The 57671-nt window shown below is 40.1% G+C and carries 57 protein-coding genes and 1 pseudogene (2 of these 58 running past the window's edge); 31 read left to right on the top strand and 27 right to left on the bottom strand.

Annotation, left to right across the window (positions count from 1 at the left end; translation table 11 throughout):
- Both CFPU101_RS03735 and CFPU101_RS03740 read left to right on the top strand, forming a co-directional pair.
- Window positions 1-843, top strand: partial view of a TM0106 family RecB-like putative nuclease gene (locus tag CFPU101_RS03735; protein ID WP_206813986.1) — the 3' portion only. 606 nt of this gene lie to the left of the window's left edge; only the last 843 of its 1449 coding nucleotides appear in the window; the start codon falls outside the window, past its left edge; it ends in the stop codon at window positions 841-843.
- An 87-nt stretch (window positions 844-930) separates the two neighbouring features.
- A complete protein-coding gene (locus tag CFPU101_RS03740) occupies window positions 931-1266 on the top strand; it encodes a hypothetical protein (RefSeq protein ID WP_206813987.1) in 336 nt (111 codons plus the stop codon).
- Window positions 1267-1292: 26 nt separating this feature from the next.
- Here CFPU101_RS03740 and folD read toward each other — a convergent pair whose 3' ends face one another.
- Complete coding sequence (gene folD, locus CFPU101_RS03745; RefSeq protein WP_206813988.1) at window positions 1293-2174, bottom strand: bifunctional methylenetetrahydrofolate dehydrogenase/methenyltetrahydrofolate cyclohydrolase FolD; 882 nt, start codon at window positions 2172-2174, stop codon at window positions 1293-1295.
- Between the two features lie 145 nt (window positions 2175-2319).
- On the opposite strand from folD, the gene CFPU101_RS03750 reads away from it, so the two are divergent.
- The 5 genes from CFPU101_RS03750 to CFPU101_RS03770 all read left to right on the top strand — a co-directional run bounded on the left by CFPU101_RS03750 (window position 2320) and on the right by CFPU101_RS03770 (window position 6016).
- A complete protein-coding gene (locus CFPU101_RS03750) occupies window positions 2320-2835 on the top strand; it encodes a DNA-binding protein (RefSeq protein ID WP_307730429.1) in 516 nt (171 codons plus the stop codon).
- Entirely contained in the window at window positions 2798-3259 is a 462-nt protein-coding gene (locus CFPU101_RS03755; RefSeq protein ID WP_206813990.1) for an NUDIX hydrolase, read from the top strand. The genes CFPU101_RS03750 and CFPU101_RS03755 overlap by 38 nt, the downstream gene beginning before the upstream one ends.
- Before the next feature lie 120 nt (window positions 3260-3379).
- A complete protein-coding gene (ctpB, locus tag CFPU101_RS03760; RefSeq protein WP_206813991.1) occupies window positions 3380-4714 on the top strand; it encodes a carboxyl-terminal processing protease CtpB in 1335 nt (444 codons plus the stop codon).
- Window positions 4715-4784: 70 nt separating this feature from the next.
- On the top strand, window positions 4785-5486 hold the full coding sequence (gene pyrF, locus CFPU101_RS03765) for an orotidine-5'-phosphate decarboxylase (protein WP_206813992.1): 702 nt from the start codon (window positions 4785-4787) through the stop codon (window positions 5484-5486).
- Window positions 5450-6016 carry a hypothetical protein gene (locus CFPU101_RS03770; RefSeq protein ID WP_206813993.1) on the top strand — a complete coding sequence of 189 codons (567 nt, stop codon included), beginning with the start codon at window positions 5450-5452 and terminating at the stop codon, window positions 6014-6016. Before pyrF ends, CFPU101_RS03770 begins: the two co-directional genes overlap by 37 nt.
- Before the next feature lie 34 nt (window positions 6017-6050).
- Here CFPU101_RS03770 and CFPU101_RS03775 read toward each other — a convergent pair whose 3' ends face one another.
- Window positions 6051-6344, bottom strand: a complete 294-nt coding sequence (locus CFPU101_RS03775; protein ID WP_206813994.1) for a DUF3349 domain-containing protein — start codon at window positions 6342-6344, stop codon at window positions 6051-6053.
- A gap of 4 nt (window positions 6345-6348) precedes the next feature.
- Window positions 6349-6504 (bottom strand): annotated as a pseudogene (locus tag CFPU101_RS03780) (DUF1308 domain-containing protein); the annotation flags it as partial.
- A gap of 243 nt (window positions 6505-6747) precedes the next feature.
- On the opposite strand from CFPU101_RS03780, the gene CFPU101_RS03785 reads away from it, so the two are divergent.
- A complete protein-coding gene (locus tag CFPU101_RS03785; RefSeq protein ID WP_206813995.1) occupies window positions 6748-7134 on the top strand; it encodes a hypothetical protein in 387 nt (128 codons plus the stop codon).
- A 156-nt stretch (window positions 7135-7290) separates the two neighbouring features.
- On the opposite strand, the gene CFPU101_RS03790 is transcribed toward CFPU101_RS03785, so the two are convergent.
- The 5 genes from CFPU101_RS03790 to CFPU101_RS03810 form a co-directional block, all read right to left on the bottom strand.
- Window positions 7291-7953: a hypothetical protein gene (locus CFPU101_RS03790; protein WP_206813996.1), complete on the bottom strand. Its 663-nt coding sequence runs from the start codon at window positions 7951-7953 to the stop codon at window positions 7291-7293.
- 279 nt (window positions 7954-8232) lie between these two features.
- Window positions 8233-8535, bottom strand: coding sequence for a hypothetical protein (locus CFPU101_RS03795; RefSeq protein WP_206813997.1), 303 nt, complete (start codon window positions 8533-8535; stop codon window positions 8233-8235).
- A 7-nt stretch (window positions 8536-8542) separates the two neighbouring features.
- Complete coding sequence (gene phnE, locus CFPU101_RS03800) at window positions 8543-9313, bottom strand: phosphonate ABC transporter, permease protein PhnE (RefSeq protein ID WP_206813998.1); 771 nt, start codon at window positions 9311-9313, stop codon at window positions 8543-8545.
- Complete coding sequence (locus CFPU101_RS03805; protein ID WP_206813999.1) at window positions 9307-10023, bottom strand: phosphonate ABC transporter ATP-binding protein; 717 nt, start codon at window positions 10021-10023, stop codon at window positions 9307-9309. The genes phnE and CFPU101_RS03805 overlap by 7 nt, the downstream gene beginning before the upstream one ends.
- 33 nt (window positions 10024-10056) lie before the next feature.
- Window positions 10057-11034: a phosphate/phosphite/phosphonate ABC transporter substrate-binding protein gene (locus CFPU101_RS03810; protein WP_206814000.1), complete on the bottom strand. Its 978-nt coding sequence runs from the start codon at window positions 11032-11034 to the stop codon at window positions 10057-10059.
- Between the two features lie 151 nt (window positions 11035-11185).
- Between CFPU101_RS03810 and CFPU101_RS03815 the strand changes: the two genes are divergently transcribed.
- Window positions 11186-11716, top strand: a complete 531-nt coding sequence (locus tag CFPU101_RS03815) for an FUSC family protein (RefSeq protein ID WP_206814001.1) — start codon at window positions 11186-11188, stop codon at window positions 11714-11716.
- A 26-nt stretch (window positions 11717-11742) separates the two neighbouring features.
- On the opposite strand, the gene CFPU101_RS03820 is transcribed toward CFPU101_RS03815, so the two are convergent.
- Together CFPU101_RS03820 and CFPU101_RS03825 are read right to left on the bottom strand one after the other, a co-directional pair.
- The gene (locus CFPU101_RS03820; protein ID WP_206814002.1) at window positions 11743-12897 is read right to left on the bottom strand and encodes a serine hydrolase; all 1155 of its coding nucleotides are present in this window, start codon (window positions 12895-12897) and stop codon (window positions 11743-11745) included.
- Between the two features lie 19 nt (window positions 12898-12916).
- Window positions 12917-13702 carry an RNA methyltransferase gene (locus CFPU101_RS03825; RefSeq protein ID WP_206814003.1) on the bottom strand — a complete coding sequence of 262 codons (786 nt, stop codon included), beginning with the start codon at window positions 13700-13702 and terminating at the stop codon, window positions 12917-12919.
- 14 nt (window positions 13703-13716) lie between these two features.
- Between CFPU101_RS03825 and CFPU101_RS03830 the strand changes: the two genes are divergently transcribed.
- A complete protein-coding gene (locus tag CFPU101_RS03830) occupies window positions 13717-13875 on the top strand; it encodes a DUF2256 domain-containing protein (RefSeq protein ID WP_206814004.1) in 159 nt (52 codons plus the stop codon).
- Here CFPU101_RS03830 and CFPU101_RS03835 read toward each other — a convergent pair whose 3' ends face one another.
- Window positions 13876-15564, bottom strand: coding sequence for a DUF3352 domain-containing protein (locus CFPU101_RS03835; protein ID WP_206814130.1), 1689 nt, complete (start codon window positions 15562-15564; stop codon window positions 13876-13878).
- Window positions 15565-15725: 161 nt separating this feature from the next.
- Here CFPU101_RS03835 and CFPU101_RS03840 point away from each other — a divergent pair, with 161 nt between their 5' ends.
- From CFPU101_RS03840 to CFPU101_RS03850, 3 genes are read left to right on the top strand one after another with little or no spacing between them, the layout of a single operon-like run.
- Window positions 15726-16499, top strand: a complete 774-nt coding sequence (locus CFPU101_RS03840) for an HAD family hydrolase (RefSeq protein ID WP_206814005.1) — start codon at window positions 15726-15728, stop codon at window positions 16497-16499.
- A gap of 5 nt (window positions 16500-16504) precedes the next feature.
- Entirely contained in the window at window positions 16505-17737 is a 1233-nt protein-coding gene (locus CFPU101_RS03845; protein ID WP_206814006.1) for a chloride channel protein, read from the top strand.
- On the top strand, window positions 17734-19341 hold the full coding sequence (locus CFPU101_RS03850) for an MFS transporter (RefSeq protein WP_206814007.1): 1608 nt from the start codon (window positions 17734-17736) through the stop codon (window positions 19339-19341). The genes CFPU101_RS03845 and CFPU101_RS03850 overlap by 4 nt, the downstream gene beginning before the upstream one ends.
- On the opposite strand, the gene CFPU101_RS03855 is transcribed toward CFPU101_RS03850, so the two are convergent.
- From CFPU101_RS03855 to CFPU101_RS03885, 7 genes are all read right to left on the bottom strand, one after another.
- Complete coding sequence (locus tag CFPU101_RS03855; protein ID WP_206814008.1) at window positions 19334-19927, bottom strand: low-complexity tail membrane protein; 594 nt, start codon at window positions 19925-19927, stop codon at window positions 19334-19336. The two genes, CFPU101_RS03850 and CFPU101_RS03855, sit on opposite strands and share 8 nt — an antisense overlap.
- 65 nt (window positions 19928-19992) lie before the next feature.
- Window positions 19993-23184, bottom strand: a complete 3192-nt coding sequence (infB, locus tag CFPU101_RS03860; protein ID WP_206814009.1) for a translation initiation factor IF-2 — start codon at window positions 23182-23184, stop codon at window positions 19993-19995.
- Window positions 23185-23343: 159 nt separating this feature from the next.
- On the bottom strand, window positions 23344-23601 hold the full coding sequence (locus CFPU101_RS03865) for a YlxR family protein (RefSeq protein WP_206814010.1): 258 nt from the start codon (window positions 23599-23601) through the stop codon (window positions 23344-23346).
- 34 nt (window positions 23602-23635) lie between these two features.
- Window positions 23636-24874, bottom strand: a complete 1239-nt coding sequence (gene nusA, locus CFPU101_RS03870) for a transcription termination factor NusA (RefSeq protein WP_206814011.1) — start codon at window positions 24872-24874, stop codon at window positions 23636-23638.
- Between the two features lie 28 nt (window positions 24875-24902).
- Window positions 24903-25364 carry a ribosome maturation factor RimP gene (gene rimP / locus CFPU101_RS03875; RefSeq protein WP_206814012.1) on the bottom strand — a complete coding sequence of 154 codons (462 nt, stop codon included), beginning with the start codon at window positions 25362-25364 and terminating at the stop codon, window positions 24903-24905.
- Between the two features lie 197 nt (window positions 25365-25561).
- On the bottom strand, window positions 25562-27094 hold the full coding sequence (locus CFPU101_RS03880; RefSeq protein ID WP_206814013.1) for a hypothetical protein: 1533 nt from the start codon (window positions 27092-27094) through the stop codon (window positions 25562-25564).
- A gap of 306 nt (window positions 27095-27400) precedes the next feature.
- A complete protein-coding gene (locus CFPU101_RS03885) occupies window positions 27401-28984 on the bottom strand; it encodes a sodium:proton antiporter (protein ID WP_206814014.1) in 1584 nt (527 codons plus the stop codon).
- Between the two features lie 302 nt (window positions 28985-29286).
- On the opposite strand from CFPU101_RS03885, the gene CFPU101_RS03890 reads away from it, so the two are divergent.
- The 9 genes from CFPU101_RS03890 to CFPU101_RS03930 all read left to right on the top strand — a co-directional run bounded on the left by CFPU101_RS03890 (window position 29287) and on the right by CFPU101_RS03930 (window position 41745).
- Window positions 29287-29787, top strand: a complete 501-nt coding sequence (locus CFPU101_RS03890; protein WP_206814015.1) for a DUF2231 domain-containing protein — start codon at window positions 29287-29289, stop codon at window positions 29785-29787.
- Window positions 29787-30392, top strand: a complete 606-nt coding sequence (locus CFPU101_RS03895) for a DUF2231 domain-containing protein (protein WP_206814016.1) — start codon at window positions 29787-29789, stop codon at window positions 30390-30392. The genes CFPU101_RS03890 and CFPU101_RS03895 overlap by 1 nt, the downstream gene beginning before the upstream one ends.
- A gap of 6 nt (window positions 30393-30398) precedes the next feature.
- Window positions 30399-31298, top strand: coding sequence for a cytochrome c oxidase subunit II (locus CFPU101_RS03900; RefSeq protein ID WP_206814017.1), 900 nt, complete (start codon window positions 30399-30401; stop codon window positions 31296-31298).
- A 14-nt stretch (window positions 31299-31312) separates the two neighbouring features.
- Window positions 31313-32986 (top strand): cytochrome c oxidase subunit I, encoded by a 1674-nt coding sequence (gene ctaD, locus CFPU101_RS03905; protein ID WP_206814018.1) that lies wholly within the window; start codon window positions 31313-31315, stop codon window positions 32984-32986.
- A 56-nt stretch (window positions 32987-33042) separates the two neighbouring features.
- Window positions 33043-33642, top strand: coding sequence for a heme-copper oxidase subunit III (locus tag CFPU101_RS03910; RefSeq protein ID WP_206814019.1), 600 nt, complete (start codon window positions 33043-33045; stop codon window positions 33640-33642).
- 16 nt (window positions 33643-33658) lie between these two features.
- Window positions 33659-35164: a GMC oxidoreductase gene (locus tag CFPU101_RS03915; RefSeq protein WP_206814020.1), complete on the top strand. Its 1506-nt coding sequence runs from the start codon at window positions 33659-33661 to the stop codon at window positions 35162-35164.
- Between the two features lie 169 nt (window positions 35165-35333).
- Window positions 35334-36473, top strand: a complete 1140-nt coding sequence (locus tag CFPU101_RS03920) for a glycosyltransferase (RefSeq protein ID WP_242577750.1) — start codon at window positions 35334-35336, stop codon at window positions 36471-36473.
- Between the two features lie 50 nt (window positions 36474-36523).
- Entirely contained in the window at window positions 36524-37459 is a 936-nt protein-coding gene (locus CFPU101_RS03925) for a polysaccharide pyruvyl transferase family protein (RefSeq protein ID WP_242577751.1), read from the top strand.
- Window positions 37460-37698: 239 nt separating this feature from the next.
- Window positions 37699-41745, top strand: coding sequence for a PAS domain S-box protein (locus tag CFPU101_RS03930; RefSeq protein WP_206814022.1), 4047 nt, complete (start codon window positions 37699-37701; stop codon window positions 41743-41745).
- Here the strand turns inward: CFPU101_RS03930 and pheA are convergent.
- Window positions 41742-42602, bottom strand: coding sequence for a prephenate dehydratase (gene pheA, locus CFPU101_RS03935; protein WP_206814023.1), 861 nt, complete (start codon window positions 42600-42602; stop codon window positions 41742-41744). The genes CFPU101_RS03930 and pheA overlap by 4 nt on opposite strands.
- Window positions 42603-42858: 256 nt before the next feature.
- Between pheA and CFPU101_RS03940 the strand changes: the two genes are divergently transcribed.
- Both CFPU101_RS03940 and CFPU101_RS25945 read left to right on the top strand, forming a co-directional pair.
- Window positions 42859-43518, top strand: a complete 660-nt coding sequence (locus CFPU101_RS03940) for a cyclopropane-fatty-acyl-phospholipid synthase family protein (protein ID WP_206814024.1) — start codon at window positions 42859-42861, stop codon at window positions 43516-43518.
- Between the two features lie 404 nt (window positions 43519-43922).
- The gene (locus CFPU101_RS25945) at window positions 43923-44054 is read left to right on the top strand and encodes a hypothetical protein (RefSeq protein ID WP_277988730.1); all 132 of its coding nucleotides are present in this window, start codon (window positions 43923-43925) and stop codon (window positions 44052-44054) included.
- Between the two features lie 48 nt (window positions 44055-44102).
- Here the strand turns inward: CFPU101_RS25945 and grrM are convergent, their stop codons facing one another.
- Genes grrM through grrP form a run of 3 tightly spaced genes read right to left on the bottom strand, consistent with a single transcriptional unit; the run spans window position 44103 to window position 46583 of the window.
- Window positions 44103-45260, bottom strand: coding sequence for a cyclophane-forming radical SAM/SPASM peptide maturase GrrM/OscB (grrM, locus tag CFPU101_RS03945; protein WP_206814025.1), 1158 nt, complete (start codon window positions 45258-45260; stop codon window positions 44103-44105).
- Window positions 45261-45264: 4 nt separating this feature from the next.
- Entirely contained in the window at window positions 45265-45669 is a 405-nt protein-coding gene (grrA, locus tag CFPU101_RS03950) for a GrrA/OscA1 family cyclophane-containing rSAM-modified RiPP (RefSeq protein WP_206814026.1), read from the bottom strand.
- A 14-nt stretch (window positions 45670-45683) separates the two neighbouring features.
- Window positions 45684-46583, bottom strand: coding sequence for an extracellular substrate binding-like orphan protein GrrP (gene grrP, locus CFPU101_RS03955; RefSeq protein ID WP_206814027.1), 900 nt, complete (start codon window positions 46581-46583; stop codon window positions 45684-45686).
- Between the two features lie 282 nt (window positions 46584-46865).
- Between grrP and CFPU101_RS03960 the strand changes: the two genes are divergently transcribed.
- Both CFPU101_RS03960 and CFPU101_RS03965 read left to right on the top strand, forming a co-directional pair.
- Window positions 46866-47444 (top strand): DUF1997 domain-containing protein, encoded by a 579-nt coding sequence (locus tag CFPU101_RS03960; RefSeq protein ID WP_206814028.1) that lies wholly within the window; start codon window positions 46866-46868, stop codon window positions 47442-47444.
- A gap of 99 nt (window positions 47445-47543) precedes the next feature.
- A complete protein-coding gene (locus tag CFPU101_RS03965; protein ID WP_206814029.1) occupies window positions 47544-48281 on the top strand; it encodes a sulfite exporter TauE/SafE family protein in 738 nt (245 codons plus the stop codon).
- Here the strand turns inward: CFPU101_RS03965 and CFPU101_RS03970 are convergent.
- A complete protein-coding gene (locus tag CFPU101_RS03970) occupies window positions 48273-50267 on the bottom strand; it encodes a flavin-dependent dehydrogenase (protein ID WP_206814030.1) in 1995 nt (664 codons plus the stop codon). The genes CFPU101_RS03965 and CFPU101_RS03970 overlap by 9 nt on opposite strands.
- A 150-nt stretch (window positions 50268-50417) precedes the next feature.
- Between CFPU101_RS03970 and CFPU101_RS03975 the strand changes: the two genes are divergently transcribed.
- Window positions 50418-50660, top strand: coding sequence for a hypothetical protein (locus CFPU101_RS03975; RefSeq protein WP_206814031.1), 243 nt, complete (start codon window positions 50418-50420; stop codon window positions 50658-50660).
- A gap of 9 nt (window positions 50661-50669) precedes the next feature.
- Here the strand turns inward: CFPU101_RS03975 and CFPU101_RS03980 are convergent, their stop codons facing one another.
- Window positions 50670-51665, bottom strand: coding sequence for an aspartate carbamoyltransferase catalytic subunit (locus tag CFPU101_RS03980; protein WP_206814032.1), 996 nt, complete (start codon window positions 51663-51665; stop codon window positions 50670-50672).
- Window positions 51666-51738: 73 nt separating this feature from the next.
- Between CFPU101_RS03980 and CFPU101_RS03985 the strand changes: the two genes are divergently transcribed.
- On the top strand, window positions 51739-52371 hold the full coding sequence (locus CFPU101_RS03985) for a GUN4 domain-containing protein (RefSeq protein ID WP_206814033.1): 633 nt from the start codon (window positions 51739-51741) through the stop codon (window positions 52369-52371).
- On the opposite strand, the gene CFPU101_RS03990 is transcribed toward CFPU101_RS03985, so the two are convergent.
- Together CFPU101_RS03990 and CFPU101_RS03995 are read right to left on the bottom strand one after the other, a co-directional pair.
- Window positions 52361-53722, bottom strand: coding sequence for an NAD(P)/FAD-dependent oxidoreductase (locus tag CFPU101_RS03990; protein ID WP_206814034.1), 1362 nt, complete (start codon window positions 53720-53722; stop codon window positions 52361-52363). The two genes, CFPU101_RS03985 and CFPU101_RS03990, sit on opposite strands and share 11 nt — an antisense overlap.
- A 93-nt stretch (window positions 53723-53815) precedes the next feature.
- Window positions 53816-54400, bottom strand: coding sequence for a tRNA-(ms[2]io[6]A)-hydroxylase (locus tag CFPU101_RS03995; protein WP_206814132.1), 585 nt, complete (start codon window positions 54398-54400; stop codon window positions 53816-53818).
- 132 nt (window positions 54401-54532) lie between these two features.
- On the opposite strand from CFPU101_RS03995, the gene CFPU101_RS04000 reads away from it, so the two are divergent.
- The 3 genes from CFPU101_RS04000 to CFPU101_RS04010 all read left to right on the top strand — a co-directional run bounded on the left by CFPU101_RS04000 (window position 54533) and on the right by CFPU101_RS04010 (window position 56957).
- Window positions 54533-55279, top strand: coding sequence for a metallophosphoesterase family protein (locus CFPU101_RS04000; protein WP_206814035.1), 747 nt, complete (start codon window positions 54533-54535; stop codon window positions 55277-55279).
- A gap of 48 nt (window positions 55280-55327) precedes the next feature.
- The gene (gene proB, locus CFPU101_RS04005; protein WP_374191927.1) at window positions 55328-56449 is read left to right on the top strand and encodes a glutamate 5-kinase; all 1122 of its coding nucleotides are present in this window, start codon (window positions 55328-55330) and stop codon (window positions 56447-56449) included.
- Window positions 56450-56576: 127 nt separating this feature from the next.
- Window positions 56577-56957 (top strand): DUF1816 domain-containing protein, encoded by a 381-nt coding sequence (locus CFPU101_RS04010; RefSeq protein WP_277988731.1) that lies wholly within the window; start codon window positions 56577-56579, stop codon window positions 56955-56957.
- Here CFPU101_RS04010 and CFPU101_RS04015 read toward each other — a convergent pair.
- On the bottom strand, window positions 56954-57671 hold the 3' portion of the coding sequence (locus CFPU101_RS04015) for a pentapeptide repeat-containing protein (RefSeq protein WP_206814037.1). 575 nt of this gene lie beyond the right edge of the window; only the last 718 of its 1293 coding nucleotides appear in the window; the start codon falls outside the window, past its right edge — the gene reads right to left on this strand; the stop codon is at window positions 56954-56956. The genes CFPU101_RS04010 and CFPU101_RS04015 overlap by 4 nt on opposite strands.

Here is a 57671-nt window from a genome sequence, read left to right on the forward strand (position 1 = left end):
TTTATCTCTCGTCAACGTTGTAGTTTATGTCATTGGCATACTCATTGTTATACGATCGCACAATCTCAACAACATCTGTCTCTTGTCCCTGGCATTACCCCCAATCGTTACGAATCTTTACAAACTTTAGGAGTTTTCACCGTCGAAGCTTTAGCCGCTACTTCTCCCAATAATTTAGGGGAATTAATTGGGTTAGAAGTCGCTTCCCAACTCCAGCAGCAAGCACAATCAATTGTGGAGAATCGGGCTTTTCGGAAACATAATTCGTCTAAACATTGGCCAAATATTCCGAATTCACCGATAGAATTTTATTTTGACATTGAAGCCGAACCAGAACAAAATCTAGATTATTTATTAGGCGTTTTACGGGTTAATCATTTAGACAATACACAAATTTTCTATCCACTATTAGCCGAAAAGACCGAAGATGAAAAGATCATTTGGCAAAACTTTTTAAAATTAGTCAATACAGATCCCAAGGCACCTATTTTTCATTTCTCAGAATATGAAGTTGAAACGATCAAACGTTTAGCCTACCTGTATGGAACTCCAGTCTCAGAAATTTACCCGATTTTAGCCCGTTGTGTCGATTTGCATCAAAAAGTCACTCAATTTGTGACGCTTCCCGTTGAAAGTTATTCCCTTAAATCTTTGGCGAATTGGATTGGTTTTCATTGGCGAGATCAGGGGGTAAGTGGTGATCAATGTGTATGCTGGTATGATCAATGGTTAAAAACAGGTGATCGTAATTTTTTAGAGGCGATTTTGCGTTACAACGAAGATGATTGCCGAGCGACTTTTCATCTGAAAAACTGGATGAGTCATTTTTTCCTAGACTCATAAATTTTTATTTAATTATTGATTGCTGATTTTTTTAGAATAAAAATGGGTACTCTATGATTGCTCATTAAAATCATTGAATTAATTTACATGACCCTAAATCTACATAACTCTAGTTGGAATGAAGTACGTTTAGTTCAAGTAGCAACTCAACCTCACCACATCACAGGTTTATTTGCCACAATTCAAGATACTTTAAGAACGTCAAATAGTGAATGGCAAGAGGTGATCTCAGCTTTTTATGAATGTGTAGCAGATGGTACAGTTACCTTTTATGAAGCAGAAAGTCAATCAGTCAATCATCCTCAAGTTTGGACTTATCTGCTGTATGATTGCGCTGCTGATGAAGAAGAAGTAATCACTAATCCTAATATTAATACATTAGAACCAGCGTTACAACTATTAGAATTAGCTGGAATCGGTTAAAAATTTATTTGCCATGACATTTCAATTTAAGCCATTTCAGAATTTTGATAACTCCAAACCGTATTTTGTAATAACATGGCTACCGTCATTGGCCCAACACCACCAGGGACTGGGGTAATATATTCAGCAACTTGAGCAACCTCATCAAAAGCAACATCACCGACTAAACGACCTTTTGGTGTAAATTGATCGACAACTCGATTAATTCCTACGTCAATCACTACCGCACTCGGTTTAACCATCTCTTTTGTAATTAAATTCGGTTTTCCAACTGCGGGGATTAAAATATCAGCTTGACGGGTGATACTGCCTAGATCTACTGTTCGTGAATGAGCAACCGTAACCGTTGCATTTTCTTCAAGTAGCATTAAAGCTAAAGGTTTACCCACTAAAATACTGCGTCCAACGACCACAGCGTGTTTACCCTGAACAGAAATATTATATTCTTTAAGCAGTTCCATAACTCCTGCGGGTGTACAACTACGTAAACCGCTTTCACCTCTAACTAACTTACCTAAATTGGTTGGATGTAAACCATCAGCATCTTTATTCGGCTTAATTTCATGTAAAAGCGCAACAGCATCTAAATGCTTTGGTAAAGGCAGTTGTACGAGAATACCATCAACGCGGTTATCTTGATTAAGTTCTTGAATCACAGAGGATAATTCTGCTTGTGAGGCATGATCAGGAAAATGACGACCAAAAGAAGTTATACCGACTTGAGTACAAGCTTTTTCTTTATTGCGAACATAAGCGGCACTTGCGGGGTTATCACCAACCATTAACACAGCAAGTCCGGGGGATCGCCCGATCGTTTCTTGTAGAGCTTGGATTTGTGCTTTAAGATTGTGTTGAATCTTTTGAGCAAGAGCTTTACCATCTAAAATCTTAGCAGTAGCGACTGACATTTGTAAGATAAACGAAAGAACAAAAATGACCTGAATCAATTCTAGATAATTTGTTGGTTATCATAACTTCAGATGTCATGTTTTGTTGTATTTCAAGTCCATGAGCATGAAAAATAGCATCATTAGGCGCAGTTGTTTCATCTTAATGGTTAGCGGGTTAATTGGCTGTAGTGCCTTAGCTGACTTGGGAATAGCTGTACCCTATCTCGGTGATCCTCCAGTAATTAGCGTTAAGGATCTGACCAATAAGAAAAAGGGTGCGATCGTATACATTAAAGGAATTGTTAAAGTATATGCTCCTTTTTTGAATAATAGCGGAGCCTATCAAGTCCAAGACCCAACGGGTACGATTTGGATACGCACCGAGGGAAAACCCCCTCAGTCGGGTAAAGAAGTGGTTATTAAAGGAAAACTAGATTATCAAAGTATTCCAGTCGCAAGCCTTGAGTTAGGAGATTTTTATGTTGTAGAATTGGAGCAACTCGAACTGACTGCCCAAACTCCTCCCGCAAAACCCCCAACTCAAGCCACTCCACCCACTCCACCCACTCCAACGGCTAAACCAACTGTGATCCCCGTCCAACCTCCAGCCGCTAATTCTGATCCCTTACCTGATCCCACTAATGATCTCTTCTTCCCCCATAAACAGCAATCTAAATAAACCTCATGCGGTTGTCGCTTTAGCCATTCTTCAGCAAGATGGTCAATTTTTGATGCAACTTAGAGACGATTTTCCGCATATTGTGTATCCTGGTCACTGGAGTTTTTTTGGCGGTCATTTAGAACCTGGTGAAACACCATCCGAAGGATTACAACGCGAGTTAATCGAAGAAATTAATTACAGAGTTGACAATCCAATCAAAATATGCAGTTATTATGATGAGCAGGTCACACGTCATATTTTTTATGCACCTTTAACAGTCGCTCTGACAGAATTGATATTACAAGAAGGTCAAGATCTGGCATTGCTAACCCTAGAGGACATTCGGCAAGGTTACGCTTACTCGAAAAAAATTCAGCAAACTAGACCTTTAGGAAAAATTCATCAACAAATACTGCTCGATTATTTAAAGTTAGAATTATAGTGGAGAAGAGTAGCTAATTTTGAATTACCCTAAAATTACTCTAAGCTGGATTTAGATTTGCATCAAAATAGCTGGCTGATTCCTCACTGCTTACGCTCAACCTAAAATATTTTTTCTCCTATGAAACAGTCTCGGCACCTCCTGTCTGTTGGTCAACGTCTTTTTTTAGGAAGCACGATTACAACCTTAGCGGTAACGTCTTTCTTGACACCCTCGCTCGCTTCTAATGCAACCCCAACAGAAGAAACTTTAGAAGATAGTCCTAAAACCGTCATTGATGAAGTTTGGCAACTGGTTAATAATGAATTTGTAGATCGTAGTTTCCATCAAGTAGATTGGCAGCGTAAACGTCAAGAACTATTGAGCCGTAACTATGCTAATCGCAAACAAGCTTATATCGCAATCCGAGAAGCCCTCAAAGAAATAGGAGATCCTTATACTCGTTTTCTAGAACCCGAAGAATTTTCAGCCCTAACGACTCAGACATCAGGAGAATTATCAGGGGTGGGCGTACGTTTAGCAGTTGATAAACGCACTAAAGATTTAATTGTCATTGAAGCATTAAAAAATTCCCCCGCACTTAAAGGAGGAATTCAACAAGGCGATCGTGTCATTAGAATTAATGGTAAACCGACTGCTTTGATGACTCTCGAACAAGCTATTAAAGAAATGGAAGGGGAAATTGGCACAGATGTCAATTTACAAATTTCTCGCCGCAGCAAAGGAATTTTTGAAGTCACCCTCACTCGCGCTCAGATTGAAATTCCCTCCGTTAGTTATTCAATTAAGGAAGAATCACAGATTAAAGTCGGTTACATTCGTCTTGATGAGTTTAGTTCTCATGCAGCCGAACAAATGAAATTAGCTATTGAAGACCTCAGTAAACAGAAAGTCTCTGGTTATGTTCTAGATTTACGTGGCAATCCAGGTGGCTTACTTTTTGCAAGTGTAGATATCGCTCGGATGTGGATGAAATCGGGTGAAATCGTTAGTACAGTTGATAGACGAGGTGGTGATCGTCATTATCAAGCCAATGGAACCGCTTTGACTGAACTGCCGTTAGTCATTTTAGTCAACGAGGGATCAGCCAGTGCTAGTGAAATTTTAGCAGGAGCATTAAAAGAAAACGGACGAGCAACTGTTGTCGGAATGCCCACCTATGGCAAAGCAACCGTACAATCAGTACATTCTCTTTCGGATGGATCTGGGTTAGCTGTAACCATTGCGCGTTATTACCCCCCCAATGGCGAAAATATTAATAAAAAAGGAATTAAACCCCATGTTCAAATCGGATTAACCAATGATCAACAACTTCAGTTAAGGAATAATCCAGATTTATTGGGAACAAATGCCGATCCACAGTACAAACGTGCGATCTCAGTTCTGCAAACTCATTCCTCATCAAATCTTAAACCCTCTAGTATTCCTAAACCCCTAACCATTCGTCCCGAATAAAATACAACCTATTTGGAGTTATCTTGATCCAACGTAAAATAATCAGTGTATAACTCCTCGCTTTTTTTCAATGAATCCAGAAGAACGCATTATTGTACCCCTAGATGTAAACACTACAGAAGCAGCGATCGCATTAGTCGAGCTACTTCCTCAAGTGAATTTTTGGAAAGTTGGTTTAGAACTGTTTACCAGTGTTGGCCCCTCAATTCTGCCAATCCTTAAAGATCAAGGGAAACAAATTTTTTTAGATCTTAAACTTCACGATATCCCTAATACAATGGCGGGGGCTTGTCGTTCTGTTGCTTCCTATCAAGTTGATTTACTCACCATCCATGCAACAGCAGGCCGTCATGCCCTACAAGCCTCAAAAGAAGTGATCGCTACAGCTAATAGTTCAACTAAATTACTTGCGATTACGGTACTAACCAGTATAAACTCACGAGAGTTAGCCTATGATCTCAAGATTCCCCTCGAATTGCCAGAGTATGCTTTACAAATGGCGTTTCTGGCTCAAGAGTGTGGTATTGATGGGGCGGTCTGTTCTCCCCACGAAGTTAGCCAATTAAGGCAGATTTGTGGCGATGATTTTTTGCTTGTCTGTCCTGGTGTGCGTCCAACTTGGGCAGAATCTGGGGATCAAAAACGGGTGATGACTCCAAAACAAGCTATTCTTGCAGGGGCTAACTATTTAGTGATTGGTCGTCCCATTACGGCGGCAGAAAATCCGCAACAAGCATGGTCAAAAATCTGCGACGAGTTAGCTACGGTTTAATCGGATTCTTCTGTTTTTTCGGAGTTCATTTAAAAGTGATGGCACTCCCTGATTCTACTTGTCCCAAAGATACACAAGAATTAACCAATTTACTATTGCAAGATTTACCAAATTATGCTAATAGAGTTTTGCATCGCTCTAAAACAACCGATTTAGCATCATTCGTTCAAACCTATGTTATCGTTTCTGGACAAGGTGAAACGCAACCCCTTCCTTTACGTCAAAGTCCAAGTCAATATCAAGCAATTTTCGATGAAACTCAACCGCAGATCTTTTTTACCACATTTGAACGGCAATATAGCAATAACAAGCTAGTCAGATTTCATAACTACAATTGGCTATTGTTAGCACCGACTGAAAAGGGATGGCGGTTAATCATGAGTTTTTCTCAATTAGCATCCTTAGAACCGACTCAACCCAATGATCCACCATTACCCCCCATCGATACAACAAATGGTGTCATCGGTCAAGCGGTTAAATTATGGCTTAGAGATTGTGAAGCAGGAACTTTGAGAAAAAATAGAAATTAATTTAAAGCTCGCTTTAGACCGTTAACTAACATGACTAACTTTCAAGCAGCCACTTCTCGTAATCGCAGTAAATTAACTTCTGTTTAACGCTATCTAGAACTTCTTCAACTACAGGAAAAAATGTCTCCGCCGATCCAACTTGGTATAAGTCGTTTAGAACAGAGTGATATTCTTTCTCCGTAAACTCAGCAATCACTCGAGCTAAACTCCGATCTGACATCTGCTCATAAAGAATCGACAATAGGGGAAAATACTCTTGATCTTCGATGCCTTTGGGAAAAGCACACTGAAGTAACTGATAAGTACTGACAGGAATTATTTTTTGCATGATTTCAGTTACCTGTCAACGGTTGAGAGAGATAAAGATAGACGTTAAAATTAACGCCTTGAGCAATGGCTGCTCGAATTGCCTTGGCATCAGCCGTCATAGTAACAATTCCCATTTGATCGCCTGTGCCTAGAATAATTATATCGTTCGGGTCTAAACTCCGTGTTAATTGATGTTGATCTTCCTCTGTCTTTTAGTGCTACTTTAGAGCAAGTTTTAGATAAAGCTTGGTTCCCCAATTAAGAAAAATCTTCATTGGTTTAAATTGAACTCTCTACTCTCAGAAAAAACATTTATTGTACTATACTGTACCAACTGGATTTAGAGCCATAATATAATTAGTACTTTAGAGGGAGGAACTTTGGGCAACTAAAAAACTTTTAATTATTAGGAGTGAGCGTAAATGTCAACAGTAACCGAATCAGACCTTAAAGAATTAAAAGATTTAATTTTAGGTATAGATAAAAAACTCGATGTACACATTGCTAGAACTGATGAAAGATTTAATACGATCGATGAACGTTTTAGATCAATGGAGCAACGCTTTGACCAAGTTGACAAACAGTTTGAGCAGGTTGACAAGCGATTTGACCAAGTTGACAAGCGATTTGAGCAGGTTGACAAACAATTTGACCAAGTTGACAAGCGATTTGAGCAGGTTGACAAACAATTTGACTCAGTTAATGCACGTATTAATACATTTACCCTTGGTTTCTTAGGTATCGTTGGAGTTTTAGTAACAGGTTTGTTAGGAATTGTAGGAAAGATCGTATTTTTTCCAAATCCTTAAGAAATCTCTAAAAAATCTTTTTTAACGTTCGACGAGTTTTTGTCTTAATTTAGAACTGCCCCAATCAATTATAGTCACAACCACCAACAAAACTATCATAAAAGTAGACGCTTTCTGTGAAAGTTGACTGACTTAATTAATACAAACGCTCTATTTTTATTTTATATTTTTATAAAACATTTTTTTAACAAAATCAAAGTATTCTAGTCCTCCAATATTCTTCCATGCTTGTTCATGAGCTAAAAATATTTTTTGATTTAAAGACATTTTGACAGACAACTGTTCAAAATAATTATCGACTTCTTGTTTCAAAATTTGGGCTACGTTATTAGAGAGAATTTTTACGATCATGTCTTCTGACTCTATGCCTAGCATAAGACAATATTTTGGTAAAATAACGTGATAAGGAGCAAGATCATCTGGTAGCTTGGCTATCATTCCATTTTCTGTTAAATATTTCCAACGTTTTGCCGTAAAAGCGATAATTTGGCTACGACCAATTTTAAATTCTCCTAATTCTAGTATTTCTGAAGAATAATGAGTAGAAAGATTTTTGAAAGCTATATAAGGTTGAACTAATTTTTTGATGGGTAGATTTTCAATCATTGCTACAGGAATTTGTATTAGTCCTAAGTCATGTTCTTGGTGCTGTGCATTGATCGTTTGAAAAGCGGTTATTTCATCCTTCTTTTTTATAACTTTATATAATTTTTCACATAATAAAGGCGAACCGATTAAAATAGGATGTAAATCATCAAATTTATTCAATAGCGATGAATATATTTTCGGATAAGGTGCTAGTTCTGATATTATATCCATACTTTGTGGTGTATTTCCTTCATATAGTTCTACACAACCCGTTATAGATTGAGCTATTAAATCAGGTGATAAACTTTGGAAAAGTAACTCGAAAAAGATTTTATAAAGTTGATCTTTAAAAACATATTGATCTGAAAAGTCAAGCTCGAATTCTATAAATGATTCTAATAAATTGGGATAAACTAAATTGTTTAGCTTAACCAGAATCTCTTGAGATTCAAAACTAACACGCTTTGATTCATCTGTTCTTTTTAAAGCTTTATACCCTCCCGTAGGCTCTCAAAGAGAATTAGAAGGAGCCAGCGTTAAAATATTTGTAATTTTATGAATGGTAATATCTATTGATGAAATATTATAAGGAGCAAAATTATAAATTACTTTTATTTCATTAAATTTTTTGTTTAAAAGGTGATTGGTTAATTGATTAATATCTTTTGGAGTTGTGACAAAAGTACGACCTTTAGACCACAATTTCGACCTTATCTTAAATACGGTTGGTAATAAAGGAGTTTTGGGAAAATGTAATAGATTAGTAACTTTTGAATCTTGTTCTAGAGTTAAAAGCTGAGTGTACAATAACATATTTTTTTTAACGATCGGCTAGTTTTTGTCTTAATTTAGAACTGCCCCAATCAATTGTAGTCACAACCACTAATAAAACCACCATAAAAGTAGACGCTTTTGTCCGTTCAAACCCATTAATATAGCTGACTAATTCAAAACCGATACCACCCGCACCTACAACCCCTAAAATCGACGCAGCACGGATATTATATTCAAACATATACAGTGTATAACCCAAAGCCAAGGGTAAGATCTGGGGCAGAATTCCATATTGAGCAATTTGTAACCAAGATGCACCCGTCACCTGTAATGCTTGTAGTGAATTCGCTTCGACTGATTCAATCGCTTCTTGATAAAATTTAGCTAAATAGCCAATACTGTAGATTCCTAATGCCATAGTTCCCGCAGTTGCACCTAAACCAATTGCCGAAACAAAAATTAATGCGAGGATTATTGAAGGAATAGAACGCAAGGTATTTTGGATAAGATTGCCCAGAAATTGTAAGCCATAGGGTGATAGATTATGTGCGCTGATAATTGCTATAGGAAGAGAAAGAATTGCACCGATCGTTGTTCCAATAATCGACATTTGGATCGTTTCTAACAAAGCTTCTAAAGCTAAGGGTAATACTTGCCAATTGGGGGGAAAAAAATCACTTAAAAAGACCCCGATATATTTCCCACTATCTTTTAAGGTATTGATATCAACTTTTAAGCCTTGCCACGCCCAGATATAAATACTAACAAGCAATAGAGGGAGTAATAATGAAGGTAAAAATGGAAATTTTTTTAACATAAATGTGCAAATTGATGCTGTATATTGTCACTTTTGCCATCATAAATTACACGGCCTTGATCAAGGATAATTGAACGATCGGTATATTCACTTGCCATTGCTAAATCGTGTAACACCAAAACAATTGTCATCCCTTGTTTGCGGAGATCTGTAATGATATTCATCATCTGTTGAGTGGCAACTAAATCTAGACCAGATGTGGGTTCATCTGCGAAGAGAATTTTAGGTGACTCCATTAAAGCACGTGCGATCGCTACTCGTTGTTGTTGTCCACCACTGAGTTTACTTACTTTTTGCTTTTCGTGTTGTTCTAAACCCAACTGTCTTAATAAAGATTTGGCTAAAGCGCGATCAGAAGCCGAAAAACCCCATAAAGAAGACCAACTAGACAGCGCTCCCAATTTACCACACAGCACATTATCTAATGCAGAGAGTTGGGGGATCAAGCCTCCCCCTTGCCAAATCATACCAATCTGACGACGCACACGATTTAATGTCTTTTGAGTTATCACTAAATCATTAATGCGAATTTCTCCTTTTTGTAAAGGGATGAGTCCAACCATTGATTTTAAAAGGCTAGATTTTCCAGCGCCATTAAGACCGAGTAAAGCGACACATTCACCTTGGTTAATTTTTAGAGTTATTCCATTAAGAATCGGACGACCCAAAGACGCATTATTAACGCTATAAATATCGTGGCATTCAATCATATTAAATGATGAGAAAGAACAAAAACAATGTAATTAAGGGTCAATTTTTGCTCTTTGTAAAGCTGTTTTCATAGGTGCTAAATGTTGATCATGATCTACCCGCACTAATTGTGTAGAGTTATAAAGAGTCGTAAACATCGCTTTATTGTTTGGCTCATTTAACTCTAAAAGTGCATTAACTAATTTTTCTCTTGTTGCTTGAGGAACATCATTATCAATCACAATACCATGAGCAGGTACACCGGGGATTGACCAAAGAACGCGCAATTGTTGGGCTTCAGCAGCAGTGATCCAAGGGGGATTGAGAGCATATTCCGAAACGGCGGCGGCATCAACTTGTCCACGTAATACGGCTTGTAATGCGCTAGTATAGCCATCTCCATACATGACTTCACTAAAAAATTTGCCATAGTCATCAGGATTTTTCACTAAACCATCGCCGACAAAGGTGCTAGTCGGGATGATATAACCCGAACCCGATGTACGTGAAGCAAAGGCCATTTTTTTACCTTTTAACTGTCCCAGGGTTTGTTTAGCGTTACCCAGCGTTTTTAAAGGGCTATCTTTTTTAACAACTACAACCGATTTATAGGTTTTTCCCCCCGAATAATCAGGACGAACTTCAGCTAAATACATTCTTGCACCTGTAAGCTGTTCGGCTTTGAGTGCGCCACGTCCTCCTAAAAAGGCTACATCTGCACGGTTTGAGCGTAACGCTTCGATAGCGGCTGTTTCATCGGCTACTACTGCTTCTACCTTTAAACCCGTCTCTTTCGAGAGAAAATCAGTAACAGCCTGTGCTTTTTTTTCTAAATCTGTCGCATCTCTACGGGTCGCAAAAACAATAACAATACGATTGTTTGGGGCTTGTGTAACAAGCTTTTCTTTTTGATAAAGATCATCAGCTTCAGCTAAAGCTGGTTTAAATTGATAACTACTTAGATTTAGATTGAGTCCCACAGAGAGTAATAGTGATAAGGAACCCAGGCTTAATAAAAATTTAGATTTCATTCACTTCTTGCAAAATATAATCAACAATTTTAACAATATACATGATTCCTAGTCCATTTGAAAAAACTTTTTACACAACAAATTAGTTAAATTGCATTTAACGTTAGTATTTAAGTGATCAATTGACGATCAAAGCGATGAGGTCATCTAGATGCGTACGCTTTTTCGGTTATCTTTATTTCGCTCTATTACAGGCTTACGTTATGCTATAGATGTATTTTTAGGTACTTTGCTGATTTGGCTCACATTACGCAGTCTTGGGGATAGAAACCCAGTTTGGGCTATTATTTCATTAATTGTTGTTTGTGATCCAGACATTAGCGTAGCATGGCCTAATTTTGTTTCCCGTTTTTCTAATACCTTGATTGGTTGTACAACTGGAATTTTGGGTCTGTTCATCATTGGTGCCAAAGAATGGCTTCTTGCTCCACTACTTGCCTCCACTATACTGATTTGTACAAGCATTATTAAAAGACCTGGTAGTTGGAAGATTGCACCTGCAACCAGCGCATTAATCTTAACTTCTGCTTTAGTAGAAAATTCGAGTTTAATTGGTTTTGAACAAGCATTCCACCGAGTAGAAGAAGTATTATTTGGCAGTTTAGTAGCTCTGCTCGTATCAGTAGTGTTATCGAAAATTTTTCCAACTTCATTTGAGAGAAAAAATATTAATAAAACTTGATAATTAGCTGATTTAATTTGTTGGAATCATTCTTTTTTAGGTTCTAAATTAACTTGATGAAGCGGAGGAGGTGTAGACCATTTGAAATGTTGATAAACCTCGCGTGAAACTTCTTGAATTACCTTTCTGCCATTCTCATCGTTATGAGGACGTTTCACCATAACAGCCATTAAATAACGTTTACCATTAGGCATATCAATTATACCTGCATCACCTAATGTCGTCCCAATATCACCCGTTTTGTGAGCAATAATCGCGCCTTTTTCTAAACCTGCAGGCAAAAGAGTATTAGTTACGGTTCCTTGCATGATTTCAAAAAAACGATCGCGCATTTTTATAGAAAGTAAATCACCTTGACTAACTCGATTCAAGATCAAAACTAAATCTTTAGGTGAAGTCGTATTTGTTCCTTCTAAATTGGGCAAAATATTTTTAATAACCGTCTGATGTAATCCCCATTCTTGAAACCTTTGATTTAAAACGTCTTTGCCTCCCATACGTCGGAGCAGCATATTAGTCGCTGTATTATCACTAATAATAATCATTTTAATAGCAGTTTCAAGGGCAGTAAATTTTTGATTCGGTTTCATATACTGCATATTTCCTGAACCTTTAGCAATGACACTTTGATCCATGATCAATTGCTCATCTAAATGGATTTTTTTAGCATCAACATCCTGTAAAAAAGCTACTAAGAGCGGAATTTTAATCGTACTCGCTGCCGCCACTATCCCATCGCCTTGTAGATTAAGATAACCTCCATTATCCAAATCAACCAAAAACGCCCCTAATTCTAATTTAGGATATTTAGCCGTAATCTTTTCGATTTTTTGCCTAAGGGGAATTAATTCCTGTTTCAGAAATAAGTCTAAAGAGTGTGATGATTCTGCTATTTTAGGCTCTGAAGTTTTGGGTGTTTCTGTAGCTGTAATATTGGTTTGAGAAGAAATTAATTTAGTTGGGTCAAAAATGGTTAAAATTGTTCCAGCCAGTGCCGCTAATCCTCCACCTAAAATTAACAAGCGCAGTAACGAAATCAAAATTAAAATTACAGGTGACGGAATTCTTTTTTTCGGATTCAAGCGTTTTTTTTCGGCTGTCTTCGTGGAAATGGATGAAGATTGAACCGATAATGCTTTACTGGGATTAATAATTCGTACCGTCGTTTTTTTCTTAGGCATTGTCAATCAAAAAGATGGATTAGGGCTCAGTTGATTCAAGAGGCTTTTTACTGCCTCTAAGACTAGAAATCGGTGGTAAATGTTGCAATAGCCATTCAGTATGACCGATAATTCCTCGTAACAAGGCTAACTCCTCTGAAGTCAAAGCAGAACGATTATAAACTTGGCGAAATTTCTCCATTTTTGCAGTAGCCGTATGGGGATAAAGATAACCCATTTGGAGCAAAACACGTTCTAAATGTTGATAATATCTTTCTAGCGTCTCCAAAGTAGCCAGATTTGGGGTTATTGTTGACTCATCGCTTGTTTCTTCTAAGGCTAGTTGATAGAGTTCATAGGCACAGATGGCTACAGATTGCGCTAAATTAAGAGAAGGATATTCAGGATTGGAAGGAATACGCAGGAACCATTGAGCGTAGTTGAGTTCAGTATTACTTAAGCCACGATCTTCAGGCCCGAAAATAATGGCAGAGGTCGAATTTTCTTGCAGCAGTTTAGGCAGAATGGTTTTAGGGGGTTCGAGTGGAGTCGATAAATTACGAGTCCGCGCTGTAGTGGCGATCGCTTTTTGACATCCCACTAGGGCTTCTGGCAAACTATTCACTTGTTGGGCTGATTCTAAAAGATCTACGCCATGTACTGCCATTAATCTTGCGGGTTCACTCAAGGGATCACACTGAGGGTTAACAATGACTAAATGCTGTAATCCCATATTTTTCATTACTCTAGCAATAGAACCGACATTTAATGGCCCTGCGGGTTCAACTAGCACGATCCGAATTTTGTTTAGTCTATTAGTATTCATTTTTTTTGTCTAATATGGCACGTCAACGCTCTAAATCTGATTTACCGACTAAAATTTGTCCTGTGTGTGGACTTCCTTTTACTTGGCGCAAAAAATGGGCGAACTGTTGGGATGAGGTAAAATATTGTTCTGAACGATGTCGCCGTCGTCGTTCTCAAACATCAGAAGAATAATTATTCTCTAACCCCTAAATTTAAAAATACAGTCGCTCTTTTCACTCCATTTTCACTACCTTGACTACTCAGTGTGAGAGAACGTAAATTTTTAAATAAGGGTTTAACGGCAAATTCCGCAACTTTAACAATGGGTAATTGTTGTTCTAGTAAGGGCTGGATCTCATGCCAATTGACAAAAAAGTAGCCATCATTTTCCGTGGGTATAGCAGAAATCGCTTGTTGAAATGTGCGACTATCGACTATGGTTCGTTTCGTCTTTGATAAGACTTTTTCCATCACTGCAACAGAAGATGTAAAAATTTCGTACTGATTCCCTTGCGTTATCGTAGCGTGAACACCCTTGACGATCGCTCCTAGACGTGCTTCTTCTAGATCAGTATTCGTGATTAATTTCGTCCAAGCTTTGACTTTAGTCGTCTGGATCAGTAGATCAACAACACTATAACCTTGATCAATGGCTAATTGATCTAAATGAGCAATGGCGGGAGCGATTTCTACATCTGGCATTCGTTCGGCAATAAAGACTAAATCGGGCTGCATCCCTTTTTCATTAGGGACTAGAGCAAGGCTATATTCACCTTTGACCCAACTAAAAACATCTTTTGGCAAATTTAAACCTAAAGGCTCTTGGTAGCGGTTTAAAAGCTGTGTAAGTAGTTGTTGTAATGGGCTATTTAGATCGAGTCCTGTTTCGACTTGCTGCCAAAATTGATCTAAGTTTGTGCCAGCGATCGCTAACATACTATTCGCAGGAAGATAAGCTAAGGCACCGACTAACTCAGAAAGTACGGGCGGTTGATTGTCTTCCCCTGTAACGCCGATTAAAGCCGTTTGTGCAACTAAACCTTCTGATTTAATAGAAAGACCAATTGCTAGGGTTTGTAGGGCTTTTGGAGTCTCAGGAGCAGAAGAATTATCTAGCCAGGCAGACAAGGCAGGTAGGTTCGCATAAACTACACCAATACGCGGATCTGAAATGGTTTGTAGTGAGTCTTGATAAATGGGTGAGTTTTTTAAATTTAAGTCGGGGACTTGAGCATTATTAATTGCAGCGCGTAGGATTTTAGGTTCATTGGCAAATAAAACAAAATCACCTACCACCGCACTAGATGTAAAATTCCGACTGCTAATCACTTTGCTAGGACGTTGATGAACTAGATTAATACCTTTGTATTGGTCAAAAACTAAATTGGATGTATTAGCGATCGCATTTCTCGAATAAGAGACTTGCAGAAATTCCTTAGCAAGTTCAGGATCTTTAGTGGCTACAGCGAGTAAATATCCTGGTTGTACACCATCACTCTTATCATGATTGTAATCGAGTGTGGTCACCGCGAGGGTAATTTCTTCTCCTAACCAAGGTTGGATTTCATTGTCGTAATTGAGTCCAGTATTAGCTAAAAGGGTTTTTTCGAGATCTTTTAATTCGCGGGAAGAGCGTCTACGATTAGCAGGAGAGGCGATATACTGACTAAAAGATTCTAACCGTTCTGGGTTAACCAACAACGAGAGCATGACAGGTGCTTGTCGAGAAACAAAAATCGAGGCGATAGGTTCTCTGGTAACACCCCCAACTAGAAGACTTAAAGAACTTTTCCCGATGATCCATGAAAAAGTTGTAGCACTTACAAGTAATAGTAAGGCGACACTGATTCCTAGCGTAATAAAAAATGAATTTCGCTTCACGGGTTTCGATTTAGCTTTTTGGTGAGTGACCTTAACCAGAATGATTAAAATCATTGCTAATCCAAGAAAATCTTAACATTGAACAGATGATTGCAACAGGACAAACCGTATCATTTTTAGTTTCTACTGTACAATGCAGACTGTAGTTATCTCCCCATGTTATGAAGTCTCCCGATATTTTAGCTCTTGACTTTGATGGTGTAATTTGTGATGGTCGTCGTGAGTATTTTCGTTCAGGATGGCTAACTTATTGTCAGGTTTGGAGTCCGTCTAATTTTACACCACCTATCGGGTTAAGCGATCGCTATCTTCATCTTGCCCCAGTTATTGAAGTCGATGTGGATGTACCGCTTTTAGTTCGTGCTTTAATGTTAGATCTTCGTGAAGAACAAATCCTACAAAATTGGTACGAAATTAAGACAAAAATTTTAGAACAAGATCAGATTCATAAAGAAACACTAAATACAGAATTTGCCCGTCTTCGAGATGAGTGGCTCACTCAAGATTTCGATAATTGGATGAGTTATCAACCATTTTACCCTGGTGTGAAAGAGCGTTTAGAGCAATTTTTAGCAAGTTCCGTCAAATTAGTTATTATCACGAATCGTTTACAGCGTTTTGCGCTAAAATTATTAGAAGCCGAAGGAATCACACTACCCGCAGAACAAGTATTTGGCAAACAAGGCGAACGTCCAAAATATCAAGTTATTCAAAGTTTATTAGCCGAGAAAGAACAAACGATCTGGTTTGTCGAAGATCATGTCAGAGCCTTATATTTAATAGAGCAACAAAGCGATTTAAAAGATGTCAGTCTTTTTATCGCAAATTGGGGATTTAATACCCATACTGTGCGTCAAAAAATTCGCTCATCAGATACCCGTATTAAAATTATTTCTTTAGAACAATTTAAACAAGATTTTACAGCTTGGGTTTAATAGTGTTGAATCGTCAGTTTTATCAACTCTTATTTCTAAGTATGATAGTTGGAGCGATCGCTGGATTGCTCATGGCGTTATTTGAATTCTGTTTTCAACATAGTCAAGATTTTATACTACAAACGATTCCCAAACTAATCGAGCCAAAATATCCTTTCATTACACCTTACTGGGCCTTAATTGTTGCGCCTCTGGGTGGTTTACTCGTTGGTATTAGTGTACATCTATGGGGTGATATTCCCATCGGTTTTGAAAGCTCACTCTCACAAATCGCCCAACGAGGACGAGTTGAGTATCAAGGAATGTTAGCTATTTTTTTTCAAGGGTTAATAGCTCTTTCGTTTGGGGGTGCAGTCGGGCCAGAGGGGCCATTTTCATATCTTACCTCTGGGATTGGGAGTTGGTTTAGCGATCGCATCAAAGCTAATCCAGAAAAGACTGCCACATTAACCATAGCGGGACTCAGTGGAATGCTCGGCCCCTATTTTAAATCCCCGTTTGGCAGTACGTTAATCATGCTCGAACAACCCCACAAACAAGAACATCAAACCTATATTATGCTCTTGATTCCGTCTGTTTTGGCGGCCATAAGTGCCTTGTGTGTCTTCCGTCTCTTAGTCGGGTTGCTCTATGCTAATGATTATCGATTTCCCAGTTATGAGGGTGCTGTTTTACTCCAAGTACCTAACGGTCTTCTTGTGGGAATTACGATCGGACTATGGCTAAAGTATGTTAAAGGAACCTTAACCCATCGAGTAGAATACTTATTCACCCCACTAAAAAACCGCAAAATTTTAAGAGGATTTTTGGGTGGATTAGGATTAGGAATTCTGGCGATGATTACGCCCTATGCTTTGGGTTCGGGTGAGGGGGATACGGCGAATTTGGTACGTTCAGCCACTCAACTGGGTGCGCCAATGGTGTTTGTAATTGCTTTCATTAAGCTGTTGGCTAATGTTATATGTATGGCGTGTGGATACAAAGGCGGTAATTTTTTTCCGATCCTATTTTCCTGTGTCAGTCTAGCAATGGCGATGAGTCTTATTTTACCTTTTCTACCAGCATCGATCGCTGCTTCTTCTGCTATGGTCGCTGGATTAACGGTGATCACTAAAACACCAATTGCTGTAGTGATTCTATTGAGTGGAGTCATTCCAGCAAATCTGACTCCTATTGTAGCAATTGCTGCGATCGCTAGTTATATTACGATCAGTACAAATATCAACGAAAGTGCATGAGCAATATTGCTAGGTCATCAACTTGGCTACCTTTGCGCCGCTCTTTATTCCGCGATCGCTGGATTGCTTTGATTATCTCCAGTGTCGGAACTTGGATGCAGGATACGGCGGGAACTTGGTTAATGACTTCCCTGACGACTTCACCGCTTTTAATTGCTTTGATGCAAACCGCCGCGACTTCACCTGTACTTCTGTTGGGACTTCCCGCAGGTGCTACAGCCGATATTTTTGATCGTCGCAAGTTGTTAATATTCTGGCAAGGTTGGATGCTGGTCACAGCCTTGATTCTGAGTGGTTTGACTTTAAATGGTTTAATGAGTCCCTGGTTACTCTTGTCACTAACATTTTGCTTGAGTTTAGGGGCGGCGATGAATAATCCTGCATGGCAAGCCATTGTTCCAGAATTAGTTCCTCGTTCGGAATTACCTGCAGCGATCGCTCTTAATAGTGTGGGTTTTAATTTAGCCCGTGCTTTAGGCCCTGCCTTGGGTGGGTTAGTGCTTGCGGGTTTTAGCCAAGTGAATCAAGGTGTGGGGTTTGTTTTTGCGATCAATGCTCTTTCGTTTATTGCGGTTATTTATGTTCTATATCAATGGCACCGTCAGCCGATTTTTATCAGTGCATTACCGACAGAACGACTACTTAGCTCGATCCGAACAGGACTACGGTATGTGAATTATACACCCACCATCAAAGCTATTTTTATTCGCTCTTTGGCTCAAATGAGTTGTTTTAGTGCGATGTGGGCGTTATTAGCGGTGGTGGCGCGACAATACCTTAAACAAGGTGCGATGAGCTACGGTATTCTCAACGGTTGTATTGGCTTGGGGGCGATTCTAGGTGCTGTGTTGCTCCCTAAGCTCCGTCAACGTTTGTCAGCCGATGCACTGCTGGTCATTTCGGCGTTAATCTGTAGTGCGACGCTGTTAATCATGGCTTATGTTCATAATCTCCCGATTTTGATGAGTTTTTTAGTAATTGCTGGAATCGCTTGGATCAGTACCACTTCAACTTTAAATATTGCTGTCCAACTTTCGGTCGCTCCTTGGGTACAAGCGCGGACGTTGGGCGTTTATCAAATGGTTTTTCAAGGAGGGTTGGCTTTAGGGAGTTTGGTTTGGGGTCTTGTTGCTGAAGAATATGGCACGACGATCGCTTTAGTCTGTGCTGCTGTGGGTTTAATTGCGGGATTACCTCTGGCTTGGCGTTATCGTCTGACGACAGGTGGAAAATCTGATTTAACTCCTTCACTCCATTGGACTGAACCCCAAGTGATGATTGAATTAAACCCCGAACAAGGGCCAGTTTTAGTGACTGTTGAATATCGGATTAATCCTAATGATGCTGAGGAATTTACAAAAGCGATTCACCAATTAAGATTAATTCGGCTCCGCGATGGGGCGATCCGTTGGGGTGTTTTCCAAGATATTACGGATGCGTCGCGTTTTGTCGAAACTTTTGTGGTTGAATCTTGGTTAGAACACCTCCGTCAACACGAACGATTTACGAAAAGCGATCGCTTAATTCAACAGCAAGTTAGAGCTTTTCATCAAGGTGGAATTCCCTTGACATCTCACATGATTTATGCTAAACCATCTAACTGACCAGTGTTGGTAAGATTTTTCTAACGCGAAAGCCTAATAAGGTAAAGGATTGAGCAATATTTGATACGGCGATCGGTTCTGTTTTTTCCCATTGTTCATGAGAGGTAAAAAGAACACCTAACACGCTTAAAGGCACTTGTAAAAATAGATGACTCACTAAAAAAGCGATTCCCGCAATCAGTAAACCAATAATTCGCCACTGAGGTAAAAAAGCCGCCGCAGGGGTGGCAATGGGAGCAAGTTTATAAGGAAGCCAAATGCTCACCGTCATAATTAAAGACCCGATGACTGTAATTACGCGGTGTTTTTGACTTTTAAATAAACTCAAAATTCGTAATTGTTCAAGAGTGAGAAGATCAGGTTTGAGGGCGACAAACAATAAGCTAAAGATGTCAAAGGGTTTCTGCCACTGCATCCAAGCAATAGGAGCGATCGCCACAATCCATAAAAAAATTACCTCTAACCAATAGCCAGGTAACGGCTCACCAACCGCAAGACCTAACCAAGCAATTTGTAATAACAGTGGAAATGCAGCAATTCCAGCTAAATGAATCCACAAAAAAGGCTCAGAACGAAAAGAAGACATATTAATACTAAAAATCCCTAGTCCTCTTTATTTTAGGAGAAGACTAGGGAGTGTGAAAGTTAAGATTAAACTGATAAAGTACGACGCTTCATCACCATTTCATAGGCTTCAATCAGATCACCTTCTTGCCAAGTATTAAATTTAGCTAAGCCAACACCACATTCATAACCAGCATTGACTTCTCTGGTGTCTTCTTTCATCCGTTTTAAAGAATCAAGGTTGCCTTCGTGAACAATCTCGCCTTTGCGACGGACTCTGAGCATACGGTTACGAACCAGTTTACCCGACAAGACGTAACAACCTGCGACGGTACCGCGTCCTACTGGGAAGACGGCGCGTACTTCTGCTTGTCCAAGAGGTTCTTCAACCTGTTCTGGATCAAGTAATCCTTCCATTGCGCCTTGAATGTCATCAAGCAGTTTGTAAATGATGTTGTATTCTCGAATGTCAACACCCTCTCGATCAGCCGCCGCCCGCGAACCACTGGCTAAAGTGGTATTAAAGCCAACAACTACCGCACCACTCGCCGCAGCTAGGTCTACATCTGTTTCAGTGACTTCACCCGGCGCCGCAAGGAGTACTCTAATTTGTACTTCTTTTTGTGGCAGTTGGTTCATGGCGTTTACAATTGCTTCTACAGAACCTTGTACGTCTGCTTTGAGGATCAAATTGAGTTCTTTGAGCTTACCTTCTTGAGCTTGCGCAGAAATGGTACTCAGAGTAACACGCCGCGTTGATAGGGCTTGCTGTAATCGAGTCTGACGCTTATCATCAGAACGATCTTCGGCAGTTGTTCTCGCTTCTTTATCACTGCTAAAGACATCAAATTCATCACCCGCCGCAGGTACATCACCGAGTCCTAGAACCTCAACTGCAAAAGATGGGCTTGCTGCTTCAACTTTTTCGCCTCGGTCATCGATCATGGCGCGAATTTTACCGAAAACGGAACCCGCTACGATCAGATCTCCGACTCGCAATGTTCCATTTTGAACCAGTAGGGTCGCTACAGGGCCTCTGGTGCGATCAAGATGAGCCTCAATTACAGTTCCTTTCGCGGGACGATTTGGGTTAGCAGAAAGTTCGCCAACTTCTGAAACGAGGACAATCATTTCGAGGAGCGTATCTAAATTTTCTCCTTTTAAAGCACTGACAGGAACCATAATGGTATCACCGCCCCATTCTTCAGGAACTAAGCCCTGTTCGGATAGTTCTTGTTTAATTCGGTCTGGATTAGAGTCTAGTTTATCAACTTTGTTAATGGCGACGACAATCGGAACACCTGCTGCTTTAGCATGGCTAATCGCTTCACGGGTTTGAGGCTGTACCCCATCATCAGCCGCAACTACAAGAACGGCAATATCAGTAACCCTCGCTCCTCTAGCACGCATCGCGGTGAAGGCTTCGTGTCCTGGGGTGTCTAGGAAAACGATTTGCTGAGGTTGGCCTTCGTGTTCAATATCAACGTGATAGGCTCCGATGTGTTGGGTAATTCCTCCCGCTTCTCCCTGTGCTACTTTGGTCTTACGAATTGAGTCAAGGAGAGTCGTTTTACCATGATCGACGTGACCCATAATCGTTACGACGGGCGGACGGATCTGGAGATTATCGAGATCGGCAATATCGATCATCTCTGTTGTTTTCGTCGCTGCTGCTTTTTCTTGTTCTGTTTCGACACTGATTTCAAAGTCAGCCGCAATCATTTTGATCGTTTCTTGATCAAGCGTTTGCGTAATATTAACAGGAACCCCTTTAAAGAAAAGATTTTTAATGATTTCTGTTTCAGGAACTTTCATTAACTCGGATAGACCCCGAACGGTTAATGAACTATTTAAAGTGATCGACTCTGGACGTTTTTCTTCTTTGTTGTCTTGTCGATCGTTTTTGCTCCGTGAATTGCTGCTCTCTGACTTAGATGAGGGTTTTTTCGGTTTATTGGCAGTACTGAGGGTGGCGACGGCGGGGGCTTTCGGCGTTCCCGAGTTGGGTTTGGGTGGACGTGCGATCGACAAGCTGATACTAGCGGCGGCTTGAGCGGCTGCGAGATCAGCATCAAGATCATCATCGTCTTCATCAAAGAGAACTTGCGATCGCCGTTTATTTTTACCTGTTTTACTTGCTTTGCCAGTTTTGGATTTATCTTCTTTATCGTCTTCTCCATCTTCCCATTCTTGACGTTTGCCCTGACGAATTGGGGCCGCCATTTTCTTCGGTTTTTGTTTGGGTTTACCTGATAGATCCGTTAAAAGATCATCTGCATCATCGAGCGGTACATCAATTTCTTCTGGTTCTTCACCTGCTAGGTCGTCTAGATCCGTTGCTTGAATTTTTGCTGGAACTTGAGGACGTGCGGGACGCTTAAGCTCTACTGGAGCTTTTGCTATTTCTGTAACTTTTCTTTCTCTATCTTTGAGTTGATCCCGATCTCGATCCTTCGGTTTAAGCTGTACTTCTAGCCCTCCTTTGTCCGCAATTTTTCTTTCTGGTGCGTTCTGGGTTTTGATACTTGGCGCACCAACTCTAATCGGTTTGTCTGATTGAGGTTTGGGACGCGAATCTAGCTTAAGTCCTGGGCGACTTGGGCTGGTGCGTTCTGGTGGCTGTACAGTTTTTTGATCTGAGATTGCCGCAGGAGAAATCGGTGTAGTAGAAGGGCTTTCTGATGGCGATTTGGCATTTTTCTGAGGGGCAATTGGCTGAAGTGGTTTTCTTTCAGCTTGAATCACTGGTTTACTGTCTCTACTGTTATTAGATGGTAACTTTTCTGCAGGGGTTTGCACCTGCTCGTCAAATTCTACAGCCTCGGATTCGACAGCATCGAGATTAATTGCATCGGCAGATTTTAGGGAATTCGGTTCGACAGGCTTAGATGGGGGATTACTAGATGGTGAATTTAATGAAGCTGCCACCGTCGGACGTGAAGGAGCGACCAAGGCGGGTGCGGTACTCGTTTCTTGTCCCTGCGTTGGGGAATTCGGACGATTATTTTTATAGTGAACGGCTAGGATTTGCTGTTTTTTTTCTGCTGATGCACCATGTGACCCTTCATTGGAAGGGTTGCCATGAGCTTTGCCGTGATTTGGGTTCTGTGCTTGTTTGGCGGCCACTGATTTTATGCGATCGGCTTCTGATTCAGTTATGGTACTACTATGACTTTTCACTGAGATGTTTAACTGTTCACAAATATCTAAAATATCTTTGTTCTCCAAGTTCAACTCTTTTGATAGCTCGTATATTCTCACTTTTGACGAATTACTCATCCAATATCCCCCTGCTTAAGTATAAATGATTTTAACTCCTGTGAATATCTTTCGCTGTCATTTTTTTATATTTTGTTGATTTTCAGCTTTCGTGTTTTGACTAAAATTGTTTGCTATTTCTATCCTAACGATTTTTGGGGATGTTTATGGAATGATTCATCAAGTTGTTGCTCTTTCGAGACGCTCCTGTAAAACTTGGTAAAGATCATTGGGAATGGGTGCTTTTAAAGCTCTTTGCAGGCGGTTTTTCTGGCGTGCGTTCATTAGACAATTCTGTGTAGGACACAAATAGGCTGAACGCCCCATCCCCTGATCTAATTGTACTTGCCCCGATGGATACACCCGAACAATTCGCCAAAAAGAGGTTTTCGGGGCAATTTTACGACAACTCAAACAGCGACGAATATTACTTGGCATCAGGAGAATTCATGAGGGCTAATTCTAGATTCTCTTATTCTAATTCGGATTCTTCGTCATCTTCAGAGGCTAACACTGGACTGGCACTGGCTACCACACCGACCTTAGTGCTGGCTGTATTTTGTTTTTGTTGAGCTTCTGCTTTATGAATCGCGGCATCTTTGATATCAATTTTCCAACCCGTTAGACGTGCGGCTAGACGGACGTTTTGTCCTTCTTTCCCAATGGCTAAACTTAGTTGATCTTCTGCCACCAAGACTAAGGCGTGACGTTCATCGGGGTTGCTCAGAACAACTTGATCAACTCTAGCAGGACTTAGAGCATTAGCAATATACGTTGAGGGATCTGGCGACCAACGAATCACGTCAATTTTTTCGCCGCGCAATTCATTAACGACGGCTTGAATGCGCGATCCTCTAGCTCCAATACAGGCCCCAACAGGATCAACATCTCTTTCTAAGGTATCGACGGCGATTTTGGTACGAGAACCGACGGATCGAGATGGCGGGTTTGCTTCTCTGGCTACGGCAACGATCCGCACGACTTCTTCTTCTATTTCTGGGACTTCGTTGGCAAAAAGATAGACCACTAAGCCTGCTGCCGCACGAGAAATAATTAATTGAGGCCCACGATGGGAACCTTCTCGAACTTTTTTCAGTAAGACTTTAAAAGTCGCATTGGCTCGATAGTTATCGTTAGGCAGTTGTTCGCGTTTGGGTAGTTCGGCCTCGACTTCGGGTTGACCGTAGGTACTTTGAACGGACATAATTACTGCTTGACGTTCAAAGCGTAGAACTCTAGCTTGTAGAACGGTGCCGTCTAAATCTTGGAATTCTTCTTGAATGATTTTCCGTTGTTGATCTCGCAGTTTTTGTAGAAGGACTTGTTTGGTTTGAATGGCTGCCATCCGCCCAAATTCTTTTTGATCGGGGGTGACATCTAATACTACTTCGTCGCCTAGTTGAGCTTCGGCTACGTATTCTTGTACTTCTTTTAAAGCAATTTGATGATCGGTGTCGCTAACACTTTCAACGATTTTTTTAGTTGAAAGAATACGGAAGCTTTCGTCATCAATATCGAGTTCTACATCAAAGTTATCAAAGTATTCATCGTTAAATTGCCCCTTTTCCATGTTTTGCGCCCGACGATAGCGTTCATATCCTTTAAGGAGGGCTTCTCTTAAAGAGTCTTGGACAGCCGAACGAGGAAGATTATGGCGTTGGCTAATTTCTTCTATCATGTCTTTGAGTCCGGGCAGGCTAAAGCTGGGCATAGGCAAGTTCTCCTTAATATTTTTTTAATTAACGGTTGGCATCTAATTGGACTTTTAGAACCAGATCGCGGGGAATTGCGATCGCTCGTCCTTTTTGGTTGATATAAATTGCTGTTTCATCTTTGCTTTGAAGGTTTCCTCGCCATTCTTTTTGCCCTTCATAGGGGGGCTCTGTGGTTAGGATGACGGCAAATCCTTTAAAAGCGATAAACTCACGATCACTGGTTAATTGTCGAGATGTCCCTGGGCTGGAGATTTCTAGTACATATGCTCCTGGAATCAATTCCAAGGTATCTAGAGTTGCTTCTAAATTACGACTCATCCGCTCACAATCTTCTAAACCTGTATCGCTGCTAAGGTTGCGAATGTCAACCCGCAGGACTGGTGGACGCTTATTGGTATGAAACACAATTTCGACCACTTCTAACCCCAGTGAAAGAGCGATCGGTGTTGCTACGTTTATAATTTGAGGAATTAATGGATGAGTCATGGACAAAAAGCAATTAAACAAAAAGCAATAAAAAAAGCGGGTTAACCCGACTTCCCTTGTGACGAACGACCTAGTAACTTTGGTGATTTGGGCAAGCGATCATTCAAGCGCACCGCTATGCGGATCTCTTTGAGATCGCTTCCTTCTAGGATAACAAATTTTTATCTAAGCGAATCAAATTTCTTTTTCGTTATTGATTAAATGTCAGAACGACGAATGAGTGTGGGTTCAACCAAAGTTAAATCTCTCCCTTGTTCTCTTAAAATGCGGGTTTGCTCGAAAATCACTTCTAAATCTTCAGCCGATAAAGGTTTAACGTAATTAATCTTAAACTCTTCTAAAAACTCAGTCACTAAGGATTCTAATTGATTAATCCGCTCTTTTCCTTGTAATTCTTTGCTTAATTCTTGATTAAAGGTCTGCAACAATCGTTCAAATAATCGATTAGCTTTGGCATCTTCTTTAGTCATTTGAATTAAAGTTTCAGAAAAAGCTTGATAGAAATGGGATGAGAATTGCTCACCCATCTGATTTTCTAAATTCTTCATGCCCGGCCATTTTTGTAAGCTTTGATACATCGCGGATTTAGCCAGAGCCTTTTCAAAATTATATTTTAGGAGTGCTTCGGCATCTGGCTTAATTTTAGGGAGAACTTTGTGTACGGTAGTTTGAAAGATAATTTTTAAAATTTCTGCAATTTCATTACGCTGATTATCCAACAGATGATTCTGTTGATAACGCTGCTTAATAAACTTTTGGATATCTCCTTGACCAATTGAGCTTTGTATTTGATTAATGACTCTAATAACGACAACTTGTACTAAATCTTCAGCAAAACTAGACACAAAGCCTTGACTAAATTGCCGTTGTATTGTTTTTAAATTAAAAAATTTAGCGTGATTGAGCCGAATCATTAAAGGTATAATTCTTAAAAAACGCCAGAAGGGAAGAAATAAAAAGACATCATACCAACGCCAGAACATAGCATCAGTCCAAGTCACGGCTAAGTAATGACGAGAGATAAGCCGAGTTCGCCAAAGAAATTCGAGAAAAAAGAAAGTAATAAAAGGCAGATCTAAAAGATAAAAATAATCGATTGGTTGACCATTTCCATCAAGGGAACGAAAATAGAGAGTTTGCATTAAAGGACTAATTTGCTGCTCAAAAAATTCTAATTCTTGGCTAATTCCTTGTTGTTGAAAATAGTCACTACTCCAAAAAACTCTAAATGCTGCCTCAGCCGAAGCTTGATTACTTCCGTAAATATGTTGACTCATCCGATTGTTAATGATCTCTAGGGAGCGATTTTGATGGACAACTTCTAAAGAATTTAACTGGAGCATTTCAGCAGTTAAATTTCTTAAATCAGCAAAAATTTCTTCACTATCTTCGGTTTTTTCTGCATCGATTTGTTTTAATTGATTAACTTTATTGAGATAATCTACGGTCGTTTGATAAGGTTCAATTCCTTTTATCCAATCATATTGATCTGTGACTCGAAAAGGAAGAACTTTAAGAGGATGAGTTGGAAAATTGATACTAGAATTAGGAATGTTATAATTAAGTTGAATTTGTCCTAGCTGCCAAAAATCATGAAAGGGAATATAACTTAAATCGAATAAAACTAAGAGATAATTTAATAAAATCACAATTACCATTATTTTCTCGTACCAGAGATTAAGACGGCTTTTAGGCTTAGATTTTGATTGAAGAGTCAGGGTGGCAGTCATAGATTTAGTGAAGAGAAGTTAAGGATTATTTTCAGCATAATTTTGAGTGTGAATAAATCATATCCATCTAAAGTTAATCCTTAACCTCAACATAAAGCTATATTTACCAGTAATTGTTGGTTATTCAGTTCACACCTTATATTAAATCTGTCATAAAGTAGATTTTTATCAAGGTACGTCTTTAAGAATAATTTAAAGAATTGATTTCTTTGAGCCATTAAAAAAGAGGGTTTGCTTGCCAAACCCCCACATATTAAAAGAATTCTATTTCTACGGATTTAGGGCAAATTATCCCCATCCTACCGACTAAACGGCTTTTTCACTTTGTAATTTGATTTCAATTTCTTCTAAAATAGGTGTGAGACTGCGATTTAACCAGCCAGAGCGAAGTAATTCCGCATAAGTATCGGCTTCGACATCCAGCATTGTTCTTTTATATTGTTCTTCAGCAAGAGTGCGTAGTTTTGGATATTCTTGCCGCATAGTTTTAATTTTTTCTTCAAGACCTTGTAATTCTACTTCGACTAACTTGCTTTGATAGCTCCGAAATTCTGGATCAAGATCGGGAAATTCGTCAACAGAATCCACCATTGATTGTTTCACCCGTTGTAGTGCAATTCGACGAGCTAACATTTGAGTGTATTCTTGACGTAACGGTTGATCACCAACCAAATTGAGTGTTTTCATCAGTGTTTGCATACTCAAACCTTGTACTAACAAAGTAAAGAGAACGAAACCGAAAACGATATTAATGAGTACGTCTCGTCCGGGCAAGGTTTCAGGTATACTCAAAACGAGAGCAATCGGAATCGCACCTCTTAACCCACCCCACCAGAGGGCTGTTTGTTCAGGTAAAGTTATTTTACTTTTACTGAATGCGTTACTAACTAAACCCAAACCAAAAACGCTAATTAAACGCCCAATAGTAGCCGCAGCGATCGCAATACCAATTAAACCTAAATGACTAGCAAGACTATCGTAACGAATCTGGGTACCGATTAGTAAAAAGATAATCGAGTTGAGAAAAAAGGCTAGAAATTCCCAAAATTCGGTTACTACAAGACGGGTACGCGGACTCATACCAACTTGTGAGCCAAAATTACCTAAAATCATACCCACCACCACAACGGCAATGACACCAGAACCGCCGAGATGTTCAGCAACAAGATATGAGCCATAAGCGGAAACTAAGGTTAGAGATTGTTCAACTAAAGGTAGATCAAAACGTTGTGTCAGATAAGATACGCCAAAACCGACTACAAGACCAATAGCTAATCCAACACTGACAAACGTTAAAAAACGAGCTACAGTACCACTGAGAGTAAAAGCCTCTGTTCCCAAACAGATATCAAGTAGTAGAACAAAAGCTACAATTGCCACCCCATCATTTAATAAACTTTCTCCCTCTGTCACCGCTTTTAAGCGTGGATTAGCCCCTAAATCTTTAAATAACGCAACCACCGCAACGGGATCAGTTGCTGAAAGACCTGCACCAATTAAAAGCGCGACTGGCAAAGAAAAAGCAGTCAATTGATTTAAGGCAACGCCCACTAAGAGCGTACTAACCACTACCCCAATCGTGGCATACAGCACAATAGGTAGCGAATACTCTTTAAATTCTCGCCAAGAGAAGTTCCATGCTGCTTCAAATAATAAAGGCGGCAAGAAAATTTCTAAAATTAATTGTGGTGAAAGAGAAACTAAACGAACATTAATAAACGCGAAACCCAGTCCCACAATCACTAGGAGTAGAGTATAGGGGAATCTACGAAACCAAGGAAATAGAGGAGATCTAGAGATTGCGGCGACACTTAAAGACACTGATAAAACAATCAAGAATTGCTCTAAATTATTCTCTATCGCTTCACTAGCGGTAGCTTCTAAACTCATTTTTTATACCTTTAGATAGATACATTTTGATCGTGCTATTGATTGTGGCATACTCCAGTAAGCAGATGCTATAAATTTCAAAAAGGTTTCAGATTCAAGATCTAAATACTGAATTTCTGTATAAATGATTATGGTTTAGACACTTCAGCTTTTTGTACGATAGGTTAGTAAAAAATCAGAGTAAATTACTCAATACATTGTATTGACCATAACAATTCATCTTCTCAACATTGGTGGAAATGCGAGCGTTTTGGCGTTCAATTTTTAAAAATCTTAGACTTGGCTACTTTGGAGAACCGAAAATGTTTGATGATCTTTTACCCCCATTGAATGACCACAATTTACCTTATCCCGACACGATACACCCGATTGTGGTTCATTTTGTGATTGCGATGGTCTTATTTGCTTTTATTTGCGACTTAATAGGTTATTTTACCCAAAATACTCGTTTGTATGAGGTAAGCTGGTGGAATATGCTTTTTGCTACCATTTCCATCTTTATAGCGATTATTTTTGGGCAAACTGAAGCAGGTTTAGCACAACCCTACGACGCGGTTAAACCTGTTCTGAACTTGCATACCCTCATCGGTTGGTCACTTTCAGCCATTTTAGCTACGATTACAGGATGGCGGTTTATTTTACGTTCTCGTGACCCGCAAAAAGTACCTGTCAGTTATTTGGCGGTGAGTGTATTACTGGTAGGAGTTGTGTGTTTTCAAGTTTATCTAGGTGATGAACTCGTCTGGGTTTATGGACTCCACACCGTTCCAGTCGTTGAAGCGATCAAAGAAGGTACATTGTAATGAATACAGAATTGATTGATCAATTAACCCCATCGGTTGGAGCCAATGGTTTACCCTACCATATCCCGATCCATCCTAACCTAGTTCATCTGACGCTCGGTTTATTTATTATTGGGATTGCTTTTGATATTGCGGGTGCCTTGTTCCCTTTTCAAAAACCGATTTTCAAGTTTTTGGCTTTAACCGCGACTCGTTCCAACTTTTTTGATGTTGGTTGGTACAATGTACTTGCCGCCGCAATTATCACCTTTTTTACGGTTGCTAGTGGCTTTTATGAAATGTTGTTAGCCACCCCGTCTTATGATGTGGTGAGTGCCTGGGGACTGCACGCGCTAGATACGATGATCTGGCATGGCTTAGGAGGTGTATTGTTACTCACCCTCATTGTAGGGATGGCCGTTTGGCGTGGCTTTCAGCGTTACGCGTGGCGACAAGAGCGAGGACGACAAGTTCAGTGGAGTTATCTGATAGCAGGTCTATTTATTCTACTTCTGATGTTTCTTCAAGGTACATTAGGCGCACACCTAGGCGGCGAATTTGGTGTACACGTAACGGCTGATTATCTGTTGCGTTCTGGAGAAGATCCTAATTCAATACTTAAGTAACTAATCATGAGAACTAAAGATATTATATTCTTGATTTTTTTGGCTATTGTTCTAGCTTTGATTAGTTGGGCAATGGCGATCGCTTCTTATTCTTGGCTTCCTCCCCAAGCTGCTGCCGAGTCTAAACTAATTGACGATCTTTTTGCTCTTTTTGTTTTTTTGGGTAGTTTTATTTTCTTTGCGATCACGGGAACCATTCTTTACTTACTTTTTACCCGAAGCGTGAGCCGTTTTGATATCAGTGATGGGCCGCATATTGAAGGCAATATCCCTTTAGAAATTGTCTGGACAGCGATCCCAGTTGTTTTAGTGTTGTTCCTTGCCTCGTATAGTTACAAAACCTATGAGCAAATGGCAATACGGGGCCCGATGGATCTGGTTCATTTAGATATGCCTGGCATGGAAAGTGCTTATGCGGCCCCATTAAAAGATCAACCTGTTGAAGAAATAGAAGTACACTCTAAACAGTGGGCTTGGACATTTTATTATCCTCAAGCAAAGGTTACAAGTTCCGAATTACACGTCCCTAAAGATCAACGAGTGCGTTTAAAAATGCAAACCGATGATGTGATTCATGGTTTTTATGTCCCTGCTTTTCGCCTCAAGCAAGACATTATTCCTAATAAAATTATTGACTTTGAATTTACTCCTATCAAAGAAGGTTCTTATCGCATTAATGACTCTAATTTTAGTGGTACTTATTTCGCCATTATGCAGAGTCAAGTTGTGGTCGAACCCTCTCAAACCTATGAACAATGGTTAGCTGATATGGCGACTCATCCGCTAGTCCCTGCACAAAACCAAGCTTATAAAGAATATGCCATCCGTTCTAAACCTGGCATCAAAACAGGATGGCCAACAGTAGCTCCTGCTGAACCCCCAATGGTGAATAGCTCGAATAATTAAAAGGAATCTTATTTATGACTAATGCTCCAGTAGAAGGACTTGATCAGATTGTCAATAAATTAAAAAATAAACCCGCGTCTGAGTGGCGACCTTATTTTAGTTTTAGCACCGATCATAAAGTGATCGGAATCCAATATCTAGTCACATCCTTCGTTTTCTTCCTCATTGGTGGTTTATTGGCGATGGTCATTCGCGCCGAACTGATTACACCCGATGCTGATGTGATTAGTCGAGCACTATATAACAGTATGTTTACCATGCACGGGACGGTGATGATCTTTTTGTGGATTTTTCCGTCTTTGGTTGGTCTTTCTAATTATCTCGTTCCTCTGATGATTGGGGCGCGAGATATGGCGTTTCCTCGCTTAAATGCGATCGCTTTTTGGCTCGTTCCAGTGTTCGGTATTCTCCTACTTTCTAGTTATTTGTTACCCAGTGGTACGGCTCAAGCGGGGTGGTGGTCATATCCTCCTGTCAGTATCCAAAATCCGTCAGGAGATTTAATTAATGGTGAATTCATCTGGATTTTAGCGGTTGCGATTTCGGGCGTTTCTTCGATTATGGGAGGCGTGAACTTTGTCGCAACAATCTTTAAAATGCGTGCCCCTGGGATGACTTTTTTTAGAATGCCTGTTTTTGTCTGGACAGTCCTAAGCGCACAATTACTTCAGCTAACCGCCCTCCCTGCCCTCACTGGAGGCGCGATTATGTTACTCTTTGATCTCTCACTGGGAACAAGCTTTTTTAACCCCGCAACAGGTGGTAGTCCAGTCCTATACCAGCATTTTTTCTGGTTTTATTCCCATCCTGCGGTTTATGTGATGGTTCTGCCCGTTTTAGGTGTTTTTTCGGAAATACTGCCCGTATATTCGCGTAAACCTCTATTTGGTTATCGAATTGTCGCGGTATCATCGTTACTGATTTCGATTGTGTCGATTTCCGTCTGGGTACATCATATGTATGCGAGTGGTACCCCTAGCTGGATGCGAATGCTGTTTATGTTTACAACGATGTTGGTTGCTGTTCCTACTGGCATTAAGATTTTTGCTTGGACGGCAACTCTCTGGGGTGGCAAAATACGTCTACAAACGCCGATGCTGTTTGCTTTAGGCGCGATTATTATGTTTTTATTCGCTGGTATCACTGGCGTAATGCTGGCTTCAGTTCCTCTTGATATTCATGTTAATAATACTTATTTTGTGGTGGGACATTTTCACTACATTGTTTATGGCACGATTACGATGGGGATGTTTGCGGCTATCTATCATTGGTTTCCGAAAATGACGGGCAAAATGTACTATGAAGGCTTAGGTCAACTTCATTTTTGGCTTGCTTTTATTGGAACTAATTTGAATTTTTTACCGATGCACCCCGTCGGTTTACAAGGGATGTTGCGCCGTGTTTCCTCGTATCCTCCTGAGTATGCTTTCTGGAATGTTCTGGCGAGTCTTGGCGGTTTTCTCCTTGGGATGTCTACTCTTCCTTTTATCCTAAATATCGTCAGTTCTTGGATTCAAGGGAAAAAAGCACCCGATAATCCTTGGCGAGCGATTGGGTTAGAATGGTTAGTCTCCTCACCGCCACCTGTTGAAAATTTTGAAGAAATTCCGATCGTTATTTCAGTTCCCTATGGCTATGGGAAAACTGAGCCGTTAGTGTCAAATGAAGCGGCACTAAAAGCCGAATAAATTGCCATGGTAGGGGTTTGATTACTCCTACCCCTTTTTTATTACTAGGATCAAACATGGATAGTTCAATTAAGACAGAACCACTACACCACACTGAAGAACATACCCACGATGTTCAAGGAACCAGTCTTTTTGGTTTCATTATTTTTCTGCTGTCTGAAAGCGTCATCTTTTTAAGCTTTTTTGCGGGTTACATTGTTCTGAAAACCACTTCCCCTAGTTGGCTACCTGAAGGAGTCGAAGGACTCGAAACACATGAGCCATTAATCAATACTATTGTATTAGTTTTGAGTAGTTTCGTGATTTATTTTGCCGAAGAAGCCCTTAAAAAAGGCAAGCTCAATCTTTTTCGTGTATTTTGGTTACTCACTTCAGCAATGGGGATTTATTTTCTTGTTGGACAAGCTAAAGAATGGAGTGAACTTAGTTTTGGCTTAACTTCGGGGTCTTTTGGCGGAACCTTTTATCTACTCACAGGTTTTCACGGTTTACACGTCTTAACGGGCATTCTTTTACAGTTTTATATGCTGTTTCGCTCGTTTATTCCGAATAATTACGAGCTAGGCCATACAGGTGTAACGGAAGTTTCCCTATTTTGGCACTTCGTTGATGTGATTTGGATTATTCTGTTTTGTTTAATTTATCTTTGGCAGTGATTAAGAGGAACAACCCATGATTATTGATGATCAGTATTACGACATAATTATTATCGGTACGGGTGCAGGTGGTGGGACTTTAGCTTATAAATTAGCCCCTACTGGCAAGAAAATTTTAGTGCTAGAAAGAGGCGGTTTTATGCCTCTTGAGGAGCAAAACAGAAGTAATGTTGATGTGTTTAAAAAAGAACGCTATCACGCCCCTGAAAGATGGTATGACATTAATGGTGAACCTTTTTCCCCACAAACCAATTATGCGATCGGTGGCAATACTAAAATCTATGGTGCTACGATGATGCGGATGCGTGAACGTGATTTTGAAGCGGTCAATCATCAGGAGGGAATTTCACCAGCATGGGGTCTAAAATATAGCGATTTTGAACCCTATTACACCGAAGCCGAACAACTCTACAAAGTTCATGGAAAAGCTTCAGATGACCCCACAGAACCCCACAGAAGCGCAGATTATCCCTATTCTGCTCTTGAGCATGATCCCCAAGTCAAAGACATCGTAGAGGCACTTTCTAAACAGGGTTTACATCCTGCGTCGCTACCTTTAGGATTAACGCTCCAAAAGGAAGACCCAACCAATGATTCAGAAGTGAGTGGCATTGTTCCAGCCTTAACTCATCCCAATGTAACGGTTAAAACTTCAGCAAAAGTCGTTTGTTTACACACTAACCCGTTAGGACGTGCCATCAAAGCAGTAGAAGCAGAAGTAGCGGGACAATCTTATTTATTTATGGGCGATATTATTGTACTCGCTTGCGGGGCAATTAATTCGGCTGCTTTATTGTTGCGATCGGCTAATGATATTTGTCCCAATGGAGTCGCCAATAGTTCGGGGATGGTTGGGCGTAATTTCATGAAACATCGTATTACATCAGTAGTACAACTCAGTGCTAGACCAAATTCAGGTAAATTTCCCCGTAGTGTAATGATTAACGATTTTTACTGGGGTGATCAAGATTTTCCCTATCCGATGGGACAAGTTCAAAATACTGGAGGACTTCTCCAAGATATTATTTTTGCTGAATCTCCGCCCATCTTATCGGTACTCGCTAAAGTCCTGCCTGGTTTTGGACTTAAACAAATGGCTACCCGTTCTATCGGTTGGTGGGTACAAACCGAAGATTTACCGAATCCCACGAATCGCGTACGAATCGAAGGAGAAAGAATCTATTTAGATTATACGCCGAATAATACAGAAGCCCATGAGCGTTTAGTCTATTTTTGGACAGAAGCCCTCAAAGAAGCCGAAAAAACAACGAATCAACGCGGGGGATTACATCCTTATGGAGAAATGCCGATCTCAGTTGTAGCAAATCAATGTGGTACGTGTCGATTTGGTGAAGATTCTACCACTTCGGTACTCGATCTCAATTGTCGCTCTCACGATGTCGATAATTTATATGTCGTCGATAGTAGTTTTTTCCCATCTAATGCAAGTGTTAGCCCTGCTTTAACCATTATTGCGAATGCGCTTCGGGTTGGTGAGCATTTGATAGAACGGCTCAAATAACAGGGTTCCAATTTAATCCAAACTAAATAACTTAGCTGGCTTTTGAATGGTAAAACGATTAAGATTGACATTTTAAAAATTTTACAATACAATTCAAAAACAAATCAACAAGAGCCAGCAGCAAGATTTTATGGAGAAAAACTATCTCGTCTACACATCACATTTATCCATGAAGCCCGATTCTGCTCATGAAATTCATGATGTTATGTGTGCTAATGCGGCTAAAAATTTAGGTTATTCTTCTATTTTTGCTTATCCAAATTATGAGCCTCCTTCAAGCAAAACTAAACAATGGCTTTTTCCATCTACTCCTCAATTACCTACTCAAGCGTTTAAAGAATTTTATAATGTTGATGATGGATTAAAAATCACTCCACTTCCAATACCGAAGCTACTTGATAAATATAAAAATAGAATTATAAATCCCTATAAACTTGTTTATCAATATTACTTACCTCTTCATATTATTCCCACAGCAAAAATCGTTCATACCAGAGATTGGAGTTGTGTCAAGGCAGCAGTGAAAAAGAAAATCAACGTTATTTATGAACGCCACTACTTTGAAGAAAGAGTAATGGAACCTAAAATTACTAATAGTCCCTATTTAAAAATTGCTATCACTCAATCAGATTTAATTAAAAAAAGTTTAATTGAATTTGGAATGCCTGAACACAAAGTATTTAGCTTACATAATGGTTTTAGTCAATCTTTTTTAGTCAGAGAACCAGAAGCGGCTCAAGAATGGCGTAATAAACTTTTAAAAAATAACCGTCAACAGTTAGTGATTTATTCTGGTGCTTTATATTCTTTTAAAGGAATTGATGTTTTAATTGATGCTGCAAAACATCTGCCAAATGTACAATTTGCTGTGACTGGGGGCACACCCGAACAAGTAGAACACTATCGTCAATCAGCGAAAGATAAACAAGTCGATAATATTGATTTCTTGGGCTGGATTTTACCAAGATCTAGTTTAATTAGTCTGTTACAAGCAGCGGATATTCTAGCACATCCTCATTGTTCAGGACATTCAGCAAGCTTCACTAATCCTGTAAAATTCTTTCAATATATCGCTGTCGGTGTGCCAATTGTTGCCACAGAAATTGAGCCTTTAATGGAGTTTAAAAAGTCTCCTATTGTTGGGGCTTGGTGTGAGCCAGATCATCCAGTCAAATTTGCCGAATGTATTAAAAAAGTTCTTCAGCAGTATCCGAGAAAAGTTGAAGGTTACGCGGAAAATATTTCATTTGCTCAACAATTTACTTGGGAAGCCAGAAGCGCGAAAATTTTGCAACTGGCTAATCTTTAAATTAGATTTTCATCATCAAATATCTTAAGTTTATTCTTCGTCAATTAACCATGCAGCTTTATTATTGTAAATATCCCGATGGTCGTCAAAATTTCGGTGATGCACTCAATCCTTGGATGTGGCAACAACTTTTACCAGACATCATTAATGATGAAGATGATGGGGTGACTTTTGTCGGAATTGGAACTTTAATTCACGAAGCATTACCTAGACGCACTTCAAAAGCTAAAAAACGGGTCATTTTTGGAACGGGGGCAGGTTTCCCTGGTTCGGAATACAAAAGTATGCCTCAGATTGATGATTCATATACCATTTATAGTCTGCGTGGCCCATTATCTGCAAAAGCATTACAGGTATCCGAAACTTTAGCCATTACTGATGGAGCCATTTTAGTTAGACGATTATTTGATTATCATCAGCCGAAAAAGTATCGTTTTTCCTATATGCCTCACTATAATTTTGCGGGTGAGGGATGGGCGCAAGTATGTCAAAATCTGGGTTTTGGTTATATTGATCCTAGTTCGCCAGTTGAAGAATCTTTAGCACTTATCAGTCAAACCGAAATCTTGCTTACTGAAGCGATGCACGGAGCCATTTTAGCTGATGCTTTTGGAGTTCCTTGGATTCCGATTAAAACTGATCCCAGTATTTTAGACTTTAAATGGCAAGACTGGTGTTTATCGGTGGGTGTGGAATATCAACCAGTGTCGATGTCTCGCTATCATCAACCTCGTGGCACTTCAGGAGGATGGTCAAAAACCGATTTATCTTCAAAAGATCTGATTTTAAAACCTGTACGACAAGTACGGGACTGGTTACGACAAAAACAGGTGATGAGCGAGTTTTTAAAGATAGTTCAAACCGTCAAGCCAACCTTAAGTAAAGACGATCGCACTGAGCAGTTAACCAGACAAACTGAGGACAAGCTAGAACAATTTAAGCAAGATGTCAAAGAAGGAAAATTTCAAGTTTATAGCAAGCTTTAGATGGAGGATAAAAATTCACTCTTTAGATAGATAATTGGCTCTATCTATAGGGTAGAGGTGAATTAAAACAAAATTACTTGCTTATCTTGTTTTAGGATTAATTTTCTTAGGATTCCTCAAGCTCATAAAACGCTCATTTTAGATAAACTAATGGTTAGATCCTTAACTTGAGAGCTATAACTGTGACTCATCAGATAAATTTCAGACTATCTGAAATCATATTTGTTGGCGATAGCCAAATGGCGACATTAATGCAATCATATGATTGGTCAACTACGTCAATGGGTCTAGTTGAAACATGGCCACAAAGCCTTAAAACAGTTATTCGTATTATCTTAGCTTCCCCTCATCCGATGTGTATCTGGTGGGGACAGTCGATGATAAATTTCTATAACGATGCTTATATTCCTCTTTTAGGGCAACGTCATCCTCAACCTTTGGGTCAATCTGCTTTTGATGTGTGGCCAACAATTAGACAACAAGCTGAAGCCGTTCTCAATGAGGGAAAATCGTTCCAAAATGAAGATCAACTACTAATATTAGATCGTAACGGTTATTCAGAAGAAACCTACTTTACTTTTTTTTATAGTCCTTTACTAGATGACGATGGTCAAGTGGGAGGCGTATTCTGCACCGCTACTGAAAACACTAAACGAGTCCTGAGCCCTCGTCGTATACACACACTAGACCAACTCGCACAAACAACCACAAAAGCAACAACGCGAGAATCAGCAAATCAAGATGAGAATGAAAGATTAACACAACTGCAACAAGAAGCCCAGACGAGCAAACAACAGCTTAAAAGCATTTTATCGAGTATTAGTGATGGTTTTTATGTCTTAGATCGCAACTGGCATTTTATCTATGTTAACGATCGCCTGTGTGAAATGGCGGGGATGCAACGAGAAGAAATGCTTGGGAAAAGCATATGGGATTTATTTTCTGACGCTGTTGATACCGATGTTTACGTGCAGTTCCATCGAGCATTACAAGAGCAAATACCACTCCAGTTTGAGTATTTCTATTCTTCTTGGAGTCGTTGGTATGAAAACCGAGTTTATCCGTCATCTAATGGAATATCTATTTTTGCGGCTGACATTACCAAACGCAAACAAACAGAACTTTTGCTGATTGAACAGAAACAAATCCTAGAATTGATTGCAACAGGGCAACCTTTAGAAAACTGTCTTCAAGCCATATGTAACTCGATTTCTAAGCTAAATCCCCGCATCCGTGCCTGTTTCTTGCTCGCCGATGAAAGAAGAGCGGCCTTTCAATGCCTTATCACTCCAGATCTTCCGCCATCTTTTGGACAAGGGATTAAGGGTGCGCCGATTAATGAATTATGTATTGGTACTTGTGGTACAGCCGTGTATTGTGGTGAGCCGATCACTTGTACTGATATCGTTAATGATACTCGCTGGTCTCCAGCATGGCGGGAATTATGTATCGCTCACGGGATACAGGCGTGTCATTCTAGACCCGTGTTTAATGTAGAAGGATTAGCTCTTGGCTCACTGATGCTGTGCTTTGATGAGGCGCGGCTGCCCTCTGAATGGGAATATCAACTTGCTGACTTTGGGACACAAGTGGCTAGTATTGTCTTTGAGGACGATCAATCCAATTTGGCCCTACGCAAAAGTGAAGAACGGTTAAGTTTAGCGATCAACAACGCTGGGATGGGGACTTGGGATGTTAATTTACAAACACGCCATACCATCTGGTCAGAAAACCATTTTGCCTTGTTGGGCTATGAACCTGTAGCCAGTGGTGAAGCGACCTACGAAATGTGGGGCAGCCGAGTCTATCCAGATGATTTTAAACCCGTGCTTCGGGCCATGAAACAGGCCAAACAGACGCGATCGCTCTACAGTTCAGAATATCGCATCATTCGAGCCGATAATGGTGAAATTCGCTGGTTAAAAGAATTTGGGCGATTTATCTATGACGAGATGGGGCAAGCTGTGCGCTTTATTGGCATTTTCTTTGATACTAGCGAGGCCAAACAGCAGGAAACCGAACGCCAGCAAATCGAAACCGCCCTTCAAGAAAGCCAAGCTTTATTAGAAGCATTTATGCGCTATTCCCCTGGGGCAACCTATATTAAAGATGAAGCAGGACGTTATCTGTATGTCAATCCATTAAACGAACGTATCTGCAATCGCCCTTTAGCAGAATGGTTAGGCAAAACCGATTTTGAATTATTTTCTTTCTCACAAGCTCAACACTGGCACAATCATGATTTGATGGCTCTCGAAACAGGACAAGCGATCGAGGTAACAGAAACCTTTACAAAAGAAGATGGCGAACACCATTACATCTCATTTAAGTTTCCCATTCCTCAATCAGATGGTAGACAACTACTAGGTGGAATTTCGGTGGATGTGACGGAACGCTATCTGACCGAAATCGCACTTCATCAAAGCGAGGAACAACTTCGACTAGCCACCGATGCCGCTAATTTAGGAATGTGGTATTGGAATGTAGCCACTGATACACTGACTTGGACAGACCGAGCAAAAGCCATGTTTGGTTTACCAGTAGATACCAAAATGTCAATGCAGGTGTTTTTAGAGGCTATACATCCAGACGATCGCTCCTTTGTGCAAACAGTTGTCAGTGAATTGAAAGCGGGTCAGGTGTATACAGAAATCGAGTACCGAACGCTGTGGCCCGATGGTACAGTCCGTTGGATCTTGGCTAAAGGTGATTGTGCTTATGATGCTGAGGGAAACCTGACGGCAACGCGGGGTGTATTAATCGATATTAGTGAGCGGAAGCTTTCAGAAGCTAAAATCGCCGCTAATGAAGCCAAACTAAGCAGTTTTGTTGAAGCGAATGTGGTAGGCATTCTCTACGGTGACATTTACGGGAACATCTGGCAAGCGAATGATGAACTACTCAGAATCGTTGGCTATACAAGAGAGGAGCTTCAAGCAGGACGACTTCGTTGGATTGATATCACACCCCCTGAGCATTTACCACTAGATGAACAAAAAATTGCCGAAGCCAAAGCGAATGGTGCTTGTACTCCCTATGAAAAGGATTACATTCACAAAAAGGGTCATCGGGTACCTGTTTTGGTGGGCTATAGTTTGGTTGGAGAAGATAGAGTAGAGTCGGTGGCGTTTATTCTCGATTTAAGCGCACGTAAACAAGCTGAAGAAGCATTACGTCAAAGTGAAGCTCGTCTGAAGCAATTGGTCGAACTGAATTTGCTTGGTGTTATGTTTTGGGATACCGATGGTAAGATTCTAGATGCTAATGATGCTTTCCTTAATTTAGTGGGTTACACTCGCGAAGATTTACAAGCGGGACGAGTTAACTGGAGAGCGATGACACCCCCCGAACAACTCGACATCAGTGAATTGTCTTTAAACAGGATGCAGCAGCAGTCATCCGACGCGATTGAAAAAGAGTATATCCGTAAAGATGGAACACGTGTACCTATTTTGTTAGGCGGTGTGATGTTTCAGAATTCACAAAATCGAGGCGTTAGTTTTGTGGTGGATATCAGCGAACGTAAGCAATCCGAAATGCGTCTACAACAACAAGCCTCTAAACTAATACAATTGAACGCAACTTTGGAGCAAACCACCGCTAAACTAATTGAACGCAATCAAGAGTTAGATCGTTTTGTTTATACCGTTTCCCACGATCTCAAAGCTCCTTTGCGCGGTATTTCTAACCTCTCACAATGGATTGCTGATGATCTAGAAGGACAACTAGACGATGAAAATCTTCGCCAAATGAAGCTTTTGCAAAATCGAGTGGTTCGTATGGAAGCTTTGATTAATGGTTTGCTGGCCTATTCTCGGATTGGTCGTACTGAAGTCGCTACAGAACCCGTTAAAGTTGGAGAGTTACTGAATGAGATTCTGGATTCTCTGATCATACCACCTACTTTTACAATCTATGTACAGCCCGATCTGCCAACTATTTTGACTAAAAGATTGTTGTTATCCCAAGTCTTTTCTAATTTAATTAGTAATGCGATTAAACACAACGATTGCATCGATGGACGAATTGAAATTAAAGCGAATTTAAAAGACGAATACTATGAATTTTCAGTGAGTGATAATGGCCCTGGTATCGCCCCAGAAAATCATAATCGCGTTTTTGATATTTTCCAAACCCTCAAAGCGCAGGATGTCCCAGAAAGTACGGGAATCGGTTTATCAATTGTCAAAAAAATTATTGAAACAGAAGGAGGTACGATTGTTTTAGAGTCACAATTAGGTGAGGGGGCTACTTTCCGTTTTACTTGGCCCCTAAAACCCACTTAAAGTTCAGATAAGATTGAGTTTGACAAAGGAGTGACTGAATATTGTCCAAATACTCTAAGAATTTCCGTATGGGTGGCTAATTCGGTTAAAGCTTCTTCAGTCAGATGATTATTTTCGACTTCTAGATCGATAAAAAATAAATATTCTCCTAGCGATCGTCGAGTGGGGCGTGACTCAATTCGTGATAAATTAATCTCTTTACTGGCAAAAATCTGTAACGGTTTGACTAAGGCCCCTGGTACATTAGCAGGGACACTAAAACCCAGAGTAATTTTATTGCCAACAGTATTAGGATTTAAACCCACAACCCAAAATCGCGTACAGTTATCGGGATAATCATTGATATTCGTCGCTAAAACTGGTAAATCGTATAATTTTGCTGCACGAGGAGACGCAATAGCAGCCGATGTGGGATCTTGATTAATGAGGGATAAAGCTTCTGTTGTAGAATTAGTGGGAATTAGCTTGACTTTTGGTAAAGAATGTGTAAGCCAGCGTTGACATTGCGCTAAAGCTTGTGGATGGGAATAAACTGTATCGATGCCTTGTAGCGATGTACCTCTAGAGAGAAAAACATGAGGAATCGGTAAAACTAACTCTTGTTGAATTTTGAGTTGTTCGAGTTGCCAGAGGGTATCTAGGGTAATCGTCACGCTTCCCTCGGTTGAATTTTCTACTGGTGCAACCGCCAAATTAGCCTCTTTTGTAGCGACAGATTGGATCGTTTGAGCAATACTTGAACAAGGATGCAAAATAATCTTTTCATCAGTTGTATCTGCCAAAATACGAGCGTAGGCTAAAGCTGCGGTTTCAGTATTCGTTCCCTGCGGGCCAAGATAAGCAAGCGAGATCGCCATAAACGTAAATATGAGTCGATAATACTCTACTTTAACCCCTTTAGAACGGCTTTTGTATTAAGTAGTTTAAACATCAACACGCCTCGTCGAAAGTGTAAGGCTACTACCATAGCTGCATTCTGTGAAACGTTGACCTCAAAGTAGCGTGGTGAGGCATTCCAGCTATTCAGTAAAAAGAAGATATATTGATATTATTCTAATAGGCAATTGTCAAGATAAATTAATAAGAGGAATCATGATTAACAAGCTTAAATCTATGGTCAAACAACTACTTTTTACCTCTTCTGATGAAAAACGGCATTCTTTGGTAGGATCTTCTCAACTTTGGCAAATGAAGCGTAATTTTCAGATTCAGTTCCTTAAAAGCGTTGGTTTACAACCCGAAAATTATTTATTAGATATCGGTTGTGGAACATTGAGGGGTGGTATTCCCTTGATTAAATATTTACAAAAAGATCATTACTTTGGAATAGAGGCTAGAGAAAATGCGCTCTTAGAAGGTCGAAAAGAAATTAAAAAGTTTAATCTTGAGGAGAAAAACCCGACACTGATTTGCACAAAAGATGTTTCATCACTCACATTAGAGCAAAAATTTGATTTTATTTGGGCATTTTCTGTTTTATTTCACATGAGCGATGAGATTTTAGATAGTTATCTATCTTTAATTAGTAAGAGCCTGAAAAATGATGGGGCTTTTTATGCCAATGTAATGATTTATAATAGTTTAGATGAAAAAAGTAAACAAACTGGAAATTGGAAAGAATTTCCGGTGATGAATCGCACTTTAGATTTTTATCAAGAATTAGGACTACACCATAACCTAGGCTTTGCTGAACTAGGGACACTAGCAGACTTGGGTCATCTTTCAAACACTGGACAAGATCAACAAAAAATGCTCAAATTTTGGAAAATTTGAATTTTTTGAGCATTATGGAATTTGTTGAATTCCTAAATATTACGTTAAAAAACAGACTAAATTAGCACCAGAGATCGGTTATCAGGCAGTTAAAGAAAATAAAAAACACAAACGGCACATTTTAGCCGATACTTTGGGCTTACTATTAATGTAGTAGTTACAGCCGCTAATCTAACTCAAAAAGCGGTAGTCTGGCTTGTTCTCATCGAAATTAACACTCATCTCCTAGTCATCCTTGTTGTGCTAAACAGCCATTGGTTAAGATTTTATAGAATAAAACTTCTATGGCTCAAAATAATGGTATTCTAACTTACGTTTCGCGCATTTTCTAACCTTGGACTTTTGTCAGAGCAAAATCCTTCGCACTACGATCAATAATATAGAGCCAACTTAGGGGAAAACGGATGAAAGGCTTAATTGTGCCATCTCTAGTGATTATAGCAACAGGAATATTTGTAGCAGTTGCCTATGCAGACTCAGAGCATGATGCGACAACAGTCGAACATACTCAAGTTACGCAAGTGCTAAACCATTAAAATGATGTCGAGCAATACCAATCTAACAGACTAAATTAAATAATGGGATTAATTTAAGAGTAAAGTTTCCAACTGATCGAGAATTAGATCGGTAACACACTTAACTCGATAAAGACAGGCATTTGTCTGAGTTGAGCGAAACGTTCCATTCTCCCAGTATTTATTACTTCCCGCACCTCCCCCACAAACACCAAAATAGGGGCAGGTTTCTCGACAGGATCTCACACCTGCTTGCATATCCTCATAAACGCGCCAGAATTTTTCCGTATGACAGGCTGACTCGAAAGAACTAGAAAGAACATTACCGAAAATAAAATCCCCGTAAGTTTCCGTTTTCACTGAAAGTAATTCGGGATCGAAGGTCGAAAAATTCCCCTGATGATCGATATTGATGATCATAAAGGGACGATTCATATCGGTATGATCTAAACGTGCGTCTGCGTAAATGAGACTACAAAGCGTTTCAAATTCCCTAAGTTTAAACTTTCCTTCTGTTTGTGTGACTAACTCCCAAAACCGCCCCATGAACTCACGATAACGCTGTTCGATTCCAGATTTATTGAGCGAAGAAATCGGATGAACTCCCTCGCTTTCTTCCATATTAAAACCGACATCAATAATTCCGTTTTCCCAGAAAAAATTAAAAATCTCATCAGGATAATTTAAAGAATCTTCAGTTAAAACGGCGATCGCATGAACCTCAATCTCGTGTTTTTGTAAAAACGAAATCCCCCGTAAAGTAGCCGCATGACTTCCCAAACCTTTTCGGGTTTTCCGATGTGCGTCATGAAGAAAAGCAGGCCCATCGATACTCACCCCGACATAAACCGAATGTTTTTTAAACAGATCACACCAAGCGTCATTAATTAAGGTGGCGTTTGTTTGTACAGAGTGGCAAAAACCGTAACCCTTGGTATTATATTGATGACTCATCGATTCGATCAAGGGGAAAGCGGACTCATAAAAGTCAATGGGAACAGCTAACGGTTCTCCTGCGTGCCAACAGATCGTAAAATCATCTTCTAAAAAACGGCTTGTAAAAATTGCCTTGAAAATCGGTTCGATTAACTCTAACGATAGAGTATTTTTTAAATGACGATTCGGTAGATAACAGTAATCACAATCGAGATTACAAAAGGATGTTGGTTGAACGACCACTAAAGTGATCGGGCCAAAATCCGACCAATTTAATACAGAATTTCTCATCTTCTTAACGACGATTTAAAAAACCGCCCCCCGGTCTAGCGTTCCCAAAACCGCCACCATTGAGCCAACTGGGTCGATAATTATAAAATCTACCAAAATCTGACCAACCGTTACGCCAAGGTCTAGCATTAGCAAAACTGCCACGAGATCCATCTGCCCAACCTCCTACACGACTATTGACCCAACCTCGATTACCCCTACCGTCGCCCCAACCGAGGGCTTGTAGGGTGGGATCTTCTTCAGGATTCGGCATTTGATCGATCCGTTCTCGCATAACGGAGGAGAGACGGCTTAAACGTGCTTCGATCGTCATGGGTTGCTCTGTAGTTGCCTGTGCGGTCGATGGAAGGTTCAAGGCGGCTATAACCAGAAGAAAGCCAACTAAACCCGTTTTATTACTGATAACCATGTTATGTAATCCTGTTATTTGCTTGTTTGCGGGTCAATTTGAGCGTGTTCGATGATGGTAAAACTAAAAAACCCTTTTAGGAGTTCTGAGGGAATGGGTACGAGTCCATCTGCACCAAACCAACGATTAATATTTGTAACAGTAGTGGCATCTTCCGTCACATAATCTTGCATCATCTTAACGATCGAATAATTGACGATATCGAGAAAGGTAGAGTTATTTTCGGGAACCATACAAGCCACTCCAAAACGAGCGTAGGGGTCTTCTGGCACCATTTTAAACTCTTTCGGATTCTCTCGAAGAATGCTACCTGCCAAAGCGACGCTATCACCTGCGATCGCGTCTATTCTGTTGGTTTTCAGGGCTTCTATTCCCTCCTCTACTGTTGCGTAGGTAGTGATAATAGTCACGTTCGGTTGTACTAATTTTAAAGCATTCTCAGCGACGGAATTAGGCACAACAGCAATCCGCTTACCTGTCAAAGATTCGGGAGTAGATAGATCGACTCCTTGTTTAGTTAACAAACGAATTCCAGAGATAGCATAACTGGTGGAAAAATCGACGACTTTCGCTCGTTCCCAAGTGAAAGCAGTATCGCAAGAAATATCAATTTCACCGCTACGAAGTTGAGTGATTCTCTGTCCTGGGTCATTTGCCTCGATCATCTGTAGAGTGACTGGCCGACCGAGGGTTGTCTGTAGGTTTTCTCTGACTCTTTCGAGAACATCGATCGAGTAACCGACTAATTCCCCTTTATCATTGATGTATGAATAGGGAATTGCATCAAAGCGTGTTCCTACTGTTAAAAATCCAGTACGAGCGACCTTTTCGACGACCGTTTCTGCTTGAACTAGACTCGGTGACAGAAACGGTAACAATAAGCCAAACCAAGCCAACTGTAATATTTTTTTCATATTTGAGCGACTTTTACCCTATTTTCTGTAACTATAGCTGAACTGTTACAAGCGTAGTCGATTGCTCAACATTTTTTTAGTTATTGCTCATTCAACGTTTTGGCTCTTTTGTCAAACAAATTTAAGAAAACTTCAAAATACTGGTCAAAATTCTTTAAAAAACCAAATTTTTACCGTAATACCTCAAAAAACAGTATGATGACTGAAATATACTTTAATAATTGTTAAAGAATTGTAAAATAAGATTAATATAAGCAACGAATCTGAGAACAATAAATGTCTATGGAAGTTCGTTTTACCGCATCAGAATCAGTAGAAATACGGGTAGAGGAACAAACTGTACCCATTCAACATTATCTAAGACAACCGCAACGTCTAGTCAATGCGATCGCTGATCCGAAGTTAATGGAAGCTTTATCAGAAGATTTATTTTTACTGAAAATGCGTCCCCTTAACTTTATGGACATTTATCATTTTCAGCCGACTGTAGTTTTAAAGGTCTGGTCAACCCCAAAAGGAACACTTTATCTACAATCCCAAAGTTGCGAAATTCGTGGGATTGATTATATCAATAATCGATTTTTCTTAAATATTACTGGAATTCTATCACCCCAACAGCGTCAAGATCAAACCTATTTAGTTGGTCAAGCAGACTTAGAAGTTAAAGTGGCTTTACCTCCTGCTTTGTGGTTAACACCAAAACCTCTATTAGAAGTGGCAGGAAATGGACTACTCAAAAGTGTTCTCGTTCGCATCAAACAAAGAATACTCAGCCATCTCTTAAGCGACTATCAGCAGTGGACAAAAGATGAGCCGTTATTGGAAGGTTTACCGACTCAAACACTACCCGTTTTGGAATAAATTTACCTTAAAAGCAATTTTGTTCATTAGGAGAACGAATTGGAGACAACTAGGTTATATTGGGATCATCAAATCTTAAATTTTTCTTAAGCTTGCTCAATGACGCTCCTCATTCTTGCGTTAGCCAGTTGTACGGGTTGTTTTTTAAGTACCCTTGCAGGTGGTGGTAGTCCTCTAATTCTTATTCCAGTTTTAGGCATATTTCTCGACTCATCGGTTATTCCTCCCGTTCTTACGGTTGGTATGTTTATCGGCAATAGTCAACGGACTTATTTATATTGGAACAATATTGATTGGACACTGACTAAATGGTATGTACCTGGTGCGATCATTGGTTCAGTGATTGGTGCCTTTATTTTTACTAAAATACAGTTTGAGTGGTTATCTTTAGTCTTTGGAATCTTATTAATCCTATCGACACTGAGTTATGTAGGTAAAGGAACAAAACCCTCATTTTCAGTACAAGCTTGGCACTTTCTCCCAGCTGGAATGATTTATGCTTTCTTATCGGGTTTAGTCGGAAGCATGGGGCCCATTTTAAATCCCTTTTATCTAAATTATGGACTCGATAAAGAAGACCTGATCGCTACAAAAGCCTTTCATATGATTATTGTTCATTTTGTCAAAATAATTGCTTATATTGCTTTTGGAGTTATGACAAGACCCACTTGGGGATATGGAATATTATTAGGGTTAGCCGCTTTACCAGGGAATTGGTTCGGACAAAAAATCTTAAACCAAATGAGTCCCCAACAATTCCGCCAAATGGTCATGAGTTTTGTTGGTGTGAGTGGCATGATCCTAGTTTGGGAACAGCGACACATTTTTTTACCGTAAACTATAAGAAAAACTCAATAAGCGTAACCATAATGAAGGATATCGCTTTTCTAACCAAGGTTGAGCATCTTTTAGCCAACTTCTAAACCACGGACTAAATAGAGCATTTTTGACTCCATCTAGCGTAAAATCAGCATATGACCCTAACCAACGGATCAGATCTTTATTTCCAGCCATTTCCAATATCCAGAGTAATAAGGCGGGATTTTTTCTGGCTGCTTTGATGGCTAACCGAGTAAACATCATCCAGTTAGTTTTATCTTTAATAAAAGTATCGGCGACTTCTGGGGGTTCATCCGCTAATAAACCAAAAAACGTATTTAACATCGAATTAATACGCTGTGGGGGTAAAGTTTGTCCCGTCGGTACCATCATTCCTTTAGAAAATAACCAAGTTACCGCAACATTACTTTGATAGGCCCGAATTAAGTCTAAATTTTCCGCTTTGAGTAAATCATGTTTTAAGGCTGTATCTAGAAGATGGGTTAAACGGCCTAAATTCCGTACCAGAGAACCAAACCCTGTAAAAATGAGAGGAGACTGGAGAGAAGCCGCGTCACCAATGGATAATAAACGATTATAGGAAATTTTGCGATCGCTTTTACTGGTACTAAAATGACCTGGAATATAACCAAACGTCGGCTTTTTCCACGTTAGTTCATCCATATTACAACGTCGATACTCTGGCAAAATCGTAAAGAAATCTTCATACATTTCCAACAATGAACCAGGGTTATCGGGATGGACTTGATGATAATGAAATAAATAAATCGTTAATTCGTCTGCTTCTGCGGGAAACAATTCCCAAATTAACTGTCGTCCTTTAGATATATCGCCATGTGAATTTAAAACATCGCCGTATCTACTATCCCAAACCCCAGTATCAAACCCAGAAACCACCGCGCCAACCGTTGGGCAAACACTATCAAAAGCGCGAATTCCGTTGAGTTGCCAAGCAATAGGTGAAGCGGTTCCCATCGCATCAACTAACAGCCTTCCTGTGGCTTGTTTTTCTTCTCCTGTCACAATATGCTTTAAACTCACGGTGACTTGTTGCGGTTCGATGTCTGCTTGAAGAAACTCGGTTTCGTCCCAAATTTCTCCCCCTACTTGTTGTAATTTTTCGCCACACAACTGAAGAAGTTTTTCTGAATTAATGGCAATATTTAAGACGGTGGGTGTATGTAGAATAGCTGCTTTGAGATGAGGAGGGTTATTACCATCGAAAAACTTACTATAGCCGTCTACATATTCTCTCGCGATAACTTGTTCAAATTCATCGCTAGTAAACAAACCTAAATCGATTAAACACTGAAACTCTGAGCGTGAGATATTCCATTCACGGTTCATCCGTCCAAATGCTAATCTTTCGATTAATAAAACACGATAGCCCAAACGCGCCATCACTGCCGCATGAATCACCCCTAATGCGCCACCAATATAAATTAGATCATAGGTTGGAGTAGAATTAGAAGCTGTTTCTTTCGTAAAAATGACAGGTTTAGGTGTTTGAGGGTTAGCGACACTTTCGCGCCAACGTTTTTCCCACCAGTACACCCGTTGTAAGTCATATTCTCCTTTGGGCATTTTTTGGAAAAAATGTACTGTTTTAGGGTAATGTGGTGCTAAAGCTTCAAAAATATTCGCCTCAGAATCAATTTTGGGTAAAGCAGGGTATTGAGGAGGAAATTGAGTTTCTAATTCTGCTAACAACTGCTGACAAATACGTTTTTGTTCTGGAGTGGGTTGGTTTTCCCAACAAAATACTTTAAGATAAGTGGTTCGTTGGAGTGACCAAACAAAAATAGATAATTCATTTTTTGGAATTTCGTTTGGTGAGGCTGAAGTATTTTGAGAAAGCTGTAAACGAATTCCATTCGGTGTTACAATTCTTAACCCTGTCTTAGGTTGCCATTGTTGCTGTAACCATTGACAGATCACCTCTGTATTTGGCGTAGGGATTTCTTTATAAATGATTTCTTGCATTGTTATAGAAAAGAATCAATCTATTAAATTACGGATATCCACCGAATCAATTCAGTAAAAAGTACGCTAAACTACCAGTTACTATAAATCATAAAAAAGTTTAAAAAATTTAACATTTTTGACCAAGTGAGTCTAGCATATCAAATCATTATGAATTATCCTATTCCAAACACTCCAGACGAAATAAACGCCCTACGTTATCGACCCGTTAATGGAGATGATATCTTAGCAGCGATCGCAGGTACGATCAAAATCGCTCGTTCTCAAGGACAATCTTTAGATGACTTAACGGCAGAAGTCTTAGCCGAAGATACTATCTTAGATCAAATGCAGCGTCGCTGGCTGAGTCAGATCATTACCCAAGCTTGGGCTATCTTACCCGAAATATCCTAACAACCTTTTTTAGACTTCGGTTTTCAAGGTTCCTATTAAATATAATAAAGCCATTCGTACCGCGACTCCACTGGTGACTTGTTGTGAAATCAAACTCACGATCGGATCATCCATCAAATCTGAACTAATTTCAACACCTCGGTTGACTGGGCCAGGATGAAGAACTTTTACAGAAGGTTGACAAAGATTCAAACGTTCTCTAGTAATGCCGTATTTAAGATGATATTCTCGCAGACTCGGTAACAAATGATTGGTCATGCGTTCTCGTTGTAGCCGTAAGGTCATGACAAAATCAGCATCAGCGATGGCGGGTTCTAGTTTCCAGTGTAAGAAAAGTTGACCTGTGTGTGAGGGAGAAGTTAACCCCGAAAAAAACTGCGGTAATAAAGTCGGTGGCCCTGCTAAATGGACATCGGCACCAGCAGCCGTTAAACTCCAGATATTAGAACGGGCGACCCTTGAATGTAAAATATCCCCAACAATTGCGATTTTTTTGCCCTGTAGCAGTTCTAAACGCGGATTCTCATCATCTAGTAAACAGCAGATGGTAAACAGGTCTAAGAGGGCTTGTGAGGGGTGTTCATGTTGTCCATCACCTGCATTAAGGATACTGACTCCAGATTCTAGGCGATCCATTTCTGCCGCGATCGCGTTACATACCCCTGCTTGTTGATGACGAATCACAAAAATATCAGTTCCCATTGCCAAATAGGTTTTAGCCGTATCGAGAATTGTTTCACCTTTCGTTAAAGATGAACTCCCTGGGGCAAAATTCAACACATCCGCAGACAGTCTTTTAGCGGCTAATTCAAAACTACTGCGAGTCCGAGTCGAGGGTTCAAAAAATAAATTAGTGACCACTTGTCCTTGCAAAGCGGGAACTTTTTTCGTGCGTCGTGAAAGCACTTCGCGGAAACTAGAAGCCGTCTGAAGTAAAGATTCATATTCTGCGGGAGTCCAATCCGCTAAACTGAGAATGTGGTGGCGAGTCCAAATAGCAGCCATGTAACAAACAGCAATTATTCCGTCTATGCTATTGTAGGACGTTTGGTTATTAGCATTAAAAGGAAATTTTTAAATGATTCGATATTCTATTATCAAAAAATTAGCTTTAACAGTTCTCTTATCAGTGCTACCTTTAAATATGGTGCTGGCCCAATCGACACCTACCAAAAATGACGAGGCTGACGCGGCCTTAATTTCTCCAGTTACTCAGATTGATTACGCCCCGTTACGAATTCTTTTAGCTACTCAACAATGGCGACAAGCAAACGAAAAAACCATAGAATTATTATTACAAGCAACTGGACGTGCTAAACAAGGTTGGATGCCGCCAGAAAGTTTAAAAAAAATCTCCTGTTGGGATCTTAAAACTATTGATGATCTTTGGCGAGAATATTCTAATAATCGTTTTGGCTTTAGTGTTCAGTTTCCCTACTTTGTTGAAACAGGAAACCGTCCAGGGCGACTGGTGGATGTCGAAGCGTATCAGAAATTTGGCGATCGCATTGGATGGCGCAACAACGGTGATTGGATTGTGTTTAAAGAAGATCTTAACTTTAGCTTAGATGCACCAACTGGTCATCTTCCTGCCCCTCGTCAAGAATATCAATTTGCGGGTGGTCGATTAGAATATACCACCCTCGCGCAAACAATGGTTAGCTGTGGGCTTGTAACTTATACTCCACCGCAGCCTTCCATTATACCTTAGCCGTTGCTTGCTCCATCTTATTTAAAGTTGGTTCGTAGGACGTGTCTGGAATCATCGAAGCAAGATCCGATGAAGCTTCACCCGTGATCAGACGCGCTCCTCTACCTTTGGTAAAATAATTCCAAGCCCACTCAAACATGACAATCAACTTATTATCAAATTCGATCAAATAATAAATATGGGCCCAAACCCAAATAAACCAAGCAATAAAGCCAGAGAGTCGCACAAATTTAAAATCAGCCACCGCCGCATTTTGACCGATCACAGCTAAACTACCTGCATCTGAATAAACAAACGGTTCTAGTGATTCTCCATTAATGCGTTTTGTAATTAATTTAGCGACATATTTACCCTCTTGAACCGCTACAGGGGCGACACCAGGTAACGGTTTATCACCCTGGTGCATAAAGTTCGCTAAATCACCAATGACAAACACATTCGGATATCCTGCCACACTAAGATCCGATTCAACCATCACCCGTCCGACTCGATCTAACTTCGCTTGGGTGCGTTGGGCAATAATTTCTCCCATTTTAGACGCTTTAACCCCTGCCGCCCAAAGAATCGTTTTTGCTGAAATTTGTTGAACGTCTTCTCCTACTTTAACCGTTACTCGATCCGCTTGAATATCGGTAACCATCGCCTTCGTCATCACCGTCACACCACGATTCGCTAAGGTTTCTTCAGCTTTTGCTGATAAATCGGGTGTATAGGGAGGTAATAAGCGATCTAAGCCTTCAATTAAGATAATTTTGGCTTCACTGGGATCAATTCGACGAAAATCTCCTTTTAGAGAACTATTTGCAATTTCAGTAATAGCCCCCGCTAATTCTACACCTGTTGGCCCGCCTCCCACAATAACAAAGGTTAACCAGGCTTTTTGTTGTTCGGGATCGAGTTCTTTTTCGGCGGCTTCAAATGCGGCAAAAATTTGACGACGCATATTAACCGCATCTTCGATCGTTTTTAAACCGGGGGCTAAGGGTTGCCAGTGATCATTTCCAAAATAATGATGACTGACTCCTGTCGCCACAATTAACGTATTGTAGGGGACAGGAGGATGATCGTTTAATATAACCTGTTGTTGGGTCGGATTAATATCAATAACTTCATCTAAAATAACTTGGGTATTTTGATGTTTTCTTAAGACAAGACGCAAGGGTGTCGAAATATCAGCAGGTGAGAGGGTACCTGTTGCAACTTGATAGAGTAGGGGTTGAAAAAGGTGAAAATTGCGTTTATCAATCAGAGTCACTTCAACAGGGGCATATTTTAAAGCTTTGGCTGTATTTAATCCCGCAAAGCCGCCGCCAATAATCACAACTTGATGTTTTTGGCTTAATTGATTCATGATTTTTAACAGAACTCGTTTTCTATTAGTTTAGAAGCACTTTCCCTAATAGACCGTCTATCTTGAACAATAATTTTAGCTTTCAACCACTATCTAACTATGTATTCTCGGTTCGGGATGAAGGTTAGACAAAATGTCACTTTCAACGGTGGCAAGTTCATCGAGTCTTTGTTCGATAACGTTCCGTTCAAAATAAGTATCGGCTAAAACCCAATAGACTCCATAGTGACGCGCTTCAGAAGCCATTAAACTACGATAAAATTTGGCTAATTCAGGTTCGGGACAATGTTCCCCTAATAATCCTAATCGTTCATGGGATCGCGCTTCAATCAGAGCCGTCATCAGCAAAGAATCTAATAAACGCACTGGTTCAGGGGGACGGACATGGGTTTTGAGTGTAGCACCATAAGGCGGTGGAGTTAATGGGGCTAGAGGAATACCGCGACGATCTAACCATTGGTTGACTTGTTCAAAATGTTCTAATTCTTCTTGTGCGATCGCTGTTAATTTTCTCACTAGAGGGGCATAGGAGGGATAGCGAAACATAAAGTTAAGTGCTGCACCTGCGGCTTTACGTTCACAATGAGAATGATCTAATAAAATTAAATCAAGATTAGCAAGGGCTTGATGTAACCATGCTTCTTGAGTGGAGGTCTTCAGTAAATTAATTTTGGCGATCGTTGAAGTCACGTTCGTTGCTAAACATTACAGTTTTGTTCTAGTTTAACTTTTTGAGCCAAACTTTTTGAAAATGGGAATACTAGATTATATATACAACCCGTCGCCCTGTTATCTTCTGTGGGAATTTCTATGACTCTGAGACGTATTATTATTGGTGATGTTCACGGACATTACGAAGCTTTGGTAGTCTTGTTGAATGAGATCGCACCGAATGACAGCGACGCGGTTTATTTTTTGGGTGATTTAATCGATCGCGGCCCCCAAAGTGCAGAAGTCGTTGAATTTGTCAAGACACATCATTATCGATGTCTACTGGGAAACCATGAACAAATGCTGTTACAAGTGATGGCTTCTCAGATGGTGACTTCCGAAATTTTCCAAGACTGGTTATATTGTGGCGGTTATCAGACCCTTTTGAGTTACAACTATAAAGTAAGCCAAGATCATCTAGATTGGATGAAAACCTTACCTTTGTATCTAGATTTAGGTGATATTTGGTTAGTTCATGCGGGTGTGCATCCAGACTTTCCCATCGAAGACCAAAGCGTTGAAGAATTTTGCTGGATTCGTGATGAGTTTCATTGTATGACTAAACCCTATTTTCCCGATAAACTGATTATTACAGGTCATACAATTACGTTTACGTTCCCTGGGATTGAACCGGGCTATTTAGCGGCGGGTGCAGGTTGGTTAGGCATTGATACAGGGGTTTATCATCCCTATAGTGGTTGGTTAACGGGTTTAGATATTAATCAAGAATTGGTTTATCAAGTTCAAACGAAAACACTTGAATTACGCAAATTTTCTTTACCAGAAATAGTATCTTTTGTCAAACCAGCGATGGTTCATGCCAAAAGAATGAAAGCATTAAGCTAAATAATGCAAAAATAACAATAGTTAGCATGATTGAATAAAGAGGGTTTGGTGAATCATCAAACGATCGTAATAAAAATTGGGACTTCTAGCCTCACTCATCCGACAACGGGACAATTAGCTCTTTCTACGATCGCTACTCTCGTCGAAACCCTAACGCAACTTAGACTTTTAGGGTATCGGGTAGTATTAGTCTCATCTGGGGCCGTTGGAATTGGCTGTAGTCGTCTTAATTTACAAGAGCGACCTAAAAAGATGTCCCTTAAACAAGCCGTTGCAGCCGTCGGACAAGGGCGACTGATGCGAATTTATGATGATCTCTTTAGTGGACTCGGACAAGCGATCGCTCAAATTCTCCTGACACGACGTGAGTTAATGGATCGCAGTTGTTATGTGAATGCCTACAATACTTTTCAAGAACTTTTTGAGCTAGGCGTTATTCCAGTCGTTAACGAAAATGACACTGTAGCCGTCGATGAACTCAAATTTGGCGATAATGACACACTTTCAGCCTTAGTAGCGAGTCTCATTGAGGCGGATTGGCTTTTTATTCTAACCGATGTAGCTCGACTCTATTCGGCTGATCCTCGTGTCTTTCCCCATGCTCATCCCATTAGTTTAGTACGTGCTGAGGAATTAGCCAAACTGCAAGTCGAAGCAGGTTCAACGGGTTCTCAGTGGGGTACAGGGGGAATGGCGACTAAACTCGCAGCAGCCCGTATCGCCACCAGTGCTGGGGTAAGAATGGTCATTACACGCGGTAAACAGCCCGAAAATATTAGCAAAATCTTACAAGGAGAAACACTTGGCACCCAATTTGAACCCCAACCCCGTAGCGGAAATGCCCGAAAACGCTGGATCGCCTATGGTTTACTGCCGATGGGTAAGTTATATCTCGATGCAGGGGCAGTTAACGCAATTTGTTATCAAGGAAAATCTCTTTTAGCGGCGGGAATTACTCGTATTGAAGGTGATTTCTCCGCTTCAGATGCCGTTCAATTATGCGATCTCCAAGGACACGAAATTGCTAGGGGTTTAGTGAACTACAATAGCAATGAAATTGAACGAATTAAGGGACATCATTCAGAAACCATCCCAGAATTATTAGGCTATGAAGGGGCTGAAACGGTGATTCATCGAGATAATCTGGTTGTTTTATCGTTTTCAGGTTAATTGATGTCAAAATAACCTCAAAAATTGGCAAGAAATCCATCAAAAAAGTCACATTTTAAAAATAAGTTGCTAATCTTGTGATAAAGTGACCAACGATTATTTAAGAATTTTGGAGTCAAATCGAAAATTGAACGATCGTTATTTTCTCTTTAAAGTTGTGATGTTCTCTACAAACGAAGAAATTAAATCGCCTTCTCATTATCGTCAAAGCTATTTTACTCTTAAAGTGCCATATCGTCGCATGAAACAAGAAATACAGCGCATTACTCGATTGGGCGGCAAAATCCTTAATATTACGCCATATGATCTTAGTTCTACTCTTCCGTGGTGGATCGAAATAGAAACCCGTGAACCGAATTGCTTATATTATTTTGGCCCTTTTGATGAACTTGATGAAGCTCGCTCCTATGAGTCGGGATATATCGAAGATTTACAACAAGAAGGCGCACAAGGAATACGTGTTCAATTAAAACAGTGTCATCCTTCAATACTGACTGAAGAACGTTAGCGTCTTAGTAAATTGGGAATGCCTTCACACCCGCCTGGAATCGTAGCGCGGGTTCTCTCTCCTCCCCAAGCACAACAATAATAACGTTGTTCTGCACTTAGGTTTCTTACATCAGTCAGATCCGCATTTTCGATCACAACCCCTGTATAAGCTCCCGTTTCATAATTAGGCGGATGAACCCGACTCCGAGGGCTGGCAGTTTGAACAGGGCCATAAAATAATGTAGCACCCTTAAGATCGGCTCCTCGTAAACTCGCTTCATAAAGAATGGTTCGTGATAGATTTGCTTTTACTAAATCACATTGACTTAAGTTCGCCCGTACCATATTCGCCCCACTTAAATCTGTCCAGCGTAAATCTTGTCCTTCGATGTCGGCTCCTGCTAACATCACGCCTAAGTCAACAACTCTAGTACCGTCAAGACGATCTTCTGCATAACCTCCTTCACCATCTAAAATAGGTCGCCCTAAAAAACGATCCCGTTTGAGGGGTGTTAGCATTCTCGACTGGCTTAAAAACCGCAGAATTTGAGCTTTACCAGAAGCATTCACATTACTGATAATAGAGGCTGTACGACCCTCTGCGATCGCTCTTTCTTGTGGCCAATCTTCTAAAAATCCCTCTTCATCTAATGCTAAATCAGAAATGCCCTGAAAATAAGCATCGATCGTTTGTTGTTGTGTAATGCGATTTTGTTGAATGGTTAAATCTTTG

It is taken from the genome of Chroococcus sp. FPU101 (assembly GCF_017312365.1).
In the GTDB taxonomy this organism is placed as follows: domain Bacteria; phylum Cyanobacteriota; class Cyanobacteriia; order Cyanobacteriales; family Microcystaceae; genus Chroococcus.

What these genes read in the sequence shown, in the direction of transcription:
- phnE (WP_206813998.1), bottom strand. Translation starts at nt 9,313, where the DNA reads ATGTTAAAAAAATTTCCATTTTTACCTTCATTATTACTCCCTCTATTG.
- CFPU101_RS03755 (WP_206813990.1), top strand. Translation starts at nt 2,798, where the DNA reads ATGATCTCTTCTTCCCCCATAAACAGCAATCTAAATAAACCTCATGCG.
- CFPU101_RS03805 (WP_206813999.1), bottom strand. Translation starts at nt 10,023, where the DNA reads ATGATTGAATGCCACGATATTTATAGCGTTAATAATGCGTCTTTGGGT.
- CFPU101_RS03965 (WP_206814029.1), top strand. Translation starts at nt 47,544, where the DNA reads ATGACGCTCCTCATTCTTGCGTTAGCCAGTTGTACGGGTTGTTTTTTA.
- CFPU101_RS04000 (WP_206814035.1), top strand. Translation starts at nt 54,533, where the DNA reads ATGACTCTGAGACGTATTATTATTGGTGATGTTCACGGACATTACGAA.
- pheA (WP_206814023.1), bottom strand. Translation starts at nt 42,602, where the DNA reads ATGGCGATCTCGCTTGCTTATCTTGGCCCGCAGGGAACGAATACTGAA.
- CFPU101_RS03890 (WP_206814015.1), top strand. Translation starts at nt 29,287, where the DNA reads ATGTTTGATGATCTTTTACCCCCATTGAATGACCACAATTTACCTTAT.
- CFPU101_RS03975 (WP_206814031.1), top strand. Translation starts at nt 50,418, where the DNA reads ATGAATTATCCTATTCCAAACACTCCAGACGAAATAAACGCCCTACGT.
- infB (WP_206814009.1), bottom strand. Translation starts at nt 23,184, where the DNA reads ATGAGTAATTCGTCAAAAGTGAGAATATACGAGCTATCAAAAGAGTTG.
- CFPU101_RS03990 (WP_206814034.1), bottom strand. Translation starts at nt 53,722, where the DNA reads ATGAATCAATTAAGCCAAAAACATCAAGTTGTGATTATTGGCGGCGGC.
- CFPU101_RS03825 (WP_206814003.1), bottom strand. Translation starts at nt 13,702, where the DNA reads ATGAATACTAATAGACTAAACAAAATTCGGATCGTGCTAGTTGAACCC.
- CFPU101_RS03820 (WP_206814002.1), bottom strand. Translation starts at nt 12,897, where the DNA reads ATGCCTAAGAAAAAAACGACGGTACGAATTATTAATCCCAGTAAAGCA.
- CFPU101_RS03850 (WP_206814007.1), top strand. Translation starts at nt 17,734, where the DNA reads ATGAGCAATATTGCTAGGTCATCAACTTGGCTACCTTTGCGCCGCTCT.
- rimP (WP_206814012.1), bottom strand. Translation starts at nt 25,364, where the DNA reads ATGACTCATCCATTAATTCCTCAAATTATAAACGTAGCAACACCGATC.
- CFPU101_RS03910 (WP_206814019.1), top strand. Translation starts at nt 33,043, where the DNA reads ATGGATAGTTCAATTAAGACAGAACCACTACACCACACTGAAGAACAT.
- CFPU101_RS03770 (WP_206813993.1), top strand. Translation starts at nt 5,450, where the DNA reads ATGGTCAAAAATCTGCGACGAGTTAGCTACGGTTTAATCGGATTCTTC.
- CFPU101_RS03925 (WP_242577751.1), top strand. Translation starts at nt 36,524, where the DNA reads ATGCAGCTTTATTATTGTAAATATCCCGATGGTCGTCAAAATTTCGGT.
- CFPU101_RS03880 (WP_206814013.1), bottom strand. Translation starts at nt 27,094, where the DNA reads ATGACTGCCACCCTGACTCTTCAATCAAAATCTAAGCCTAAAAGCCGT.
- CFPU101_RS03790 (WP_206813996.1), bottom strand. Translation starts at nt 7,953, where the DNA reads ATGGATATAATATCAGAACTAGCACCTTATCCGAAAATATATTCATCG.
- CFPU101_RS03930 (WP_206814022.1), top strand. Translation starts at nt 37,699, where the DNA reads ATGGCGACATTAATGCAATCATATGATTGGTCAACTACGTCAATGGGT.
- CFPU101_RS03940 (WP_206814024.1), top strand. Translation starts at nt 42,859, where the DNA reads ATGGTCAAACAACTACTTTTTACCTCTTCTGATGAAAAACGGCATTCT.
- nusA (WP_206814011.1), bottom strand. Translation starts at nt 24,874, where the DNA reads ATGCCCAGCTTTAGCCTGCCCGGACTCAAAGACATGATAGAAGAAATT.
- CFPU101_RS03985 (WP_206814033.1), top strand. Translation starts at nt 51,739, where the DNA reads ATGATTCGATATTCTATTATCAAAAAATTAGCTTTAACAGTTCTCTTA.
- grrP (WP_206814027.1), bottom strand. Translation starts at nt 46,583, where the DNA reads ATGAAAAAAATATTACAGTTGGCTTGGTTTGGCTTATTGTTACCGTTT.
- CFPU101_RS03915 (WP_206814020.1), top strand. Translation starts at nt 33,659, where the DNA reads ATGATTATTGATGATCAGTATTACGACATAATTATTATCGGTACGGGT.
- ctpB (WP_206813991.1), top strand. Translation starts at nt 3,380, where the DNA reads ATGAAACAGTCTCGGCACCTCCTGTCTGTTGGTCAACGTCTTTTTTTA.
- grrA (WP_206814026.1), bottom strand. Translation starts at nt 45,669, where the DNA reads ATGGTTATCAGTAATAAAACGGGTTTAGTTGGCTTTCTTCTGGTTATA.
- CFPU101_RS03810 (WP_206814000.1), bottom strand. Translation starts at nt 11,034, where the DNA reads ATGAAATCTAAATTTTTATTAAGCCTGGGTTCCTTATCACTATTACTC.
- CFPU101_RS03885 (WP_206814014.1), bottom strand. Translation starts at nt 28,984, where the DNA reads ATGAGTTTAGAAGCTACCGCTAGTGAAGCGATAGAGAATAATTTAGAG.
- pyrF (WP_206813992.1), top strand. Translation starts at nt 4,785, where the DNA reads ATGAATCCAGAAGAACGCATTATTGTACCCCTAGATGTAAACACTACA.
- CFPU101_RS03960 (WP_206814028.1), top strand. Translation starts at nt 46,866, where the DNA reads ATGGAAGTTCGTTTTACCGCATCAGAATCAGTAGAAATACGGGTAGAG.
- CFPU101_RS25945 (WP_277988730.1), top strand. Translation starts at nt 43,923, where the DNA reads ATGAAAGGCTTAATTGTGCCATCTCTAGTGATTATAGCAACAGGAATA.
- CFPU101_RS03815 (WP_206814001.1), top strand. Translation starts at nt 11,186, where the DNA reads ATGCGTACGCTTTTTCGGTTATCTTTATTTCGCTCTATTACAGGCTTA.
- CFPU101_RS03795 (WP_206813997.1), bottom strand. Translation starts at nt 8,535, where the DNA reads ATGTTATTGTACACTCAGCTTTTAACTCTAGAACAAGATTCAAAAGTT.
- CFPU101_RS03970 (WP_206814030.1), bottom strand. Translation starts at nt 50,267, where the DNA reads ATGCAAGAAATCATTTATAAAGAAATCCCTACGCCAAATACAGAGGTG.
- CFPU101_RS03980 (WP_206814032.1), bottom strand. Translation starts at nt 51,665, where the DNA reads ATGGCTGCTATTTGGACTCGCCACCACATTCTCAGTTTAGCGGATTGG.
- CFPU101_RS03750 (WP_307730429.1), top strand. Translation starts at nt 2,320, where the DNA reads ATGGTTAGCGGGTTAATTGGCTGTAGTGCCTTAGCTGACTTGGGAATA.
- CFPU101_RS03920 (WP_242577750.1), top strand. Translation starts at nt 35,334, where the DNA reads ATGAAGCCCGATTCTGCTCATGAAATTCATGATGTTATGTGTGCTAAT.
- CFPU101_RS03740 (WP_206813987.1), top strand. Translation starts at nt 931, where the DNA reads ATGACCCTAAATCTACATAACTCTAGTTGGAATGAAGTACGTTTAGTT.
- grrM (WP_206814025.1), bottom strand. Translation starts at nt 45,260, where the DNA reads ATGAGAAATTCTGTATTAAATTGGTCGGATTTTGGCCCGATCACTTTA.
- CFPU101_RS03865 (WP_206814010.1), bottom strand. Translation starts at nt 23,601, where the DNA reads ATGCCAAGTAATATTCGTCGCTGTTTGAGTTGTCGTAAAATTGCCCCG.
- CFPU101_RS03840 (WP_206814005.1), top strand. Translation starts at nt 15,726, where the DNA reads ATGAAGTCTCCCGATATTTTAGCTCTTGACTTTGATGGTGTAATTTGT.
- CFPU101_RS03900 (WP_206814017.1), top strand. Translation starts at nt 30,399, where the DNA reads ATGAGAACTAAAGATATTATATTCTTGATTTTTTTGGCTATTGTTCTA.
- folD (WP_206813988.1), bottom strand. Translation starts at nt 2,174, where the DNA reads ATGTCAGTCGCTACTGCTAAGATTTTAGATGGTAAAGCTCTTGCTCAA.
- ctaD (WP_206814018.1), top strand. Translation starts at nt 31,313, where the DNA reads ATGACTAATGCTCCAGTAGAAGGACTTGATCAGATTGTCAATAAATTA.
- CFPU101_RS03775 (WP_206813994.1), bottom strand. Translation starts at nt 6,344, where the DNA reads ATGCAAAAAATAATTCCTGTCAGTACTTATCAGTTACTTCAGTGTGCT.
- CFPU101_RS03895 (WP_206814016.1), top strand. Translation starts at nt 29,787, where the DNA reads ATGAATACAGAATTGATTGATCAATTAACCCCATCGGTTGGAGCCAAT.
- CFPU101_RS03830 (WP_206814004.1), top strand. Translation starts at nt 13,717, where the DNA reads ATGGCACGTCAACGCTCTAAATCTGATTTACCGACTAAAATTTGTCCT.
- CFPU101_RS03785 (WP_206813995.1), top strand. Translation starts at nt 6,748, where the DNA reads ATGTCAACAGTAACCGAATCAGACCTTAAAGAATTAAAAGATTTAATT.
- CFPU101_RS03855 (WP_206814008.1), bottom strand. Translation starts at nt 19,927, where the DNA reads ATGTCTTCTTTTCGTTCTGAGCCTTTTTTGTGGATTCATTTAGCTGGA.